This is a genomic window from Levilactobacillus namurensis DSM 19117 (assembly GCF_001434785.1).
Classification (GTDB): domain Bacteria; phylum Bacillota; class Bacilli; order Lactobacillales; family Lactobacillaceae; genus Levilactobacillus; species Levilactobacillus namurensis.
Genome location: NZ_AZDT01000002.1, coordinates 1 through 44,082 on the forward strand (window position 1 = coordinate 1; position 44,082 = coordinate 44,082).

At 55.0% G+C, this 44,082-nt stretch carries 37 protein-coding genes and 1 riboswitch; of the genes, 10 read left to right on the forward strand and 27 right to left on the reverse strand.

Annotated features, from left to right (window positions below; translation table 11 throughout):
• Positions 1–398: 398 nt before the first annotated feature.
• Positions 399–1,355, reverse strand: coding sequence for a hypothetical protein (locus tag FD30_RS00425; RefSeq protein WP_056943454.1), 957 nt, complete (start codon positions 1,353–1,355; stop codon positions 399–401).
• Between the two features lie 226 nt (positions 1,356–1,581).
• Here FD30_RS00425 and FD30_RS00430 point away from each other — a divergent pair, with 226 nt between their 5' ends.
• Positions 1,582–2,751 (forward strand): acetyl-CoA C-acetyltransferase, encoded by a 1,170-nt coding sequence (locus tag FD30_RS00430; protein ID WP_056943455.1) that lies wholly within the window; start codon positions 1,582–1,584, stop codon positions 2,749–2,751.
• Positions 2,752–2,844: 93 nt separating this feature from the next.
• A complete protein-coding gene (locus tag FD30_RS00435; RefSeq protein ID WP_056943456.1) occupies positions 2,845–3,036 on the forward strand; it encodes a hypothetical protein in 192 nt (63 codons plus the stop codon).
• Between the two features lie 58 nt (positions 3,037–3,094).
• Here FD30_RS00435 and addA read toward each other — a convergent pair whose 3' ends face one another.
• Together addA and FD30_RS00445 are read right to left on the reverse strand one after the other, a co-directional pair.
• Positions 3,095–6,868, reverse strand: a complete 3,774-nt coding sequence (addA, locus tag FD30_RS00440; RefSeq protein WP_307724578.1) for a helicase-exonuclease AddAB subunit AddA — start codon at positions 6,866–6,868, stop codon at positions 3,095–3,097.
• A complete protein-coding gene (locus FD30_RS00445; protein WP_056943457.1) occupies positions 6,861–10,508 on the reverse strand; it encodes a PD-(D/E)XK nuclease family protein in 3,648 nt (1,215 codons plus the stop codon). The genes addA and FD30_RS00445 overlap by 8 nt, the downstream gene beginning before the upstream one ends.
• A gap of 192 nt (positions 10,509–10,700) precedes the next feature.
• Here FD30_RS00445 and FD30_RS00450 point away from each other — a divergent pair, with 192 nt between their 5' ends.
• Positions 10,701–11,843, forward strand: a complete 1,143-nt coding sequence (locus FD30_RS00450; protein WP_056943458.1) for an ArgE/DapE family deacylase — start codon at positions 10,701–10,703, stop codon at positions 11,841–11,843.
• Between the two features lie 216 nt (positions 11,844–12,059).
• On the opposite strand, the gene FD30_RS00455 is transcribed toward FD30_RS00450, so the two are convergent.
• From FD30_RS00455 to FD30_RS00465, 3 genes are all read right to left on the reverse strand, one after another.
• Complete coding sequence (locus FD30_RS00455) at positions 12,060–13,073, reverse strand: polysaccharide deacetylase family protein (protein WP_082604756.1); 1,014 nt, start codon at positions 13,071–13,073, stop codon at positions 12,060–12,062.
• A gap of 156 nt (positions 13,074–13,229) precedes the next feature.
• Positions 13,230–13,592, reverse strand: a complete 363-nt coding sequence (locus FD30_RS00460; RefSeq protein ID WP_056943459.1) for a hypothetical protein — start codon at positions 13,590–13,592, stop codon at positions 13,230–13,232.
• A gap of 86 nt (positions 13,593–13,678) precedes the next feature.
• Positions 13,679–14,281 carry an SDR family oxidoreductase gene (locus FD30_RS00465; protein WP_056943460.1) on the reverse strand — a complete coding sequence of 201 codons (603 nt, stop codon included), beginning with the start codon at positions 14,279–14,281 and terminating at the stop codon, positions 13,679–13,681.
• A 160-nt stretch (positions 14,282–14,441) separates the two neighbouring features.
• On the opposite strand from FD30_RS00465, the gene FD30_RS00470 reads away from it, so the two are divergent.
• Both FD30_RS00470 and FD30_RS00475 read left to right on the forward strand, forming a co-directional pair.
• Positions 14,442–15,425, forward strand: a complete 984-nt coding sequence (locus FD30_RS00470) for an aldo/keto reductase (RefSeq protein WP_056943461.1) — start codon at positions 14,442–14,444, stop codon at positions 15,423–15,425.
• Between the two features lie 221 nt (positions 15,426–15,646).
• Positions 15,647–16,957, forward strand: coding sequence for an NCS2 family permease (locus FD30_RS00475; protein WP_024748012.1), 1,311 nt, complete (start codon positions 15,647–15,649; stop codon positions 16,955–16,957).
• Between the two features lie 137 nt (positions 16,958–17,094).
• On the opposite strand, the gene larD is transcribed toward FD30_RS00475, so the two are convergent.
• Positions 17,095–17,814, reverse strand: coding sequence for a D/L-lactic acid transporter LarD (gene larD, locus FD30_RS00480; RefSeq protein ID WP_225426477.1), 720 nt, complete (start codon positions 17,812–17,814; stop codon positions 17,095–17,097).
• A 309-nt stretch (positions 17,815–18,123) separates the two neighbouring features.
• Here larD and FD30_RS00485 point away from each other — a divergent pair, with 309 nt between their 5' ends.
• Positions 18,124–18,357 carry a hypothetical protein gene (locus tag FD30_RS00485; protein WP_024748014.1) on the forward strand — a complete coding sequence of 78 codons (234 nt, stop codon included), beginning with the start codon at positions 18,124–18,126 and terminating at the stop codon, positions 18,355–18,357.
• Positions 18,358–18,533: 176 nt separating this feature from the next.
• Here FD30_RS00485 and FD30_RS00490 read toward each other — a convergent pair whose 3' ends face one another.
• The 5 genes from FD30_RS00490 to cls all read right to left on the reverse strand — a co-directional run bounded on the left by FD30_RS00490 (position 18,534) and on the right by cls (position 25,131).
• Positions 18,534–18,785, reverse strand: a complete 252-nt coding sequence (locus tag FD30_RS00490; protein ID WP_056943462.1) for a hypothetical protein — start codon at positions 18,783–18,785, stop codon at positions 18,534–18,536.
• A 24-nt stretch (positions 18,786–18,809) separates the two neighbouring features.
• Positions 18,810–19,202: a hypothetical protein gene (locus FD30_RS00495; protein ID WP_056943463.1), complete on the reverse strand. Its 393-nt coding sequence runs from the start codon at positions 19,200–19,202 to the stop codon at positions 18,810–18,812.
• Positions 19,203–19,390: 188 nt separating this feature from the next.
• Complete coding sequence (gene pcp, locus FD30_RS00500) at positions 19,391–20,014, reverse strand: pyroglutamyl-peptidase I (RefSeq protein WP_235803236.1); 624 nt, start codon at positions 20,012–20,014, stop codon at positions 19,391–19,393.
• Between the two features lie 231 nt (positions 20,015–20,245).
• A complete protein-coding gene (locus FD30_RS00505; protein WP_056943465.1) occupies positions 20,246–23,344 on the reverse strand; it encodes a YfhO family protein in 3,099 nt (1,032 codons plus the stop codon).
• A 335-nt stretch (positions 23,345–23,679) separates the two neighbouring features.
• Positions 23,680–25,131: a cardiolipin synthase gene (cls, locus tag FD30_RS00510; RefSeq protein WP_056943466.1), complete on the reverse strand. Its 1,452-nt coding sequence runs from the start codon at positions 25,129–25,131 to the stop codon at positions 23,680–23,682.
• A gap of 114 nt (positions 25,132–25,245) precedes the next feature.
• Here cls and FD30_RS11480 point away from each other — a divergent pair, with 114 nt between their 5' ends.
• The gene (locus FD30_RS11480) at positions 25,246–25,401 is read left to right on the forward strand and encodes a hypothetical protein (protein WP_156652545.1); all 156 of its coding nucleotides are present in this window, start codon (positions 25,246–25,248) and stop codon (positions 25,399–25,401) included.
• Positions 25,402–25,472: 71 nt separating this feature from the next.
• On the opposite strand, the gene FD30_RS00515 is transcribed toward FD30_RS11480, so the two are convergent.
• Positions 25,473–26,291: a DNA/RNA non-specific endonuclease gene (locus FD30_RS00515; protein WP_056943467.1), complete on the reverse strand. Its 819-nt coding sequence runs from the start codon at positions 26,289–26,291 to the stop codon at positions 25,473–25,475.
• A 229-nt stretch (positions 26,292–26,520) separates the two neighbouring features.
• Between FD30_RS00515 and FD30_RS00520 the strand changes: the two genes are divergently transcribed.
• On the forward strand, positions 26,521–27,060 hold the full coding sequence (locus FD30_RS00520; protein WP_056943468.1) for a hypothetical protein: 540 nt from the start codon (positions 26,521–26,523) through the stop codon (positions 27,058–27,060).
• A gap of 891 nt (positions 27,061–27,951) precedes the next feature.
• On the opposite strand, the gene FD30_RS00525 is transcribed toward FD30_RS00520, so the two are convergent.
• From FD30_RS00525 to lepB, 7 genes are all read right to left on the reverse strand, one after another.
• Positions 27,952–28,782, reverse strand: coding sequence for an AAC(3) family N-acetyltransferase (locus tag FD30_RS00525; protein WP_056943469.1), 831 nt, complete (start codon positions 28,780–28,782; stop codon positions 27,952–27,954).
• Between the two features lie 226 nt (positions 28,783–29,008).
• A complete protein-coding gene (locus FD30_RS00530) occupies positions 29,009–30,340 on the reverse strand; it encodes a C1 family peptidase (RefSeq protein WP_056943470.1) in 1,332 nt (443 codons plus the stop codon).
• Positions 30,341–30,495: 155 nt separating this feature from the next.
• Positions 30,496–31,146: a TetR/AcrR family transcriptional regulator gene (locus FD30_RS00535; protein WP_056943471.1), complete on the reverse strand. Its 651-nt coding sequence runs from the start codon at positions 31,144–31,146 to the stop codon at positions 30,496–30,498.
• 1 nt (position 31,147) lies between these two features.
• The gene (locus FD30_RS00540; RefSeq protein WP_056943472.1) at positions 31,148–32,311 is read right to left on the reverse strand and encodes an ABC transporter permease; all 1,164 of its coding nucleotides are present in this window, start codon (positions 32,309–32,311) and stop codon (positions 31,148–31,150) included.
• A complete protein-coding gene (locus tag FD30_RS00545; protein WP_056943473.1) occupies positions 32,289–33,032 on the reverse strand; it encodes an ABC transporter ATP-binding protein in 744 nt (247 codons plus the stop codon). The genes FD30_RS00540 and FD30_RS00545 overlap by 23 nt, the downstream gene beginning before the upstream one ends.
• A gap of 94 nt (positions 33,033–33,126) precedes the next feature.
• A complete protein-coding gene (locus FD30_RS00550) occupies positions 33,127–33,582 on the reverse strand; it encodes a MarR family winged helix-turn-helix transcriptional regulator (protein WP_024748028.1) in 456 nt (151 codons plus the stop codon).
• 120 nt (positions 33,583–33,702) lie between these two features.
• Positions 33,703–34,287 (reverse strand): signal peptidase I, encoded by a 585-nt coding sequence (lepB, locus tag FD30_RS00555; RefSeq protein WP_056943474.1) that lies wholly within the window; start codon positions 34,285–34,287, stop codon positions 33,703–33,705.
• 342 nt (positions 34,288–34,629) lie between these two features.
• Between lepB and FD30_RS00560 the strand changes: the two genes are divergently transcribed.
• A complete protein-coding gene (locus FD30_RS00560; protein WP_225426476.1) occupies positions 34,630–35,823 on the forward strand; it encodes a multidrug effflux MFS transporter in 1,194 nt (397 codons plus the stop codon).
• A 128-nt stretch (positions 35,824–35,951) separates the two neighbouring features.
• Here the strand turns inward: FD30_RS00560 and FD30_RS00565 are convergent, their stop codons facing one another.
• From FD30_RS00565 to FD30_RS00575, 3 genes are read right to left on the reverse strand one after another with little or no spacing between them, the layout of a single operon-like run.
• On the reverse strand, positions 35,952–36,626 hold the full coding sequence (locus tag FD30_RS00565; RefSeq protein WP_056943475.1) for an ABC transporter ATP-binding protein: 675 nt from the start codon (positions 36,624–36,626) through the stop codon (positions 35,952–35,954).
• A 4-nt stretch (positions 36,627–36,630) separates the two neighbouring features.
• Positions 36,631–37,689: an ABC transporter permease gene (locus tag FD30_RS00570; RefSeq protein WP_056943476.1), complete on the reverse strand. Its 1,059-nt coding sequence runs from the start codon at positions 37,687–37,689 to the stop codon at positions 36,631–36,633.
• Positions 37,690–37,707: 18 nt separating this feature from the next.
• Complete coding sequence (locus tag FD30_RS00575) at positions 37,708–38,217, reverse strand: TetR/AcrR family transcriptional regulator (protein WP_056943477.1); 510 nt, start codon at positions 38,215–38,217, stop codon at positions 37,708–37,710.
• Positions 38,218–38,440: 223 nt separating this feature from the next.
• Here FD30_RS00575 and FD30_RS00580 point away from each other — a divergent pair, with 223 nt between their 5' ends.
• Positions 38,441–39,013 carry a cadmium resistance transporter gene (locus tag FD30_RS00580; RefSeq protein WP_056943478.1) on the forward strand — a complete coding sequence of 191 codons (573 nt, stop codon included), beginning with the start codon at positions 38,441–38,443 and terminating at the stop codon, positions 39,011–39,013.
• Positions 39,014–39,084: 71 nt separating this feature from the next.
• Here FD30_RS00580 and cytX read toward each other — a convergent pair whose 3' ends face one another.
• The 4 genes from cytX to FD30_RS00600 all read right to left on the reverse strand — a co-directional run bounded on the left by cytX (position 39,085) and on the right by FD30_RS00600 (position 43,902).
• Positions 39,085–40,269 carry a putative hydroxymethylpyrimidine transporter CytX gene (gene cytX / locus FD30_RS00585; protein WP_056943479.1) on the reverse strand — a complete coding sequence of 395 codons (1,185 nt, stop codon included), beginning with the start codon at positions 40,267–40,269 and terminating at the stop codon, positions 39,085–39,087.
• Positions 40,270–40,328: 59 nt separating this feature from the next.
• Positions 40,329–40,431: riboswitch (TPP riboswitch) on the reverse strand.
• 47 nt (positions 40,432–40,478) lie between these two features.
• Entirely contained in the window at positions 40,479–40,784 is a 306-nt protein-coding gene (locus tag FD30_RS00590) for a MerR family transcriptional regulator (RefSeq protein WP_056943480.1), read from the reverse strand.
• Between the two features lie 270 nt (positions 40,785–41,054).
• Positions 41,055–42,029, reverse strand: coding sequence for a beta-galactosidase small subunit (locus tag FD30_RS00595; RefSeq protein WP_056943481.1), 975 nt, complete (start codon positions 42,027–42,029; stop codon positions 41,055–41,057).
• On the reverse strand, positions 42,010–43,902 hold the full coding sequence (locus FD30_RS00600) for a glycoside hydrolase family 2 TIM barrel-domain containing protein (protein WP_056943482.1): 1,893 nt from the start codon (positions 43,900–43,902) through the stop codon (positions 42,010–42,012). Before FD30_RS00600 ends, FD30_RS00595 begins: the two co-directional genes overlap by 20 nt.
• Between the last annotated feature and the right edge of the window lie 180 nt (positions 43,903–44,082).

The window sequence follows — 44,082 nt, forward strand, 5'->3', positions numbered from 1 at the left end:
GTTTTTGAAAAACATGAAAACTGACGACTTTTTTGAAAGGTATGAATAATTCAGGCAATCATGTATTGAATTTCGTCTTTCGTGTAAGTATTCGTGTCGATAAAATCGCGTTTAGTCATGTCAAAAACTCCCTTATCTTTTTATTTATTCATTTGGTTTCCCTTGATTACATGACTTATCATAGCGGACGATCGCTGGATTGGGAAGCGTTTTCAAGACTACTGTCATCAGCTAATTCAGCCTGATAATCGTTTCAAATCATGAAACATGTTTCATTAATCGCAAATGCTTATTTCTTCACATATTCAGTTTTTTCCTAGAAAATCATTAAATATGCAAAACAAAAAAGCCCGGAACAAGTAACAGTCCCGTGCTTCTCATCTCAAGTCATCATCTCATTACCGGCGACGTTTACGTCGGAAAGCGGGACGGCTACCCCGCCGTTTGCCCACGGCCTTGAGCTGTTGGTCCGTGGCGAATAACTTCTGTCCCCGTTCCGGATGCTCCCGCAAGTAGGCCTTGGTGAACTGGTCGACCGCCGCGTGGTCTTGGGTATCAATTCCCGCCCGTTGCATGGCCGTAGTCAGTTCCTCGAAGAAGGTCTCCATTTCCGGATCGTACATGGTGGTCAACGCCGTGTGGTGCGTCCGGACCCAATCCTGTAGTTCCCCAGCATACTTGAGCTGGTCCTTCAGGTAGGTGAACAACGTGGTCAACGCGAACGGAATCAGCTGGTACAGGTGCGGTTCCCGTTGGTCCTTATCCAACAAATGGGTAAAGGGTCCAAACATCACGGACGCCAACGCCTTCGCATCCCACTCGGCCGGTTGTAAGTGCCGGCCCGTAAGCAACAGCTCCGCCGTCACGTGGACGATCACGCCAAAGGCCCGCTGGTTAGCCGCACTCAGATTCTGCACCTGCGGTTGGGCCGCCATGGCTTGGACCCAGCCTTCGACTTGGGCCACTACGTCCTCGTAAGCCCGTTGCTCCTGATTGACCTTTTGCGTGGTGTGCTTCTCGACCAACTGTGGCCGCGCCGCCACTAGTTCGGCCTGAAGCGCCGGCCAGTCTTCTGCCGGCACCTGAGCCTGTATGTAGGCGCTAAGGACCGGGACCACCGCAACGAAATAGTTATGCGGACGATCAACCAACATCGGCAACGCCGTCAACGCTGCTTTCAAGCCCGTGACCGTCCAAGTCTGGTCGGTCGCGGCGACTTGCTGGTAGGCATCGTTAAAATCGGTGATGATGGTTTCTGCGTGTGCCTGTTGATTTTTCGATAACCGTCCCAAGCGCGTCGGCGTCAAGAAAGTTGCCGGCGTCCAGGGAGTCCATGTTGCGTCAGTTTGTGTCATCCTAAATTTCCCCTTATCCATAAAGTCGTGCGGCGCCTAGTCCCATTCAAGCGGCCGGCGCCGCAATATACTTCCATTATAAGCGACTTCCCAACATTTTAAAAATTCAGCCGTTCCTTAAGGCCTGCCCAAGTTTTCCGTTAGTGGTCAGCGTTTCCCAAGACAAAGCCGGCAAATTCGGTTATATTAGAGGTTCGGATACTTTTCGGAAAAGGAGAAATCGCAATTGGTCGATGAAGTTGTTATTTTAAGCGCTGTCCGCACTCCCATCGGGAAGCTGGGGCGCGCCTTACAAAGCGTTTCTGCCGTTCAACTGGGCACGCTTGCCGCCAAGGCGGCCATCCAACGCAGCGGGTTAACCGCTGACCAGATTCAACAAACCATTTTCGGCACGGTAGTTCAAGCCGGTCTGGGGCAAAACGTCGCCCGCCAAATCGAATTAAACGCCGGTCTGCCCGTCTCCAGCACCGCCATGACGGTCAACCAGGTCTGTGGGTCCAGTCTCAAGGCCATCCGGTTGAGTCAAAGCGCCATCTTGATGGGCGACGCCGACGCGGTCCTGGTCGGGGGAGCCGAAAGTATGAGCCAAGCGCCCTACCTGAGTCCCCACACCCGTTTCGGGCATAAATTCGGTGATATTCAACTGGTCGACGGACTCAGTCGCGACGGGCTCACGGACGCCTTCCACGGCTATCCTATGGGTATCACGGCGGAAAACGTCGCCGCCACCTACCACGTTACCCGCGAAGAACAGGATGCGTTCGCCCTGGCCTCCCAGCAAAAGGCCGCAGTGGCCCAAGCCGAGCACCGTTTTGCTGACGAAATCATTCCCGTCCCCGTGGGCGACACCCTGGTCAGCCGCGATGAAGGCGTGCGGCCGACCACTTCGTTAGCCAAGCTCGCTGCGTTACCCTCGGCCTTCAAACCCGACGGTACCGTGACTGCCGGAAATTCCGCCGGACTCAACGACGGGGCGGCGGCCATGGTCTTGATGCGCAAGTCAGCGGCCGAAGCGGCCCACCTGCCGTACCTGGCCACCCTGACCGGCTTTCAAGAAGTCGGCATTGATCCCGCCCTCATGGGCTACGCACCCAAGGAAGCCATCGCCCAAGTTCTCCAGAAACAACAGCTCGCCGTCTCGGATATCGACCGTTTCGAGCTGAACGAAGCCTTCGCAGCCCAATCCGTCGCCGTAACGCGGGACCTCCAGCTTCCTGCGGATAAGGTCAACGTCAACGGGGGCGCCATCGCCCTGGGACACCCCTTAGGTGCTTCCGGCACCCGCATCGTGGTCACCCTACTGCACGAACTGCGCCGAACCGGCCAACACCGGGGCTTGGCCGCGATGTGTATCGGTGGCGGCATGGGGATGGCCCTCACACTTGAGTTGCGGTAGTGCCACTTGCCGAACGGACGCCATCATTCCAGTTCCGTCCGTCACCAAAGGCTGATATAATGGGGACTAAATCCCCGGAAGGAAGTTACCGCCATGATTTCTGCAGACTTTGACGTCAAGATCAAGCTCATCATCCTAACCACCATCGCGTTGGTGGCTCTGCTGGGCATCCTAGGCTACCTGCTCCACCGCGACCACCACTTCTCCAAATACTTGGGCGGTGTGGTGGCGGTGATGGTGGTCCTGATCGCCATCCTAACGTCCTTAATCATGATTCATTCGTAATTAAAAATCGGCGACTAGTTGTTCACAACTAGCCGCCGATTTTTTGATTTAGGTTAAATTATTCAGTCGTTGTGGGGTCGTCCAGATCTCGCCGGGGAACCGGGACTAGCTGACCTACCGACAGGAGATACAGGTACTGACCCAAGACCGGATGGCCGGTCATCTGGTGTAAGGCGGTCGCGTAAAGATTGATTTGCCCGCCGTACTTATTGACTAACCGCGCCACACTGGTATCTAACCGGTCGGGGTTCACGTGGTCGGTCTTGTAATCGAAGAGGATGATGCCTTGGTCCGTCTGCAGGTACCCGTCAATGATCCCGTGGACTAGAACCTGCGAATCCTGTTCCTGAAAGTCTTGGAACAGACTCTTAGCCGGCATCAATAGCGAGAACGGCACTTCTCGCTGGACCCGGTCAGGCGCCGCCAAGAGCTGTTGCCCCAGGTCACTAGCGAAGAACCGCAACACCGTGTCCACCTGAATCTTAGCCGCAACGGCCGCCGTCAGGACTTGGTCCGTGACCAGCTGGTCGATCACCACCTGGACCCGCTCCGCCGTGGGCGTTTGGGTCAGGTCTAGTCGCTGAAGGACCAAGTGGGTCGCCGTCCCGATTTCAGTCGGCAAGGGTTCCCGCACGGTCTGTAAGAAGTCCGGTCGAGCAAAGTCATGGGTGACGAACCGCCGCCCCCGTTGCCGTCCCAATTCGGTGGGTTGGCTCTCCCCGATGCGTGCGTTGTCCGGATCCTCGAAGAGCCGTTTTGCTTCGGATACGGACTGGTAGGCCGTGGTGACCGTTGCCGCCTGGTGCGGGTACTGGAAGTCCATAATGGCTTTCAACTTGGCACCATCGACTGCGGTCGCGGGTACTTTCTGGGCCGCAGCACTAGCCTGTTTGAGCCAATCCTGGGCGGACTGCGTCACGTTGGTCGCCGGGGCAACGTCGTCTTCCGTGGCAAAGCTGACCTTAAATAACGCGGGATCCCCCGCCAGCGCACTCAATGCCGGTTGGCCATCGCGCAAGTCGCCGGCTTGAGGGGTCCGCATCAGGCACATCCCAATCCAGTCCAGGTAATTGGCCTGAGTGGACTTCTCCCGTAGCGTCGCGGGCAGTACCAGGTCGGTACTCTGGAAGGCCTGTTGCCAACTCTTCAAGGCTTCGTCCTGGGTCTTATGCGACCCCACGATGTACAGTCGCGATTCCGCCCGGGTCAACGCCACGTAGAGTTTCCGCATTTCTTCCGCCAGGCTGGCCCGGTTGATGGCTTGAGCCATCACCACTTTCTGTAGCGACGGGGCCTGAATCCGACTGGTGGTGTCCAGGTAGTCGATGCCAATCCCATCCTTACCACTCAAAACGTAAGGGCCCGTCTGATCTTGCCGGTTGAACTGCCGGGAGGCGTCCATCAGGAAGACTACCGGGAACTCCAATCCCTTACTTCCGTGGATGGTCATCACCGACACGGCATCATCGGCCGTTTGCACGGGGGCGCTCGCTAGGTCGTCGTCCCGTTCCTGGAGCCGTTCAACGAACCGCACGAACTGGAAGAGGCCCTTGAAGCTACTGTGCTCATAGCTTTGGGCGCGTTCGTACAGGGCGTGGAGGTTCGCCTGCCGCTGTTTACCGGCGGGCATCCCCCCAACGTAATCCAAGAAACCAGTCTCCTGGTAGATGCGCCAGATCAACGTGACCAACTCATTTTGTTGGGCCACGTCCCGGAAGGTCTTTAGCTGTTCCAGAAAATGGCTGATCTTTTCGTGGACCGTGTGCTGGAAATCACTGGCGTGGTCTTCACTATAGGTCTGCTCAAAGTGCAACACGGCCTGATAGTAGTCGCCCGTGCGTTGATTGATTCGCAGTAACGCCAATTCATTTTCGTTAAGCCCCACGATGGGTGACCGTAAAACGGCCACTAGTGGAATATCCTGATACGGGTTATCGATGACGCGCAATAGGGCCATCATGATCTGAATTTCCGTGGTCTTAAAGTAGTTCTGGGCATCGTTGACCATCACCGGAATCCCCAGGTGCTGTAATTCGTCGGTGATAATCAGGTTGTTCGCCCGCGTCGGCGTGAGTAAGGTGATGTCGCGATACTGCACCGGCCGCGTCTGGCCGGTCTCCCGGTCATAAATCGGCGCCTGGTCCGCGATTAATTCCTGAATCTTCTTGCCGACCATCAGGACTTCGCCCTGGTGCTTGTTATCCACTTGGAAAGTCTCATCCATGGCTTCTCCAGAGTCGGGGGTCGTCGGTCGGTCACTCAGGTAGACCATCACTTCCGCCGGGAACTGTAGGTCACTGGGATAATACCGCGCGCCGTATTTCAGCAGTGCGTCGCCCGCGTAGGCCACTTCGCCCAACTGCCGGTCCATCAACTGCTGGAAGATCAGGTTGGTAAAGTCGTCCACGTTCTTCATCGACCGAAAGTTCTCGGCCAACGTCACCAGCTCGCCCGCGTCACTGGCCCCATACCGGTCAGATTTATGCATGAACAGGGTCGGGTCGGCTTGCCGGAAACGGTAGATGGATTGTTTGACATCCCCCACCATGAACCGGTTCCCGTGGGGTTCGGGCTGGGCAATCGCCGTCAAAATGGCTTCTTGTAAGCTGTTGGTGTCTTGATACTCGTCGACCATGATTTCCTGGTACTGCTTACGTAACTGTTCGCGTACGTGTTGGGAATCCTGCCCAGGTTGGGTCAGAATCTGCAACGCCGCGTGTTCGACGTCCGCAAAGTCTAAGACGTGCCGACGCTGCTTTTCAGCCAGGTACGCGTGGCGGAAACTTTGCACCACGCTCCCTAACTCCGTCACCAATTCATGAGCTTGGCGCATGGTGGTCAGCGCATCGTCTTCGGCTTGTAAGAAGTAGGTCTTCCCTAGGGTATCCAGTTGCCTCTTCGCCGAATCACGAAAGGCCTTGAGGTCAACGTAAACCGCGTGATCCTCGTTCTTTTTAGAAATCGGCGACAACCGCCCCCAATTAAAGGCCAGGACTTCCGTACGCAAATCGTTCCAACTCCCCGTTTGGAGGATGTCCTGGAGGTTGCGCAGCTGGTCTAAACACTGGGTCAAGTACGTCATCTGCTTGGTCAACGAAGCATTCTCAGCCAGCGCCAACGCACTAGTCAGGTCGGCTTGGACCTGGTCCAGTTGGGCCGCCAATAACGGCTGTAAGCGGTCGTGGAAGAAGCTAGTTTCCGTCAGATGGGCCGCATCCAACTGGTAGGCATCCGCTAACCCGGATAACCACGCATCCGGGTCTGGGGCCGCATCCGCAAAGGTGTAGACCCGTTGAACCAGATCCGCTAACCCCTGGTCATTCCGGTCGCCCGAAAAGTTCTCCGTCAACCGGGCGAACCGTCCTTGCGGATCGTCGGCGTACAGCTCTTCTCGCAGGTCCGTCCAGACCTCGTCCCGTAATAGCGCACTTTCCGTGGTGTCCGCCAAGAGGCGAAAGACCGGGTCGTAATCAATCACGTAATAGTAGTGTTGCAACAAGTTTAAACAAAAGGCGTCCAGCGTACTGATATCGGCCACCGGTAAGAGGTTCAATTGGCGCAAGTAGAACTGTTGCTGCTGGCTGTCGCCCTGACTTGCCGCCAACGCCTTCCGTAAGGCCGTCTGAATCCGGTCACGCATCTCGGCAGCCGCCGCCTTGGTAAAGGTCACGATGAGGATCTGGTCAATCCCGGTTCCCGTCTTGAGGTGTTCGATGACCCGTTGAACCAAGACCCGGGTCTTCCCGGACCCCGCCGAAGCGGAGACCAGTAAGTCGGTTCCCCGGTCGAAGATGGCCTTTTTTTGACTTTCCGTATAGGTAAATTTACTCACGATGATCCCCCTGTTCCGCGCGCTTCTTGATGGCCGCCATCTCATCCGCGGCATTCTGTTGCCGTTCCTGTTCGATCAGCGTCATGATGTCCGCTTTCTTCAGACTGATTAAATTATGGTAATTGTTTTCTGGTAAGAGTGGGTCGAACTGCATGATCGACTTATAGGGTGAGAACTGAAGGGCCGTCCGGTTCTGTTCCCGCACCGGTGCCAGGTCCAAATGACCCTCCAAGATTTCCAGTGCGGCCGTCTTGATCAGCCGTTCCGTGTGGGCCAATAAATTGTCTAATTCGTCGGGCGTCACCAGCTTCTCTGATGAATAGCCCCCCTTGACCTTCTTCCGCAGACCCCTAAAGAGCTTAGAGTACCTGTCGGTCGCCAGCCACTCCTCGATATGGTCCAGAAAATCCGTGTCATCGAGTAGCAACCCTTGATACTGCTCCGCCTTTAACAACGCGTCCAAGGGGTCCTGATTCAGGATATCCCCCGCCTTAAGAACTGGGTTTTGCAGGTGTAGGTACACCGCGCCCGCCAGTTCCGTAGACGGCGCCTCCTGCTGATCGACCAGCTGGGACAAGTTGCGCTTAACCGCATCCAGGTAGGTCAGCATCTGCATGGCCTGCCCGTAGTAAGCGCTCTGATAGTCGAACTGGTGCTCGGAGCTCTTATAATCGACGATGCCCAAGAAGGTCTTCTCCGCCAGCTTCAACTCATCTAGCCGGTCGATTCGCCCCCGCACCAGCACTTGCCGGTGTGGCGTGGCGCTATCCGGCTGGTCCGCGTCTAAGTCAAAGACCAATGGCTGAAGCCCCTGCTGGTCCCCCAAGCCAAACTGGACTTCGGTCCGGCGCGGCCGCAATGCCGTTCGCCGGCTTTGTTCGTGGAGCGTCCGGCCCATCTGGTGCATGGTTTTGATCAATTGGTGGCGAATGTACCCCATTCGGGCGGAACTTTCCAGAATCGCAAACTGGGGATTCAGGGTGGTGTCCAGGACTTTAGCAGTCACCTCGTCAATCATGTCGTTCATCTGCTGGTCGTCCAAGTCGGCTAGGTTCAGGTGTTGCTGATTGACCAGCTTAATCAAGCCGTCCAGCGTCGCGTGGAAGAACTCCCCGGTGCTGGCGGGAGACAGTTCGAAGACGTCACGTTCCTGCAACCGTAGGCCGTACTTCAAGAAGTAGGCGTACGGATTGGCGTAGTACTCTTCCAGCTTTGAAATCGATGTGCTGATCTTCCGGCCGTACAACTGAGTCACGATATCCGGACGTAGCTGTTGCGGGACGTTGCGGTAGCTCAAACTTCCCAACAATTTATTGGTTAACTCTCCATAATTCGGGTCTTGCTGTAAGAGTGTCAAGATATACGACCAGGCTGGTGACAATGACTGGTTGCGTTCTTTACTATCGTAGCTGGCCTGAACCAGGTGCCGCAAAGTGGTCCGGCGGGTCCCGATATAGTTCCAGATGTCGTGGTCGTCGGCTGCTGGCGTCGTGGTCACCACCTGTGTCGGCAAGTGGAAGTGTTCTTGAATCCGGGAAACGTACGGCGATAACTCGACGCCGTCACTCTGGTCACTGGCCGCCGGGTAACTGAAAATAAGTTGCTCGCTGCCGCTCAAGAACGCCAGGTAGTTCAAGTAAGGTTCTCCCGCTAATTGAGTCGCCGCGTCATCACGCAGATAGGCATGGCTATCCGTTGTCTGTAACTCTTCCCCCAAGTCTTGGCGGTCACTATCCGCCAACAAGGTCGCGGGGACCTGATTATCCGGCATGGTGTCGGCGGTTGCCCCAATCAAGAAAGTCACCTTCCGGTTGTTAGCCTGTACTAACCCGCTTTCCGAGACCGACACCTGGTCCAGCGTCGAGGGAATCTGGTTAAACTTGGCGCCGGCAAACCCGGCCTGCAAAAGGGCTTCAAAGTCCGTTAGGTTAAAGGGCAGTGGTCCCAAAATGGCGTGGCACTCGTCGAGCATCTGACAGAACGTGGTCCAAGTCTGCTCCGGTTGGCCCGCTTGCATCAATTCCCCCGCATCAATGGCCTGGTCCCGCCAAGCCATCAGACGCTGAGTCACGCCGTGGTTGGCCAAGAACTGGTAGAGAATTGCCGCCGCATCCGTATAGGTCTGCGCGTGCTTCAACTGGGTAAAGAACGGCGGTAACGTCTGCTTAACGAAGTGGCGAATCTGGTTGATCTGCGCAGTAATCTGGTCATCTTGGGTGGTCTGGACACTATCGTCACCAGCCGCGAAACGCGTGTAGACCCAATCATCCTTTTGGGTCCAGCGGTGTTGACCTTGGTAACCATTCTTGAGGACCCAATTTTCAGTCAAGGCGACCGCTTGGCGATAAGCGTCGAGGGTCATGGGGTCGCCATTTTCATCTACCGGCAACAACAGCTCCGACTTCAGGACCCGGAATACGTCGGCGTAACGGTAATCCCGGCGCTGAACGTCGAACAGGGCCGTCAACAATTCCACGAAGGGGTGGTCCGCCATCTGCACGTCCGCGTCGTCAAAGTAAGGAATCGCTTGGGCGTTAAAGATCGGTGCAATCACGGTCTGATAAGCGTCCAAGTGCCGGGTAGTCACTAGAAAATCGCGGTATCGGTACTGGCCGCTGGCTACCAGTTGGCGAATCCGGGTCGCAACGTGGGCCACTTCGGCATACCGACTGGCGGCCTGGACCACCTGAATCTGCTGGGGCGTGGAGGTCACCGCCGGAAGCTGGGCACTCAGGTTGGTGCTGGCCTGCCAATATTGGTCCAATGCCAAAAGGTCGGCCGAAACACGTGGTTCCTGGGCCCGTTGATCCGTCAGAATCGGCACCTGATTGGCGCGGGCACCGGCATAGAGTTGCTGATAAAGTTTAGCCGATTGGAAGAACAAGTTGGTCGGATCTGGCAGCTCTTGCGGAGCCGCTTTATCTAGGTTCAAGGCCACCGTGACGCTGGCTGCTCGTTGAATCAAGACGGTCACCAGCTGACGTTCCTGCGCACTCAATTGGGAGAAGCCTTCCAGGTAGAAGTGGGCGTGGCTGAGGTCGACCTGGGTCAAGAAGTCGGCCAACTGGTTCAAAAGGTCGGTGTTGGCCACGTACTTTCCCGCCATCTGGGTCTCAAAGGCTTCGTAGATAATCAGAAGGTCGTGGAGCTTGGCCTGCAGGTCCGCACTACCGGGGGCCAAGCGGTCGATGGCCGTAGCTAAATCAGCCGCGGTCACCTGACCCACCCGAAATTCCGCGAGTTGGGCGGTCAACTGGCTGATAAAACCTGGTCGGGTGACTTCCCCACGGAAAATCGTGAGTTGATCGGCGTGACTTTGAATAATCTGATAGATCAACATGTTCAGCCCCGCCGGTGAGATCCGGGGCAGCTGGTAAATCGGTTCGTTCTTCATGAAGAACCAGGCTAACCGGGTAAAGGAAAACACCTGGACCTGGGACTGCGCAAATAGTGGGTCGTCCTGGGCCAATTCGCGTTTCAAATCGGTCAGGACATCCACTTCCGTCTCAAACTTAATATGGTTCGGAACCAGGTAATATCCCTGCTCCTCCGGCTGTTCGGCCAACTGCTGGGCTAGGGCCGTGACCATCGGCTTGCGGTGATCCATTCCGGCACTGCCTAAGATAAATTGTAAACTCATCTGCCACCCCTCCGTCATTTTCTCGATAGTTTTATTTTAGCATAGATGCTGGTCATCTCGAACATACGTTCACCGTAAATTGAACTTACTGGGCAAAAAATCTACCAATTTCTTTTCCGTTTGACCCGCCGCGTGCTACACTGAAAACAAGCTAAAATTAAAAAATGATGAGAGAAAGCGGGCCTTTTTACCATGGAATCCCAGGAACAACTTCAAATCTTAAAACACTTGGTCAGTCTCAACTCCGTTAACGGCAACGAAGCCGCAGTCGCTGACTACATTCAACATTTATTCGCCGACCACGGCATCGACAGTCAGGTCATCCCCTACGCCCCCGGACGCAGTAACCTGGTCGCCGAAATCGGGGACGCTAATAGCGATCACGTCTTAGCCCTCTCCGGCCACCTGGACACGGTCGCCACCGGTGATCCAGCGAACTGGCAGTTTCCACCCTTCGACGCCCATGTCGAAAACAACGTCCTTTACGGTCGGGGGAGCGCCGATATGAAGAGCGGCCTGGCCGGTATGGTAATCACCTTCATCAACCTGGCAGACGCAGGCACTCCTTTAAAGGGGCGCTTACGGTTTATCGGAACGGTGGGCGAAGAAAACGGGGCCATGGGGTCGCGGATGCTGACCCAACAAGGTCTCGCGGACGACCTCGACGGGTTAGTCATCGGTGAACCGACTGGTGGGAACCTGGTCTACGCCCACAATGGCTCACTGAACTACCACGTCTTCTGCCAAGGCAAAGGCGCCCACAGCTCCATGCCCGAAAAGGGAATCAACGCCATTACCAACTTGATCAAGTTCGTCACCGCGGAAAAGACTGCCTTCGATAACGCCCCGGTCAGTCCCGAACTGGGACCGCTGGTGCACAACGTCACCGTCTTCAAAGGTGGGGAACAAGTTAACAGTATTCCTGCCAACGCGGAACTTCAAGGGAACATCCGCCCTATTCCTGAATTCGACAACCAGGCCGTGATCGACCGCCTGCACCAGGTCGTGGACCAGTTGAATCAAGAGCCCGATGTCCACTTGACGCTGCACATCGACTACAGTTTCAAGCCAATCATCAGTGACCCGCAAGAAAAGCTCTTACAGCTGACTAAATCGATTGCCGATCAAGAATTCGATCATCCGATTCAATTACAGGTCATCCACGGAGCCACCGACGCCTCCGAATTCACCAAGTCCGCCAACCACTTCCCGGTCGCCGTTTACGGTGCCGGCGAGTGGAGTGCCGCCCATTCAACCAACGAATCCGTCGACCTGGACCAGTTCGCCCACGTCCAACGGGTCTACCAGAAGTTAGCGGAAGAATTTTTGGCCTAACTTAAGCCTATAAAAAACAGACGATCAGGATGAAGCGCCCTAGAATTCTGGGGCACTTCATTCTGACCGTCTGTTTTTGTTTCCCCAATTAGTTGCCTGTCATTGCTCAAGCGACTAGCCGTCATCGTTCATAACAATTCCAACGTCCCATGCCACTATCTTCCTATCAAAAACGCGTTACGCCAATCGCCGCAACGCATCGTTTCTATTTTAAAATTAATGTCCGACAACCCGGTAATCGCCACGGCCAAAGTACTGTAAGTCCGGTAACGCCCGCTGATTCAAGAGCTGACTGACCGTGACCAAGTGGTACCCCTTGGCCTTCAACCGGTGAATGATGGTAGGCACCGCCGCAACGGACGGCGCGTGGATATCGTGCATCAGGATGATCGACCCGTTACGCGTCGCACCCAGCACGGACTTAATATCCTTTTGGGTGTTCAGGTAAGCCCAATCCCGAGAATCCACGGACCAGCGAATGATTGGCTGCTCGATGGCCCGGCCCTCAGCCGCCGTAATATTGCCGTACGGCGGCCGGACATATTCCGGTAACTGCCCCGTGGCACGATACAGGGCCTGGTTGGTCCGGATGACCTGCTTGACGGTCTTTGCCGTCCCAATGCGGTTGAAGTCCGGATGGTTCCAAGAATGGTTCCCCAGTTCGTTGCCCCCCTTGAGGACGGCCCGACTGATCTGCGGGTACCGACTCACGCTGTTGCCGACTTCAAAGAAGGTCGCGTGCACGTGATTGCGTTTCAAAATCTTCAATAACTTAGGCGTCAGCTTCGCATCCGGCCCGTCATCAAACGTCAACGCTACCAACTTTCCCTTGGTGGTTGGTGTCCGGTTGGCCTTGGGCAAGTAGCGGTTGAGGACCTTCCCAGTCAACTGCTGATAGGGAATCGTAATGCGCTTGACCTTGAAGCTGTTCGCCAACAGGTTCATCCGCAACCCCTGCGGCGTCAACGTCGCCTTCTTGGTCATGTGGTGCGGTAATTTGACTTGGTAGACCGCCGGCACCCGCCGACTCTTGGCGTGCGTCTGCGTTAGAATCTGTTGCCGGGCCGCCTGCCGAATCCCGGCGAGCCGTTTCGGATTGCGGTTCGTGAGTTGCCCAAACGTGACCACCCGATTTGCGGTGGCCTTGGCCTGAGCGGACTGACCGCCACCTAACAGACCCAACGTGGTCACCACGGTTAAGACACTGGTCCAGACTATTCTTCGCTTCATGAAACCCCCTCCTCACGGGTATCCCCCTGACTTAAGTTAAGTGTAGCAGGTTTCCTCATGAAGGGGGTCAACGGTGCCCACCCAAGCTAAGGTTCCTGTCGCAACCGTACTTTTCAGAACCAAAATAAAAAGCAGCCCGACATCGCTGTCGACTGCTTAGTCTTGATCATCGTCCGTGTTGGCTGCTTGGTGATTCTCCGTGAGCACCGCATTGGTATACGTCTCCAAGTCCTCGAGCACCGCGGCGTCGTTGGGTTGCTGCGCCGCCATATTCTCGGCGACCGCCCAGCGGGCCAAGTCGTCGGTAATCGGCACGATGTCTTGAATGATCACCATCACGGCGTCCGCCTGGTGCTGTTCTTGAATCGTCCGAAAACTCTCGATATCCGTGATCAACCGTAATACCTTACCGGTCGCTTTCTCCACGGATTGAAAGATTACAAAATGGGACTTCTGGTTGGCCTGGTCGATGCGTTCCCGCACCGCCGCCAACTGCTGGTCATTAATGTTTAAAGCCACTGTATTCACCCCCGCTCATTAAGTGTAACAAAGTTAGCGGCCAAACGACCGCCATTTCTCCTAAAAGAAGAAAGTTTTCGCCATGGTTAACAAATTGCGAGTGACTGATAGTCATGACCGCCGTTGATCAGTAAATCGGTCGCGACCTGGACCACTGTTTCACGTGAAACAGTCCCCGCGGGAACCGGTTGACCTTCCGCAATGATCTTGGCGGGCGTGGCGGGCGTCTCCGTCAGGGTCACGGGCCGCAGAATCGTGTACGGGAACTCAGCCTCATCCACCTGTTTAGCGGCATACCGCTGCTGGTTCAGGTACTCCTTGACGTCCGAGATTCCCGGATAGGCCAACTGACCGGTCACTTCATCGTCGACCCCCGCCGTACTCAACATTACGAAGCGGGTCAACGGTAACCGTTGATGGTATTGGGCATCGAAGAGTTCTTCAAACGCCCAGTCCACATCGGGTCCCGTCAACGCGGAAAAGACGATGGGCGTATCCTGAAGCGCCGGAATGTAAGTGTCTGCCTGATGCAGGTCACCCGTCATTTCCGTGACTTGAGCAGCCAGTTCAGCGGGCAGCGTTTCGTCCGCGCCGTGCAAGAGCCGGACCGTAGCAGCCGGTTGGCGCACCAGGTTACCAGCTACGGCCTGACCGATGGCGTTAGCCCCAATAATCAAATAAGTCGTCATCACGTTTTCCTCCAATCTTTAGGTTCCAGTGTACCAGAAAGCGTCGGCTTCGCGTCATGGATTCCCGAAAAGATTTCACAAGCGTATCCCCGCTTCTCAGAATCTGGTATGATAATGGTAGCTTTTGTATTCGGTTTCATACTATTTAGGAGGGATTTCAATGTCACACGAATTAGTTACGATTGGTAAGTCCGACGTTCAAGCCACCGCCCTGGGGTTAGGAACCAACGCGGTCGGCGGGTATAACCTCTTTCCCAACCTGAAGGACGATGACGGCCTGAAGTTAGTTCAGACCGGGCTGAATCACGGTATCACCTTACTCGATACCGCCTACGTCTACGGGTTAGGTCACTCCGAAGAACTGGTCGGCCAGGCCATGCACGATTTCGACCGTCACAGCTTCGCCCTGGCCACTAAGGGCGCCCAGGACTTCTCGTCAGGCGAACAGGTCATCAACAACACGCCTGAATTCCTGACCGCCCAAGTCGAAGCCAGTCTGAAACGCCTGAATACCGATTACCTGGACATCTACTACATCCACTTCCCCGACAAGGACACCCCGAAGGCCGAAGCGGTCGGTGCCCTGCAACGCCTGCGGGAACAGGGGAAGATTCGGGCCATCGGGGTCTCTAATTTCAGCCTAGACCAGATTAAGGAAGCCAATGCTGACGGGTACGTTGACGTGGTCGAAGACGAGTTCAGTCTCCTCCACCAAGACCACGCAGTTGATATGATGCCGTACCTCAAGGACCACCACATCAGCTTCGTCCCTTACTTCCCACTGGCTTCAGGTCTGTTGACTGGGAAGTACGACCAGTCCGTGAGTTTCCCAGCTGACGACATTCGCAGTCAGATCAGCGATTTCCAGGAACCCCGGTACAGCCAAGCCCTGGCCGCCATCGACCAAGTTCGGCCAATTGCCCAGGCCCACAACGCCACGGTCGCTCAAACGGTGCTGGCTTGGTACATGCAAAACCCACTCATCAGTGTGGTCATTCCGGGAGCCAAGCGGGCCAGCCAAGTCGAGGCCAACGCGCAAGCGCTCGACGTGACCCTGACGTCGGCCGAATACCAGACCATCGACCAAGCCTTCACCAAGTTCAAAGCCGTTACCAGCGGCAAGTCCCTGGCCGATCCTGATTAACCTTAAATTTCTTTAGTCGCGGCATTGCGCCGCGGCTTTTTTAGTGCTCAGATGAATTAACGTTAAATCACGAACTTTATTATTTAACATTTTTGATAAATTCGTGATTGCTATTTTTAATGGCTATGTTATACTCTATAAGTAATGTTTAAGGATATAAACACGAACGTTCTTGATTAATGTTCGGATTCTACTAACTACTGTTTTAAGGAGTGCATGATATGCAACGCATCGCAAACTTTTTCCATTTTGACGAAAACGGCACGACCTTCAAGACCGAAATTCTGGCGGGAATCACCACCTTCGTGTCCATGGCCTACATCCTGTTCGTCAACCCCCAGGTCTTAGGGGCTTCCGGAATCAGCCAAGGGGCCGTCTTCACGGCGACCGCCTTTGCTTCCGCCTTCGGGTGTTTCTTAATGGGCATCCTGGCCAACTACCCCATCGCTATCTCGGCGAGTCTGGGGATCAACGCCTTCTTCGCCTACTCCGTGGTCATCGGGATGAAGGTCCCGTGGCAAACGGCGCTGGCCGGTGTCTTCGTGGCCTCGATCCTCTTCATGATCCTGACGGCCTTCAAGTTGCGGGAAATGGTGGTTGATGCGATTCCCCGGGACCTCAAAATGGCGATCAGTGCCGGGATCGGCCTGTTCATCGCCTTTATCGGTCTGAGCGAAGGGGGCTTGGTGGCCGCCGACAAGTCGACCATCATCACCCTAGGCTCGTTGCATACCGGGAGCACCTGGTTGACCATCTTCGGATTACTGGTCACGTTGATTCTGATGAGCGCCCGGATTCCCGGAGCCATCTTCATTGGGATGATTGCCAATTCCGCATTAGGTCTGATGACTGGCTTGATTCCCATGCCTAAGCAGATCATCGCGCCCGTTCCCAGCATCGACTCGACCTTTCTGGTTGGGCTAACTCACGCCGGGAGCATCAACTCCTTACAACTGGCCGTAGTGGTCCTGACCTTCTTACTGGTCACCTTCTTCGACACTACCGGGACCTTGGTCGGACTGGCCGAACAAGCCGGACTGGTCAAGAACAACAAGCTGCCCCGTATCGGGAAAGCGCTGATGGCTGACTCCAGTACCATGGTCGTGGGATCGCTGCTGGGGACCTCGCCAATGGGCGCCTTCGTGGAATCCTCCGCCGGAATCGCCGTTGGGGGCCGGACGGGCTTCACGGCAATTGTGACCGGGATTCTCTTCATCCTGGGTGCGTTCTTCTCCCCACTGCTTTCCGTGGTGACCAGCCAAGTAACGGCCCCCGCGCTGATCATCGTCGGGGTCTTGATGGCGCAATCCCTGAAGAACATCCACTGGGAAAAGTTCGAAGTTGCCGCTCCCGCCTTTCTGATTGTACTGGGAATGCCGTTGACTTACAGTATCTCCGACGGTATCGCCTTAGGATTCATCACCTACCCACTGACCATGATTGCCGCCAAACGCGGCAAGGAAGTCGGTCCGATGATGTACGGCCTGGCCGTGGTCTTCATCGGGTTCCTCTGGATCTTAAACGCCAACTAATTTAATCGGGTTATCAGAATCGTCTGGCCTCCGGGTCAGGCGATTTTTTGGTCTAAAAAAGGCGCTAAGCCGCAGCCCAACGCCTAATGTCACTATTTTAACCTTATAATCAGTCAGTCCCAAAGTCACCGGACGAATTACCCAATGCCGAAGAAGCCGTGCATGAACCACGCCGCACAAGCCGCCCCTACGAACGGTGCAATGCCGGGCACGATGATCCCGTAAGTCCAGTCACTGTCCGCCTTGTTCGGTAGGGGCAGTAAAGCGTGCGCAATCCGGGGACCCATGTCCCGTGCCAGGTTCATCGCGAACCCGGTCGGGCCACCCAGGCCCATCCCGATGGCCCAGACTAACAGTCCCACGCCAATCGGCACGATGCCGGGCGTCTTCACTTCAGAAATCGCCAGGATACCTGAAATGAAGATAAACGTGTCAAAGAATTCGACGAAGAAGTTCCGGGGTAAGTTCCGCACGGCTGGCGCAGTACAGAACAGGTTCCGAATCGTAATCGGTGAAATCTCATCAGCCGAGACTTTGAAGTGGTCAGCGTACATGATGTAGACGATCACGGAGCCAATGACCCCACCCAAAACTTCCGCCACGGAGTAAGGAATGAAGCTGCTCCAAGGCAGGTTACCCAATAAGCATTGGGCCAACACCATGGCCGGGTTGATGCAGACGTTGCCGAAGATGAACAACGCGATACTGATCCCGAAACCCCAAGTCGTGATGGCAAAGATATGACCGGAACCCCGGTACTTGGTGCCCTTTAAGACGGAACTACAGTGAACGCCGACCCCAAAAATGATCATCAGCGCGGTACCCATAAATTCCGCAACTAAATTATGTACTAGCAAAACGATATCCTCCTATTTCAACTTATGCCTAGGTATGCCAGCGCCGGTCGCGAGAACCAGTCCGACTGACACACGCAATTTTTTATTATACTAGAGGGTGTCGCTTATGTCTGTTACATTTTGATGAATCGGTCGCCGAGATAATTGGTATCCGGACGGCAACTTTGCTATGATGAGGTTAAGGACTTGAATGGAACCGCTTAATCATCATTCAGGTCAGACACAATTATTTTTTAACTTTTGGTCGTCGGACTGGGCTGATTTCGACCAGCTAGCAGCCCTTGGCGCCAATTACGGGAGATGTGGCAAATGATGAATCCAACTGAAGTTATCCATCGGGGCTGGAATCGACGCGTCGTTACGGGGAAGACCCTCGCGGAGTGTGACGACCGTCTCGCCAAATATTTAAACGAACAAGACTACGGGTCCGGTGAGTTCGTGGTACTCCACGAAAACGACGGCTCCAACCAAAATACGGGTTATGACTTACCGGAAGGCGAACCTTGCTATATCAGCTTCTTGATCTACAATAGCCGCCTTTAACCTGGACCTAAAAAAGACTGGGAAGATTTCCCAGTCTTTTTTAGTGCGTTCGACTACGGCCCCTTACCAAAACCGCAGTGGACACGTTTTAATCGTGGAATACCAACGCACAGCCCAGCATCACGGCCATGGTTACCACGGCACCCAATAAAGTGCCCACAATCAGACTCACCACGCTAGGCCAGTGCCACCGTAAGAATCGAAGCGTCAAATAATCCGCCAGCGGGAAGAACCACACCCCCAAGAGGCCGTAGCCCCAGGCCGTAGCCCCAGGTCGTCGCCCGGGTCGTGATCAACCCAATTCCTAGAATCAGGACCACGATCAGTCCCAGTCCAAACCAGTGTAACCGTCGCGGCGAATACTCGTCGGCCCAGCGCCGAAAACTTGCTGCGCCTTCTCGCCAAGGATGCCATAACTCATGCCACATCTCACTCGCTCCCCCAATTCACACTCAATTATTTTGGGACCGGCGTATTCGGCGCCGGTAGACCAACTCGTCCAGTAACACTAACCAGTGGCTGGCAACTAGAAATGCTGTAGCCCGCCAGAGCACCGCACCGAGTCCCATTAACCGCCCCGGTAAGCTGCCAAAAAGGCCTAACATGATCACATCACCCATCAAACACAAGACCAGTTCCCAAGCGGGACTCTCGCGGCCGTGCCACACTGCCGACCAGCTTGGGCGCAAGGTCCAACACAGTATCGACGTCAGACCCAACCCCAGGAACCAAATCAGTCGGATCGGCCAAGTGAAGGCCAGCCCCCACACAAAGAACAGGAACAAGACACCGTAGCCGCCCAGTAGACTATACCGAACCAGCGGCCGTTGCCAAATTGCTTTCACGCTAATTTCCTCCTCGTTTTCTCCCTTTAGGGTACCAAATCCGCCCCACCTTCTTCAACCTCACGCCGTTAACCCGGGAAATAACCACCGGGTGGCGCACCAGATTTCCCGGGTTATGTTTCCCCCAGGACGGTTAACCAACAAGCCCCACTAGCACCGAATCACGGACTAGTGGGGCCTTCATTTATTTAGTAATCCGCTTGTCGTGCGGTAACGATGGCCGTCACGGCCGCCGTAATCCCGCGCACCGCGTCCGCTAACGCCATGCTGGGAACGCCGGGGCGATCAACCACCTGGCTGGGTAAGAACGGAATGTGCATGAATCCCGCCCATAACCCGGGAAATTCGTGGGCCCGCTGGTACTGAGCCTGGTACATCAAGTGGTTACAGACAAAGGTTCCCGCCGTGGTCGAGAGCTGACTGGGCAACCCCGCCGCACGAATCGCCGCCACCATGGCCTTGACCGGCAACTGGGTGAAGTAAGCCGCAGGGCCATCCGCTTGGACGGGTTGGTCACAGGGCTGTTGTCCCTGATTGTCCGGAATCCGGGCATCGTTACGGTTAATCGCCACCAACTCCGGGGTCAACCCTGCGCGGCCCCCGGCTTGGCCAATAGCTAAGACCACGTCCGGGCGGTGGTCCAGAATCGCTTGATGCAATACTTGAGCCGACTGGTCAAAAACCGTGGGAACTTGCGCCGTGACAATCTGGGCCCCCGCAATCGTCGCCGGTAACCGGCGGACAGCTTCCCAGGCCGGATTGACCGTCGCGTGGTCAAAAGGATCAAAACCCGTCACTAAAATTTTCGTGATCACCATCTCCGTTCGTTATCCTCGATTATACCCGTCCCCTCACCGTAAACAAGCGACGGGTAACGTAAACCATCCTTGAGTCCATCATGTTGAGCCCATTGCCACCTTGATGGGTATCCGCCTCCCCTTTGACTAAACATAGAAAAAGGCTGGAACGCGTCATCCGTTCCAGCCTCTTCCTAATGTTCTTAACGATTCGCCGTTAGTCCCATGTTCTGACTAACTCAAAGATCAGTGTTTGCGGTTCATCGGCCGCCGCCACCAAATCCAGAGGCTGCTAAGCCCCAAGCAGACGATGCCGACAGCACTCAATAGTGCTCCGACACGCAAACCTGGTGTGCGGTAGGTCAACTTGATGTGGTGGGTCCCGGCGCCTAGTTCCGCGCCCACGAAGCCATCGTTGACCACTTGGGTCGGCGTAGTCTTCCCGTCAACGGTCAACCGCCACCCCGTTGAATACGGAATCGAGGTTGCTAGAACGCTGGCCTGGGTCGTGGTCAGATCGCCAGTCACCCGGTCGTCACTGACCTTGGCATTCTGGAGCCCCTGGCGCTGGACCTGGTGAACCTGCTGGTCGTAGCTTCGGTTGAACGGCATCGCAATCAATTTGACTGACTTGAACGAGACCTGGTGGGTGGTGTTGAACGTAATGTCGATAGTCTCCCGATTCTTCTGACTATAACCCAGGTTTAACAGCACCTTACTCTTGGGCTCGTAATCCGAAAGGTTATCCAAGCCCAATTGGGTGAAGCTCTTCATCTGATCCCGGGTCTTCGCCATGACCCAGTAACCGCCCAAGTCCGGTGACTTCACGGCTTTTCGCCAAGCATTCAGCTTAGTCAGGTCCGACCGTGGCGTGGCCCCTAACAGACTGGTATTCTCCTGAGCCTGCAGCTGTTCGTTGGTGGTCAGACGTTTGGACTGTAACCCGTCAAAGGCCAGGTACAGTTCCGTCCCCTGGGCCAGCTTTGGCCGGTCAATGGTCAGCGTATAGCTGATCTGGTGGCCCTGCGCGTCACTGGTCATTTGCCGTAACCCGTGCGCGTTGGCCTCAGTGGTTGCGTCCAGGATATTTTGGTTCTCCTGCAAGATGTTCCTGACCGCCTTAGGATGCTTGTCCAGCCCCGCCATTGGCGCGTACTGCTTGACTTCCTCCGGCGTCATCATCCCGTCTTCGTCCAACGTCAACTTAGGCATCTTCAGGGTCTGACCGAAGCTAGCCGACTGCTTGTTGTTCAAGTTATCTTTCTGTCCGGCAAACGCTTGTTTTAACCGATACTGGATCAATTTATTGGTGTTGTTAATTACCGGTACCGCGTTAGGCGTGACCGTATAATCCAGCTTGCGGGCCGGCGACTGGTAATCCGCCTGGGTCACATTTTTAGCCTTATGCGTGGTCACGGCCGCCTGCGTCAGGCTCCGGGCCCGGTCAGTCGCCGGTAACTTCAGCCACTGCTTCCGGGTCATGGCCTGCGATTGGGTGTAGACCAGCGGGAAGGCCAGGTCAGTGGTCAACAGCTGCGTCCCCGTCCCGTTCGACAGCGCGTAAACCGGCTTTTCGTTATAGACCTTCTTACCGGCCTTGTATCCGTAAGGAATCGCCATCTTATCGGCCACCTGGTCCTGACGGGCAAAAATCGTCTTGACGCCCAACAGGTGGTTCATGGTACTTCGGTTGTCCAGTTGGGTCATCGGGGAGTTCATCTGGTACTGCGAGTTCTGCAGGTCCTGACTGAACTGCCCCACGTACCCGTTCTCCACGGAGAAGTAGGACATCACCCCGTGCAGTTGGTGGAACATGGCGTAGTTGTTCCCGGCAGTCCGAAAGACGTTATAACTGGGTAACTGGTTAATCCGGCTAAACGTCTTCTCGGCCTTGGGGACTACCTGGGCGCCATCGTAATACTTGGTCAGGTACTGGGTCGCGTCCTTGCGGCGTAACTCCTGGGTGGCCTGCTGGCTCAGGTTGGGGTCGTAATACCCCCACGCGTTGCTGACCAGGTTCATCCCCACTAACACGCCCACTACGGGAATCACGACCTTAGCGGGTTGCTGGCCACTCCCCACCAACGCGGCGGTCATAGCCAGAAACAAGCCATAAGCCAGGAGATCTCTCGCAGGGTTGTCGAAGGTCGCCCCGTTGCTCAGGTAGACCAAGATCAAGAGTCCTGCGGCGGTTCCCCCGATCCATCGGCGGTCGCGGGTGGTCAGGGTAGTCACCTGATCCGCCAACACCATGGTCGCAAGGTTTAACGGAATCGCGGCCAGGAGAAGCCACCGGTTCGAAGGCGTCGATAAGACGTTGAAGAAGGCCGCCACAGCTGGGAAGACCAGCCCGACCAGAATCGCCGTTAAGGTCAACGCCAAACTCCAGTTTTGTTTCCAATGGAGCAAGGTATAGACGCACCCGAAGAAGGTGAAGCCCGTCATCCCGAAGACGACCCAATAGGTCAGCCCATTTCCGGTAGTCAAGACGGTATTCGCCAGGTTCAAGTAGTAGTTGATTGGGTAGAGCCACAGCCCGTTCGCAAACTTGGTCACGGCCCGGGTCGAGTGCAGCATCATCAATAGCGATGGCACCAGGAAGATTCCCGATAAGAGGATGCCACTCCCGGCCGCCCAGATAAAGCGTCGCAGAACCTGCCAACCACTGGCTAGCAGCGTCCGGTCCACCTTCCGCCGAGCGAAACGGATGGCGGCATAGAACAGGCTCCCCAGTCCCAATATGTACGCAAAGTAGAAGTTACTGAGAATCGCAACACCGGTCACCACGCCCAGGGGCACCCAACTCTTGCCCTGCAAGATCCGTTCGATTCCCACAAATAACAGGGGCATCCAGATCATTGGCAGTAAGAAGAACGGGTGATGCACCCCAATCATCAGCGAATAGCCGGTGAAGGTGTAGGTCAAGGTCCCCAGCAACTGGCTTCCAGGCTTAAAGCGGTACAGCTTAGCCAAAGGCAGGAACGCGAGGCCCGCCGCGTAGAGGCGCAGAATCACCATCCACGCGAAGCCCGTTTCCAACCAGCGCGTGGGTAACAGAGCGTTCAGGTACGCGAACGGGTCACCCAACACGTAATAGGACAAGGTGGTTAACTTATCCGCACCCAAGCCCAGGGTCCAAGACCAGCCCGCGAGACCGTCCAATCCCTGAGCGACCAATAACCGGTGTAGTTCCAAGATCATGGGGTAATGTTGACTGATGCCGTCTAGATACCAGATAAAGGTCCGATTACTGAGACGGAATATCCCAAAACTCAGTGCGGCAATCACCACAAAGGCCGCTGTATACAGGACAAACAACGGCCACCGGTGACGTCCAATTTTCATAGTGGCAAATCCTCCTTAAAAATGCACAGTTGAAGTCATTACTCCCAATGTACAAATCCCGTCGCGCCGTGTCAATCATTGTTGCCAACCTTTAGCCAAACGGTAATATTTTGACGCAATTTTGGTATCCCCAACATTTTCCGATTCCCCTAGACGTAAAAAGGGCCCGCATCATACGATACGAGCTCCTCTCACACATACATTCATATTCTGCTGTTCAACGCGCGACCACCAGGAAACCCTGGCCTCAATCCGGCCGCTACGTTATCCGCCAGCATCCTAAGCGTACACCCGCACCCTACGGAAACCAACTAATTTGACCCGTAATTCCCCGGTTAGAGAATTGGTGAGAGTAGGCGTGACGCCGTCTGCTTAAACTTAAGGTATAGCGATTGTTGGTTGAACTTTTCAGTCGTAATCAGTTCGCTGTGCCGCATATCGGCTTCGAAGATGTCTTCCAACTGCGTGGCGATGGCGCTGTCGTAGATGAACGCGTTGATCTCGAAGTTCAACTTGAAACTACGGTAGTCCATATTCGCCGAACCCACTGAGGCAATCTTACCATCGACCACCATGGTCTTGGCGTGAATGAAACCGTTATGGTAGTAGTAAATCTTCACGCCGTCTTCGGCCAACTGCCGCGCATAGTACTGCGTAGCCCGGTAGACGAAGGCGTGATCCGGCTTATCCGGAATCATAATGCGGACATCAATGCCCGCCATCGCAGCGATCCGCAACGAATCCAAGACGCTGTCGTCGGGAATCAGGTACGGCGTCTGGATCCACAACCGCTTCTCAGCCGTCTGAATCAGGCGCATGTACCCCATCTTGATCTGTTGCAGGTCGGAATCCGGACCACTCGAGACGATCTGTAAGCTGGTCTCCCCCTTCACCTTGGTGAGTGGGAAGTACTGGTGGTCGATCACACTATCGTCAAAGGGGTGGTCCTTATCGGTCGCGTTCCAGTCCAGCATGAAGCGGGCCTGTAACGCGAAGACTCCCGACCCCACGATTCGCAGGTGGGTGTCGCGCCAGTAACCGAACTTCTCCTTACGCCCCAGGTACTGGTCGCCGATGTTGAAGCCCCCGACGTATCCTATGCGCCCATCGACCGTCACGATCTTCCGGTGATCCCGGAAGTTCAGCCGAAAGTCAATCACGGCCGAACGGGTCCCTAAGAAGGGCTCCACGTGACCACCGGCGGCCATTAAGGGTTTGAAGAACCGTTTCCAGGTCCCCATCGAACCCCAAGGGTCGTAGATGACCCGGACTTCGACGCCCTCTTGCGCCTTCTTCACCAGCAGATCTAAGACTTCGTTACCAATGCGATCATTATAAAAAGTATAGAACTCAATATGAATACTGGAAGTTGCACTCTCGATATCTTCCAACATCGTATGAAATAATTCATGGCCGTCAGTAATCACCCGCACGCGATTCTGCCGTGCTAGGAAAGCCGAGTCCGTCGACATGAACATGTTGACCATGTTGATCACGGAGTGGCTGATTTTATCCGCCGGCATGATTTGGGTGCCAATCTGTTCACGTTGTTGCGACAACCGTTCATCCAGTTGAACCGCTACCTGGTGCTTCAAGCGAAACATCCGGCCCTTGGGTAGCTTCCGGCCGATAAAGGCGTAGGCGATAAACCCAACAATGGGCACCAGCACCAGCACCAGCATCCAGGCCCAAGTTGCGGCGATATCCCGCTTCTCCCGAAAGACCGTCAGAAAGGCTAGGACTGCGTTAATAATGATAATGATTTCGATAACCATACTCCACGTCATGGCTTTCCCTCCTTCACTCCTTGCCTTTTTATCATACGCCAAAACAAACAAATGTCTTTACTTTTTAGAAAATTTCGGCTTACAATGGCGATAAATTTAAAGGGGGAAATGATCTTGTTAAGTTTACCCATGACCCTGATCGCCGGACTCCACGGAACCAGTCCTTTTCGGGTCTTCCACTGGCTATTCCGCGAGAACCCCGGCATCGCAATCATCTTTATCGCCGGCGTTCTTCTGTACCTGCTCTACCGGTATAACAACCGCCGCTGACCACAAACGGGACCGCCGCGTTTAGACTCGCGACCGTCCCGTTTGAGTGCCCTTGAGGGGGCTTTTTTTAGTTAAAAGGCGGCTGCCGCGTCCCCGCGCTGGCTATATCCCGTCTGATAATCGATCTTCACGCCGCTCTGAATGTTGAAGATGTAGACGTTGTAGGCAATATCCTTGGTCTCAATCGACTGGGCCTGCATGTGCACGCCCCGCGCGACCAACTCGTTGCCCCGAAAGACCGGCTGGACTTGGTAACGGACGTGGTCTTGCGGATGACTGCGCAGGTAATTCGCCACCGGATTCTCGTAAGCCGTCATCCCTGGATCGTTCAACGACCGGGTCCCGGTCATCAGGTTCTTCCAATTATTATTCTGGCCGGTCATCTGATACCCGATCAAGTGACTCCGGTTATACAGGTAGCCGCGCTTGCCGTTGATGGTGTACGGCTTATTATGCCACCCCGTAGGCGTCACGTTCAACGGTTGCCGCTTAGCGGTGGGCATCAACTGCTTGCTGAGCATCGCGTTCGCGGTGGTGACCCGGTTAAGGCTGTCCAGATTGCCGTACTTCTGCCAGGACCCCCGACTCAGTGACAGCTCCTGCTTGGTAAAGGTCGGCTGATTGTGGTTGACCGCAACGATCTGGGTCCCCGTATACTTCTGTTGCGCCAGCTGCTTGGTCGCCACCGATTCTTTGGGGGTGACGGTACTGGTCGCATTCGAGTGCCCCGTTACCTGACTGACCACACTGGACGCTTGCTCTGTGATCCGTTGGGCCGTTGGATTCCCCTGGCCACCCAAGAAGCCGATGATCCCTAAAACGATTAGAATGACCGCCCCATACACGGTGATGGGACTACGCCGCGACCGGCGTCGATAGCGTTTACTCACGCCTAAAACTCCCCTCTCATCTCTGCCAAATTGATTCGGCTTTCATTTTACCAGAATTCAGCGAACAAGTGTGCGCTTTTTCACCCAGAACGCATTTAGGGAACTTAACCCTTTCTTAACGACCCCCGCGTTGATCCAGTCTTTACGGTATACCGCCTTTACCCGACTAAGTCCCCGGCGTTGTCCCTTTGCGAAAAAACTGGTATGATTTGCGAAGAGGTGACTAACATTGAAAAAAACACGTGTTTTAACCGCGCTCTTAAGCCTAGTTGCCGTGATGGCAATTGGTTTAGCCGGTTGCAGTAACAGTAGTCAAAATGGCAGTAACCAACAAGCTAGCTTCAAGAACCAGACCACTAAGAAGGCCGACGTCAAGTCTACGCTGACCAAGTCCAAGCAACTCTGGTACGTGGCGGGAAACGTTAACGCCAAAAGTAACTCTGGTTTAGAGGCTTACCGGTTCAACGGTAACAAAGTCACGGTCTACAACGTTGATAAGCTCTACAAGTCTTACAACGCCGCTAAGAAGGCCGACGCCTTAAGCAAGGCCGGCACGTTAACGGCAACCTTTAAGACTAAGGGGAAACAGACCTTGATTAAGTTCAAAGGAAAATTATCCGATATTCCGATGGCCCAAAAGTTCACGGTCAAGAAGACACTGACCGGAACCAACAAGAGCACTAAGCTCAAGGTCGCGGGTTACCACATCTCCCGGAACGTTGACGAAGACGTCACCAAGGCCGTGTTGATGAAAGTAACGAACAACTAAGTATCGCTGAAGGCGCGTGGGCGCACAGGCAGTTGCCAGCTTCGCCCGCACGTTTCAGCACCATATCGTTAAGAACAGCGAAAGTCTGGGCATTTTGTCCCAGACTTTTTCTTACGCTTAATCAAGGACAGATTGTGGTAATCCCCCGCCTTACCGGTTGGGCCCGAATGCTGCGACCTGATGGCGAATCATGTTCCGCTATGGTTATACGACTATAAACCGAGAGGGCGGATGACCATCATAATGATTTTGTTTTAAACCCGGTCCTAATAAAGCTTTACCAAGCCTAAGGGTCTATGTCCGATCGACAGCGCCAAATATGCCACTATCATTCGAAAAAGCGCTGTAAAATTGTTTTGGCCTTACAGAGCTAAGCTTAATTTGCTTTTATTTCCCGTTTACGGCTTCTTAGCAAAAATTTAGCAAAATGTAACATAATATATAGATTATCAAACCGATTACTTTATATCAATAAAATAAATTTATCTCCTGATAACAAGGCCAATTTAGCCTATAATTCACAGTTATCAATTAGAAAAAAGTAATCCAACCCCCAGAATATCCCGTTTTTTCGGGCTCTTCGTTTCTACTTATGGTTTCAATCATTTTAGCATTAATTTTCTTCATAATTTCTTCACATTTACCGGTTATGCTACAAGCATACCAAAAACCTATTAACCAACCTTTTTCATTTTATTCACCAACTTAAAATGAAATGCTCGCCCTAACCAAGCGAGTAGCGCCGTCCCCTAACCAAGGACGGTTTTTTTGTACGCCTTTTTAAAGAACTAGACTGGGCTTACGCCTCCGTTGCACGGGTCCACACCTCGTAACGGCCCAAAAAAGCGCCGACTTTCAAACGATTTTTGGTCTGAAAGTCGGCGCTTAATTTTAGTTACTAGATAGACTACCCATTAACCGGTCTTTCTTCCGGTAATAGTCCCGGGCAAAGTCAATCAACGGTCGCATCGGCAAAACGGCAATCGTCCCCGTCGCAATCGCCGTCCAGCGAACCGCATCCGGGTGGGCTTCTTCAAAGGACGCCCCCACCAGATTGAAATCATCATAGGGTTCTAGTTCCACGTCCTGATAGTCGACCCAGACGGTCTGACCATCCCGAAGCACCGGCGCGATCTCCGTATGCGTTGGCCGGTCAATCGTTGATTCGGCCAGGTGCAGGGCGGTACAGCTTTCGTAGTCCGTGCCCAACGCCACGATTTTGGCGTCTAAGTCGTACAGCTTCTGGAGGGGTCCCTGAGCGCCGAACGGCAAATCATAAGTGGGCGTCTCCACAATGTGGGCACTATCGCGGCCCCACGCGCACATCGAGACCAACGGGTGGCGACTCCGCCGAGTCCCTGGTAACGTCCGGAAGTATTCCGGCGTCTTCCCGATGTTATGAATCGGTGTAAGGTCGGGATCAAACGGCGGCATCCCCGCGCGAATCGCTCGCGCTGCCGCCGGAGCCGCTGGGGGATATTCCCAGTCGGCGGGATTCGACCAATCAGCCGTTTGGGCGGGCATCACGATGTTACCCTGGGCCACCAGGTCCTTGAGGAGTCCCACTAGGGTCTGTTCCCCACCGGGTAAATACCCCAGGTGACTTAAAGCCGTGTGCACCAACAGACTATCCGTGGGCTGAACCCCCAGGTCGACCAAAATTTGTTTGAGGCGCTCCGGGGCCATCACCTGGGTCACCGGGTGTTGCGTCCAATTCGACATCTAATTTCCTCCTTAAAATGAAAGCCGAGAGGACGGCCAGACGAGGCTCAGCTGTGAAATTTTCCTTGGTACGCATTTTTCAGCTCACCTAGGAAAAGGCCAACCTGTCCTTTGGAATCCAAGTTGTGCCCACGGCGTTCCGGCCTTGTCTGGCCGTCCAGTAAGGCGAATGACAATCGCAACTATTTTGGTTTTACAGCGCTAATCTTAGACTATTTCGTTTAAATTATGCTAATGAATCCCAAGGCGCCAAGTCAACCGGCTGACGCTTGAGTAAGGCCTGCTGATCGGCCGTCAAGAAGTCCTTGCGAACCACGACTTCGTAGACGAAATCTTCCATCCATTCGTCGGTCATCACAAAGTACCCCTTGGCACCGTTCTTCTCACCCCAGCTATTTTCTACCTTCCACCGGGTCGGTTGATTGTCCACTAGGTCGACCCCGGTCAGGGTCATGGCGTGGGAGACTTCGGCTTCGTGATAAGCCATCCGTTGCCCCTTAGTCAGGCTCAGGTCGATACCGAACAGATCCGCCGTTTTGTAGAGCTGGCTATCCAAGAAGCCCCGTTCGCGACTCATCTGTTGCAAGACGTCGTTCCCGAACCAGACGGCTTCTCCCGCTTGAAGTTGGGCGATGGCCGTGCGCTTCAGTTCCGCCATCGGCAGGTTCAACATAGTGATGTGCTTCCCACCCACGATGTTGTCCTGGCTCGGCAAGGCGTACAGCTCATTGTAGGCCTTATCCGGTGAGTTGGCGAGCACCACGTAGTTGTCCAGGTCCGCGTCAAAGTACTTCTGGTAGAAGGCCTGAGGCGTCAGTCCCGCATCATGGTGATACTGCTTCTTGTCGTCCTTGTATTCCAAGTCAAAGGTGGTCGGTGGCTCACCGAACGAATAGGCCGCCATCCGGTAGACTTCCTTTAAGGCTTGCTTGCGGGTCGCCGCAATCTGCGCGTCGTCGGCACCGTCCGCCACTAATTGACGTAAGGTCACCGCGTCCTTGCGCAGTTTCAGGCCCAGCGTGGCCGCAAAGCCCGTGGTGTCGTTGGTGTTAAAGGATTCCGGCATGGCACTCTTGGGTAAGACCCCGTACTTTTGGACCAGGGCAGCCCCCATGGCCCACTGACCGCCATCGCCGGCTGCGCTTTCCAGGTAGTGACTGACTAAACGGTCGTCGACGGGCTTATCGGCCGTGGCCAGGATGCGGTCGTAGAAGATGTTGGCCCGTTCGACCTTGTCCCAGAAGAACAGGTAACTCTGGGACAATTCGAAGTCCTTGACCTGATACTTCGCGGCGAACTGGTGCCGTAACGTGTTCAAGGTCGCGAAGAGCCAGCACCGGCCGGAATGCTTCTGGTTCGATACAGCTCCCGTGTCGAGTTCCACGGAGAAGGTCCGGTTCAACCGGACTGCGGCGGCGGGGTCCTCCGAAGCCGCTAAGACCCCGTTCTTGATAACGGCGCGACTGATCACGTCATGGGCGGGCTGTTGGGTCAGGTCTGCGTGTAAGTCCGCTAAGTCCGCGGCGCTTAACGCTGAATTGGTTTGTGTTTCATCCATCAATGGTCCCTCTTTCTCATTTTATGAGAACTCTCATCAATCTCTCATAATTATAATATCCCCATTCTAAGCCTTCCGCCGCCAAAGCGCAATTATTGCTACAAAAAACGGACCGTTGGGTCGGTCCGTTAAGTGACTCATCTTGTGTTAGTCGCCTAATCAGGCGCCAAGCCCCGGTCTAAGAAATCGACCAGGTAGGGAATCCGCCGGCTAAAGGTTCGTAAATCTCCCTGGAGATTCGCCCGGAGTAGGTTGGTCATCACGGTCCCAATCAAGAACTGACTGACCAAGTCATTCGGCCAAGCGACCAACTCCCCGGCTTGCCGCAGATGATCGAGCAACGGGTACAGGTTGTCCCGAAGCACCGGCGTCGCCTCTTGGATAATCGTGGCCCGCAGATCATCGCGGACCAGCATCTCATTCAAGAGAATCTTGATTTCCCGCCAATTGCCCTGCAAGAATTCGGCCCGGTTGGTCAATAACGCCTGCAAGAATTGGCGGCGAGACGGGTAAGTCTGTTGCATCACCTGGTGCGCGAACTCCCGCATCAACGTGGGAACCACTTGCCGCACCACGGGTTGTAACAACGCTGCTAAGAGGGCCTCCTTGGTGTGGTAGCGCCGGTAGACGGTGCCTTCCGCAACACCTGCCCGTTCGGCGATCTCCTTGGTCGTGGTGTTGGCAAAGCCCTGCTCCGCAAAGAGCGCGAGGCTGGCCGCCAACACCTGTTTTTGTTTAGCTGGAATCTCTTCCGTGGCCGCCATGGCTTGCGCGAAGGCGGTCTGAATCGCTGTCTGTTTGTCCATTTTAAACCCTCCGATACCGTTTCAACCCCACGACGTTCAAGACCGTAAAGACCACCGCGAACAGGACCAGAATCCAGAGGTCCCCGGCCACGGCTCCCAGGCCAACGCCACGGGTGGCGACGTCCATCAGAGCTTGTCCGCCGTAATATAGCGGGAAGATGTGGGCCAGCCCCTGGAGCCAGGTGGGCATCTGATCGACGGCAATCAGGCCGGAGAAGAAAATCTGCGGCACGATCAGTAGCGGGATAAACTGCATCATCTGGAACTCCGAATTGGCAAACGTGGAGATGAAAATACCTAGCGACAGCGCCACCATGGCCAATAAGAAGTTGATCAACAGGATTACCGCTACGCTGCCCAGCATGTGGACCTTAAAGACCGTTAACGCGAACGCCACGGTGAGCACCGTCTGGACGATGGCGAACAGTCCGTATCCCACCAGGTAGCCCGCGATAATCTCACCCCGCCGAATCGGCGTAGCCAGCAGCCGGGTCAACGTGCCGGTGGTCCGCTCATTCAGTAGCGAGATACCGGAAATCAAAAAGACGAAGAAGAACACGAAGAAGCCTAACAGAATGGGCAAAAAGGTGTCAAAAAACGTCGAATCCGCACTGCCGTATAGGTAATGACTGGTGACGGTGTAATCCGGAGCCGTCACAGCCGCCGACTTAGCTGGCGTGCGGACGGTCTGCCCGGCCTGAGGGCGCTGTTGCAACAGCGTCTTTAGGACCTTAGTCTGTCGCTGTAGCGCCTGCCGCTGGGTCTTGGTAGCCGCCACGAGCGCCTGAACCTTGAGCTTAGTCCGGGCGCCCTGCAAGGCCTGGCGAACCAGTGCCGTATCACTGGGCTGACTGTTCTGGTAGATGACCGTCAACCGGCCGTCTTGCTGGTGAATGAAGGCTGCCAAGTTGTCCCGCCGAATCTGGGTCCGCGCCGTGGCCTGCGCGTCGTACGACTTGATCTGGGTATGCGAGTTCTTCAACGCCGTCACCAGCTGAGAATCAACCCGACTGACCCCGATGGTCGCCACGTTGGTCGCGTTATTTTGGAACAAAAAGTACATCAACGTCAGGATCAACAGGGGTGCCAAGAACATCAGCGCTAAAGTCCGCTTGTCCCGCACCATTTCCCGTAAAACCCGTTTAACGATCGCGATGATCCGCATCTTGCATCCGCCCCGCTTTCAAAAAGACTTGTTCGATCGTCGACACGCCATGGTCGTGCTTGAGCGTCGCCGGCGTTCCCTGGGCCAGCGCAACGCCGCCCCGAATCAGCATTAAGTCGTCACACCGTTCGGCCTCCCCCATCACGTGGGTGGTGACCAGGATGGCCTTGCCCTGGTCTCGCAGCTGGTCCAACTCCGCCCAGATCTGCTGCCGCAGTTCCGGGTCGATGCCTACCGTGGGTTCGTCGAGAATCAGGAGGTCCGGGTCATGCAGTAGCGCAATGGCTAACGACAACCGGCGCTTCATCCCCCCGGAATACGCGGTGATCCGGCGATCCAGGTCTGCTGTGAGATTGACCACCTGAGCGGCGTGCGCGATGGCGGCCGTTAAATGCTGGCCACGCAAACCCAGCAACTCGCCAAAGAAGCGTAGGTTCTCGCGAGCCGTTAACCGCGTATACAGGGCGTCACTTTGTGCCATGTACCCGATGCGTTGCATGATAGCCCGGTTAGGCATGGTCGTGCCCAGTACCTGAGTGGTCCCGGCATCGACGCTTTCCATCCCCAACACAGCCTTGACTAGGGTGGTCTTCCCCGCCCCCGAAGGACCAATCAGCCCTAAGATCTTGCCGGCCGGTAATTGCAGGCTCACTCGCTTCAAGACCACGTTGGTCCCAAAGCGCTTGGCCACATCCCGGACATCGATCATCAGTGTTGCCATCGAATCACGTCCTTTGCTTAGTATGTGAGTGCTCACTCACTTATAAGGCCATCTTAAAGCGGGTTGACCACTTCGTCAACCCGCTTTTTCACTTCTATTCTGCTGAACTGGGGGTCTCATTCGCGACGGCGCGCAAGGCAAGCTGTTGAATCTGGGCGACTAACGCGTCATGGTCGGCGACTGGAACGTCGACCAATAAGGCATCCGCCACGGCTTGCCGGAGCTTCACGATTTCCGGGTAGATGCGCTCCCCCTTCTTGGTCAGGGACAGCTCATAGACCCGCCGATCGTTCTTCGACTGGCGCTTACGCACGTAGCCGAGGTTCACTAATTGGTTCACGGCTCGGGTCACGTTGCTGGGATTCAGATAGGTCAAGCTGATTAACTTATCCTGGGTCATTCGCGGCTGTTCATGCAACCGCAAGATATAGTAATACATGCTAGCATTCAACCGGTAGGGTTGGAGACGGCGGTCTAACGCGATCCGCGTGTACCGGTTCGCAATCGACAGCCATTTGAGAATATCTGAATCGTTCGCAGCTGTGCCCATGAACCAAGCCCCCTCTCATCAAATTACGTGCGCAAGCATATACTAAATAGATTGAAAAGTCAACTGATTCGTTTCCAAGTAAAAAGCGCTCCAGCCTTAGACTGAAACGCTTGGAAGCCCTTAATAGGCCACGGAATTAATATTGGCTCGCTTGGTCTTGGTCGAGGTCCAGAATGGCACCTTGACCACCCCTACGACCTTATCTTTATCGACAAAGCCCCAGTAACGGCTGTCGTTGGACACACTCCGGTGATCCCCGAGAACGAAGTACTTGCCCTTAGGGACGACCGTGACGTGCTTACCCCAGCCATTCTGCTTTCCTAAGCTAGCTAAGGTCCAGTTCCCGGTGCCGGAAGTTCGTTCGCTCTCGCTGATGAAGCTTTGCTTGATCTTCTTATTATTCACATAGAGGTAACCGTTCTTGCTGGCAACCTTATCGCCGGGCAAGCCGATGACCCGCTTAACGTAGTTCGTATGGGTCTTGGCGGACGGATCCTCACCGTACGCGTCAAAGACGATGACGCTCAGATGCTTGATCTTAGCGGGCTTTAACGCCACAACTTTTTCCGCGTTATCCAGGTTCGGCTCCATGGATGGCCCATCGACCCGCACTCGGGTGAAGACGAACGCCTTAATCGCAAAGGCGATGGCTAACCCAATCAATACGGGGACAACCCAACTCATGATTTCTTTTGTTTTTTGCATCGATGGCACTCCTTATAAAACAACGATTTAATGATTTACTTAACGGGAAGCTTTCCCGCAGTCGGTCCCCTGGGGGACGACACTCAGGTCTAGAACTGTTATTAATCTTACCATTTACCGTCCTAAAACCCTACGAATTGACCTAAAATTAATTTATTTGTGACAAATATTGGCATAACCCGCCGGAGGCCCCTTGCAAATTTGTCAGATTCCAGCAATAATGAAGGACAGAGATTACTGCGACCGTGACACCCACTGGACCGCCATTCTGCTAAGCAGAGTAGCGGTCCAGTGCTTTACGGCCATTTCGATATTAAGATTATTATGAAAGGGCTGACTACTTTGGAACCATTACTTTCTCGTCGCCGGCAGATCTGGCTCACGCTGCTCTTGGGAACCGTGAGTGCCACCGGACCCCTAGCCATTGACCTGTATCTCCCGGCGCTTCCCCAGATGCGGACGCAGTTCATGACCAACGCCTCGTTAATGCAACTGAGTATCACCAGCTGTCTGGTCGGATTAGCTCTAGGCCAACTGATTGCCGGCCCCTTCTCCGACCAGTACGGGCGTAAAAAGCCGTTGATCATCGGCTTTTTAATTTTCGGCCTGGTCTCCTTAGCCATCGCCTTTATTCACTCGATCTGGCTACTGATCGGACTGCGCTTTATTCAAGGCATCGCCGGCGCGACCGGCCAAGTCCTGGCGCGGGCAGTGGCCCGTGACCTGTTCTCTGGGAAAAAGCTGACCCGCTTTTATGCCATGCTGAACACGGTCAACGGGGTCTTCCCGATCATCGCGCCCATTATCGGGGGCTTCATGATCCACTACGTCGATTGGGAGGCCATCTTCGTCTTACTGGCTTTCATCGGTCTGGCCATCGCCTTAGCCGTGGTCTGGGGATTGCACGAGACCCTGCCGGTCAACCAGCGTCAGGCTGGCGGCTACAAGAGTGCCTTCCTGGCCATGGGCGGACTGGTGGTCCAACCCGCCTTCTGGCCGCTGATTCTGGCAACGGGGCTGGTCTACGGGGCCCTCTTCAGCTACATCTCGGCGTCGACCTTCGTCTTCCAGACCGGGTTCGGTATGCCTCCGCAAACCTTTAGCCTCCTGTACGCTTTCAACGGACTGGGCATCGTGGTTGGGAGCAACCTGCCGGGGCAACTAGCCAAGCGCTTCTCGAACCGGCAACAATTGACCGGGCTCCTGCTAGCGGCCATGGCCGTGAGTGCCGTGCTCTTGGTATCGCTCCTCTTCCCCGCCAACCTCTGGCTGGTGATTGGCCTGGTCCTCTTATTAGTCATCTTGATTGGGGCGCTCTTGACGCTGACCGTTACCGTGATCATGGACCGCGCCACCACCAATGCTGGCGGGGCCTCGGCCGTCATCGGCTTGTCCCAAAATGCCTGCGGTGGAATCGCGTCGCCCCTAGCCGGGATGTCCGGTAGTTCCTACGCCGCCATGGCGACCATGCTCTTCGCCTGCAGCGCTGGGGCCTACGGGCTGATTCGGTTCCAGGGTCACCACCTCGACCATTAATCAGCTTCCGCTACAGACAACCCTAATTTAACTTGTAAACGCCTAAAAGGCGCGTGCTTCGACTGACCCGAAGCGCGCGCCTTTTGCGTTGTCTTTACTTAGTACATCGTTACCAGGAAGCAAGCGTCTCAAGCCTCCAGGGTCAGCTGGCCATCCATCAGTTGGTAGACGTGGTCGGCGAACTCGCGGAGGCGAAGGTCATGGGTGACCACCACAACGGCCTTATGGTGGTCCTGGGCCAGCTGTTGAAGGATGCGTCCCACGACCTTGACTCGATCGCTATCCAGTGCCGCCGTAGGCTCGTCCGCCAAGATAATCGCGGGATCCTGATACAGGGCCCGGGCAATCGCGACCCGCTGACTTTGTCCCCCGGACAGGTTGCCCGGGTACTGGTCGACGATTGGCGCAATCCCCAGTTCGTCCAAGAGCTGGTGTAGGGCCACTGGACTCAGGTTGCCCTGCGGCTTGACCCGGTCGACTAAGGCGAACTGGTCCCGGACGGTCAGGTACGGCACCAGGTTGTGGGCTTGCAGAATGAAGCCAATCTGGTGTAACCGCAGTTTATCGCGGTCCTTGGCCGCCATGCTTGCCAGGGCCTGCCCGTCAACGGTCACCCGGCCATCTGTCGGCGTTTGAATGCCGCCGGCGATGGTCAAAAAGGTACTCTTCCCGGAGCCGGACGGGCCTAAGACTAGGCTAAGTTCACCGGGTTGGGTCGCGAAGTTGACGTCGTTTAGGACTTGAACACGACTCGTTCCCTGACCAAAAAATTTATTGACGTGTTGTAACGCTAATGCGGGCATCTGCTTATCCTCCAATCACGGTCACGGGATCGACTTTCAAAATCAGTTTCACTGGAATCAACGCACCCAAGATCCCGGTCAAGAGGATGCCGCCAGTGACCCCCGCCAAGAGTGGCAGGTTAAAGCTAATCGGTACCCCTAGCGGCAAGATCCGCATGGTGGCCACCGTCAACAGAGCGCCCAGAACTAAGCCGCCAACGACCAAGATGAAGGCCTGGCTCAGTGTCGTGCTGACCAAAAACTTCGACGGAATCCCCTGGGCACGCAAGACGGCGTAGTTGGGCAGCTTCTGCATGGTCAGGATATACAAGAAGACGGCGATCACCACTACCGCGATGATCATCAAGAAACCGATCATGAAGGTAAACGTGGTGTTCTGGGCAGAATAGCCCGGTAACTTGTTGATGAAGGTCTGGGTACTGTAGGTCTTCAACGGACTCGGCACTGCCTGGTGGGCCCGCTGAGAAACTACGGCACTGGCCTTAAAGGCGGGAGTGACCCCACGCAAGGTCCGCCATGCGCCCAACGTCCCGTAGACTACCGGGGCCACGCTCAACTTAGCGTTTTTGGTGAAGCCCACGATGGTGTACTTGCCATCCACGGAATTTAGGGTCACGCGGTCACCCAGCTTGTAGCCCTGCTGCTGAAAGGCGGTGTCCGCGACGATTTGACGATCGTTACGGGCTTTATGCCCCGCCGTCAATGTCAGGTTGCGGGAGATAAACTGCTGGGGTTGTAGGCCTAAAAATTGGGCGGACAGGTTGGGGCGTTGGCTGGCTTTAGCCACGACTCCCGCTTGTCCCAGATACGCTTGCGAACGCTTCAGGGTCATTTTATCCGCAGTATCGGCAGTAATCAGCGACTGGGACAGGCTGACGTTGGCGTCCTTATCCAAGGCCACGCTCTGCGCTTGCCAAGAATCGATGGCCTGCGTGTTTTGCTGCGCTAGCCCGTAAGCCAGGCCGCTTAAGACATAGACTAAGTAACTGATCAGGAGAATCATTCCGATAATCAAGCCATACCGGAGCTTCTCGTGACGAATTTCTTTTAAAGCTAAAAACATCTGTTTCCCTCCTTAGGTCTAGTCCGCTAACGCCCGTAATGCGGTCTGGAACCGCGCTAGACTGGCCGTTCGACTATCCGGACGTAACATAATCTCTTTAATCGTGGCGTGGCTCAGGACCATGGCCGCCCAGACGGGAGCCGTCATGGTCGCCGGAATGGCGGGCGCCACGGGCAACAGGCCCTCGTTGGTTTGAAAATGGCGTTGGATTAACGCGTAATAGGGGCTGGCAGTCGCCTGGTCCACGAAGTCGCGGACCGCCGCGTAAGTGGCCGCTACGTCCAGGTCGCTTACCGAGGTCGGCACGGCCTGATGAATCTGGTCGAGGGCCAAGCCGTACAGGTACTGATACGCGTCGGTCAAGTCGGCGAAGTACTTATAAAAGGCCCCGCGAGCGATGTCGGCCTGCTTGACGATGCGGGCGACTTGCGCCGTGGCTAGTGAGTGGGCTGAAAATTCTGTGAGTAACGCCGCCGTGATGCGGTCGCGTTTGGGTGCAGTTAAATGGTCAAAGGTTGCGGTTGGCATTGAAACGCCTCCTGAAAATAATTAGTGACACCGTGTCACTTTTAGTTGATGAATTGAGAATAGCACGTTGGTGACACCGTGTCAACTTTAGGCGTTTCGGTACCGGAGATTGTTAAATTATTGTCTAAAATCGTAAATTTCTTGTGTGATTGTGGCCGGGACGCGCCACTAGTTCGGCCGTATGGTACGCTTGATTCACTAACGTCTTCGGGGAGGAACCACCATGTTGACCACTATCGCAACGGGTATCGTGGCTTACGCATCGACCAGTATTGATTGTTTGATTTTACTGACCATTCTATTCGGGATTCATGGCAACTCAGCCAACCGCGCCATCTACCTGGGTGATTGTCTGGGAACCACGGTACTGCTTCTGATCAGCGGCCTTTGTGCGTATCCGTTACGCAGTCTGCCCCAAACCACGATTATGGGTGTCCTGGGCATCTTTCCGATTCTCATCGGGCTAAAAACGGCGTTCACCGCACCCCAAGCTCAGGATTCCTCTCAACTGACTAAGTCTCGGCACCGCCTCTCCTGGACCATCGCGACGTTGATCATTTCGACCGGCGCCGACAACATCAGCGTCTACGTCCCCTTACTGACCCAGGCTCTATCCTGGCAGATTGTGGTCTTGATCATCACCCTGTTTGCCATGCTGACGGTCTTCTATTGGGCGGCCAAGTGTCTGGCCCAGTTGCCCTACCGTCACTGGTTACAGCGCAACGGCCACTATGTCACAGCAGTCTTGTACCTGTTCATCGGGTGCTCACTGCTGTTTCGCGCCTACGCCCCTTAATGTTTCATGTGAAACAAAAAACGCCCGGATTCGTCAGCACACACTGACCGAATCCGGGCGTTTATCTTACGTTAGTCTTGCTTAGTCATCAATGGATACCGCCGGGTGACCCGGCTCGTCAGGTAGACGCCTAACGATAACCCCAGCAGGAGCAATAACGTGGTCCCACCGAAGAAATCCAGCTTCTGTAACCAGGAATACCCGATGACCCCGATGAGCCACCATGCGAAGTTCCAGCCCACGGCTAATCGTTGCTTGAGACCGAAAACGCTGACCGCCAAAATGGCGAATAACGGGGAGAAGACCGCGCCAATCGCGTACAAGAAGTTCTGGTAGAAGGTCATCGAGACCCCTAACGCGATAGCCAGCCCCACCACTGTGACGCCGACACCCCACAGGTTCACGTGGCCCCGGTGCACCAAGTTGTTCAAGTTGGTGGCCGCCGAAAAAGCGTCCATGAAGGTGGTGGTCACGGTCGAGAACACGATCACCAACAGAGCCAAAATTCCGATCTTCGACTGGGCTAAGACGGCCGTGAAATCTGCTTGACCCGTTAAGATCACGGTGAACAGGCCAATCGCAAACATCGCGACGCTCCCCAGGAAATACCCGCTCACGCTGACCAGGCTGGCCCGCCAGGGTTGCGTGGTCTTGCGGGTGTAGTCCCCAATCAAGGGTAACCAGGACAGGGCCATGGTCACGTTCAATTCAACGGCACTTCCAAAGCTTAACGCCGCACCGTGACTGGGATGGACGTGCCCGGTCGCCAAGATGGCGCCCATCATAACCAGCATCCCCACGGCCAGAAGAATCACGACTAGGTTATTCACCCGAAACAGCCAGTCGTGGTCTAGGAGGAGCCAAACGATGATCAAGGCCGCCACGATGCTGGCCATTAAGACAGCCGAGTGGAACCCCAGCAGGTGCTGAGAAATACCGTTCATCGCAAGCTGGGCGTTGACGATCATCACGGCGGTCCAACCTAATAATTGCAGCGCGTTCAAGAGGGAAAAGAGCCGGACGCCCCAGGGACCAAAGACCGTCTGGGTCACCCCAATCGCCGACTGGTGTTGCTGAGCGGATAAGTAAGCCGCCGGCAACAGAAAGAGGCCACAACCGATCAAGTGCCCCACCAGAATCGCCGCTAATCCCCGTTGCCATCCTAATGGGGCCATCAGGGTACCGGTCACGATCTCCGCAATCGAGATTGCCGCGCCAAGCCAAAGTAAAAAGAGGCCATGTAACTGTGTCTTCATCCAAAAAACTCCTTTGATTTACAAAAACGACTCCCGCTGGGTCGAGTCCGCGCGAAAGTCGTTTTAATCGAACACTTTCCTTCGCAAGTCCTAACTTAACAGGTTCAAAGGGATCGAACGGTCGTTCATCTCAGCCCAATTGGGGCACCCCTAGTGTTTTCGTATTTAGATTTACTTTCATGGTACCGTTATCACTGCTAGAACTCAAGTCAATCCGAGTAATCCCAAGTGAGGGGCGGCGTGGATTCGGCCAAGAAACGGGTATACTGCCCTTGCGGCTGGTCGGTAGCTAGTGGCTGACCATCCACCCGATTCTGTGCGACGTACGCCGCAATCTGGGAGAGCGCCATCCCACTGAGCCGCAACCGCTTGATCCGACTGAGCCACTGCAACGCACTGGCGTCTAAGGTGCCCTGGGCCGTGGTCGTAATCAATCCCTGTTGCTGGTAGACCTGCACCGCCGCCGGTGTGAGTCCCACTAATTCTGCTGCCTGCTGAACCGTGTAGTCTGTCATGCTAAAAGCCCCCCCGAACCACATCCTGTTAGGTACGCGTTTGTTCTTAATTATTAATAATAAATTTTAATAATTGATTTTAGTAATTAATTGAGATTTGTGATTTTCACAAGACCATATTTCTAAGATACCTGCTCTTGCAACCCAGCACAACCCTCTTTACACAAGTCATGCAGAACCTTTACATTCCGGGGGTTAGCGCACTCTTTTTATTACTTTTTTGATAATTAAGCTCAAAAAAGAGCCGGCATCAAACCGACTCTCTTGTGATTAATGATTAAGTTCATCAGGACCCGCAATCTTAAAGCTAAAGCTGTGACCCGTCTCGGCCGAAATATGGTATTCCGGCTCAACATCCGCGCCCCAACTATCAATCCCACCGACGCCTCGCACGGCGCCATAGATGGTCAGGACCGTCCGGCGAGCAGGCGGTAATTCTTCCTGGTGCGTTGCATTTTCCAGTTCCGCCGCCGTATACGGCAGGCAGCTGAACGCAAACGGCTCATCGGCTTGTTGAACCGTCAACGAAAAGGCCTGCTGGTCCGGGTCGGCGTTGTTCAACGTGGTCTGCCGGGTGACCGTCACCCGTTGCGTCTGCATGTGCATCCCGTTTTCTTGCGGCACCAGGTACGGCGTCACGGGCAAGCCGTCAACCTTGTAAGTACCCGGAATGCCCCCAGCCATCCGATCGGGGTAGGTCTCTCCGGACAAGCCCTGGTAACTGAAGCCGATGGCCATGGTGGGCGCAATCAGTTGGAGCCCTAACGCCGGTAACTCGGGCAAGCCCGGTTGGCCCGTGTAGTTTTCCTGAATCGTAAGTTGACCCGTTGCATCCACCGTGTAGACCACTTCGACCGTAGTCGCTGGAACCGTCGTGGTGGTGTAAGTGAAGGTCAGGCTGACCGTATCCGCCGTTTCGTGGTCGCTATAACGGTTGTTTTCGGGCGCAACGGGGAGTGTGATGACCTGCCCATTGACCGCCACTTCGATATCGGTGCAGGGACTGAAGAGATCCGCCCCCAGCCACATCGCGGCATGCGCCGAGAAGTGGTTCCCCCGGTCGTTATCCGTGGTAGCGCGCCAAAACGCCGGTTTAGGAGTCCGGTACAACCACTCTTTACCGTACTGTTGCAAGGATTCCAGGCCACCTTGGTCATAGCTAAAAATGTAGTGGAAGTGCTCGCCCACTAGTCCCAGGGTCGTGTCGCCGTAAATGACGTGTAACTTAGTCGTCGTAGTTGCCATAATAGTGGCTCACCTCCTGAAGTGCTGGTTTCGGAGTCCGGTCCGCAAACAACAGACCGTCACCGGAGAATTCGTAGTCGGCTGGTCGGTCGTCAAAGTCTCCGCCATACCGCAGAACATCGCGGCCCGTGACCTCATCTTTGACCAACAGGGCCTGGTCGATGTAGTCCCAGATGAAACCACCCTGGTACATCGGGAACTCATCCAGCAAGTCCATGTAACTTTGCATGCCACCCAAGGAGTTTCCCATATCGTGCATGTATTCGCAGTTGATGAACGGCTTTTGCGGATCGTGTTGCAGGTAGTCGCGAATGGCTTTAGGAGGATCGTACATCATACTTTCCATGTCGGAAATGCGGTCGGTGTAGTCCCGGTTACGGCAGACGCCTTCATAGTGGGTCAACCGCGTATCGTCGTGGTCCTTGTAGAACTGGTTCATCGCGGCGATATTGTCCCCCGCGTAAGATTCGTTTCCCAGAGACCAGAACAGGATGGCCGGGTGATTCTTGAACGTCTGGTAGTTACTGCGGGCCCGGTCCAGAACCACGGCACGCCATTCTGGTAAGGAACCCGGTACGTTATACGAGGGTTCAACGGCACCGAGCTTCTGCCAAGTTCCGTGTGATTCCAAGTTGTTTTCGGCCATCATATAGATTCCCGCCTGGTCACAGAGGTCGTACCACACATCTTGATCCGAGTAATGGCAGGTCCGAACCGCGTTGATGTGGGCCTGCTTAAAAATACTGAGGTCGCGGTGCATGTCCGCTAGTGAAACGTTGCGGCCCGTCCGCGCATCCCATTCGTGCCGGTTAACGCCGTTTAAGATCAGACGCTTACCGTTCAACAACATGACCTTGTCCTTTAGCTCGAGGCGCCGGAAGCCGACTACGTAAGGAACGACTTCGATGACGTTGCCCTGCGCATCCAGTAATTCCAGTGTCAGCTGGTAGAGGTACGGGTCGTGGTGTTGCCAGAGGTGGACGGTTGGCACGGTCAAATGGGTAAAGCTGACCGTGTCATCCGCCGAACTTGTCCGCTCCAATAACCGCGCACCCTGAGCATCGCGTAAGGTCAGGTGAACTTGGGCGCCGTCAAACGTATCGGCCGCTAACTGCGCCGTGACGTTTAGATCCCCCGTCTTCAGGTCATCTTGAACGTTGGCGCGGATGGTCAGGTCATTGACGTGTAACTTCGGCTGGGCCAACAGGCGCACGCTGCGGAAGATTCCCGAGAACCGGAACATGTCTTGGTCCTCTAAGAACGATGCCGTGCACCGTTTGAAGACCTCCACCGTAATCAAGTTATCGCCCGGTTGCAGGTAGGGGGTCAGGTCAAATTCGGAACGGGTAAAGCTATCCTCGGCGTACCCTACAAAATGCCCGTTCAACCACAGGTAGAGGGCCTCTTCGACCCCATCGAACTGCACGATGACCCGCTGGCCTTGCAGCCCCGGATTCAGGGTAAAGTGCTTGGCGTAAGCGCCGACCGTGTTATCGGGGGCCTCACTGAACATCCCCGGTTTCCCGGTCCGGTCACCTAACGTGTAGGCCGGCCGTCGATAATGACTGCCTTCCCACGGATAAGCCGTGTTAATGTATTGAATCTGACCATACCCGGCCAATTCGATATGGCCCGGTACCTGAATCGTGTCGAAGTTGTGCCGGTCAAAGTCCGGCCGATAAAAGCCTTGTGGGCGTTCCTGCGGATTGGGCGCAAAGGCGAACTGCCAAGTCCCATCCAGCGACTGCTCCAGCTGGTTGGTCCCCTGGTCCGCGTCGGTCACCGTTGCGTAGTAATGGTGATCACTATGCGCTGGTAATTGGTTGACCCGGAACGTCTCCGGATCGTCCAGCCACTTCAATTCTGCTTGCAACACCAAAACCTCCCTTTCGGATTCTGAGTTTAAAACGCTTACATTATTGCTTAGGGTCATTGTACTACACCTGTGGCCTTAGTTACGAGTTTTACTGAAATTTAGGCAAAAATTTATTCATAGTAACCTGAATTATTCATACCTTTCAAAAAAGTCGTCAGTTTTCATGTTTTTCAAAAA

Excerpts from the sequence above, each read along its gene's own strand:
- FD30_RS00425 (WP_056943454.1), bottom strand. The coding sequence starts at position 1,355 with ATGACACAAACTGACGCAACATGGACTCCCTGGACGCCGGCAACTTTC.
- FD30_RS00435 (WP_056943456.1), top strand. The coding sequence starts at position 2,845 with ATGATTTCTGCAGACTTTGACGTCAAGATCAAGCTCATCATCCTAACC.
- FD30_RS00445 (WP_056943457.1), bottom strand. The coding sequence starts at position 10,508 with ATGAGTTTACAATTTATCTTAGGCAGTGCCGGAATGGATCACCGCAAG.
- FD30_RS00450 (WP_056943458.1), top strand. The coding sequence starts at position 10,701 with ATGGAATCCCAGGAACAACTTCAAATCTTAAAACACTTGGTCAGTCTC.
- FD30_RS00455 (WP_082604756.1), bottom strand. The coding sequence starts at position 13,073 with ATGAAGCGAAGAATAGTCTGGACCAGTGTCTTAACCGTGGTGACCACG.
- FD30_RS00465 (WP_056943460.1), bottom strand. The coding sequence starts at position 14,281 with ATGACGACTTATTTGATTATTGGGGCTAACGCCATCGGTCAGGCCGTA.
- FD30_RS00470 (WP_056943461.1), top strand. The coding sequence starts at position 14,442 with ATGTCACACGAATTAGTTACGATTGGTAAGTCCGACGTTCAAGCCACC.
- FD30_RS00475 (WP_024748012.1), top strand. The coding sequence starts at position 15,647 with ATGCAACGCATCGCAAACTTTTTCCATTTTGACGAAAACGGCACGACC.
- FD30_RS00485 (WP_024748014.1), top strand. The coding sequence starts at position 18,124 with ATGATGAATCCAACTGAAGTTATCCATCGGGGCTGGAATCGACGCGTC.
- FD30_RS00490 (WP_056943462.1), bottom strand. The coding sequence starts at position 18,785 with ATGTGGCATGAGTTATGGCATCCTTGGCGAGAAGGCGCAGCAAGTTTT.
- FD30_RS00505 (WP_056943465.1), bottom strand. The coding sequence starts at position 23,344 with ATGAAAATTGGACGTCACCGGTGGCCGTTGTTTGTCCTGTATACAGCG.
- cls (WP_056943466.1), bottom strand. The coding sequence starts at position 25,131 with ATGACGTGGAGTATGGTTATCGAAATCATTATCATTATTAACGCAGTC.
- FD30_RS00525 (WP_056943469.1), bottom strand. The coding sequence starts at position 28,782 with ATGTCGAATTGGACGCAACACCCGGTGACCCAGGTGATGGCCCCGGAG.
- FD30_RS00530 (WP_056943470.1), bottom strand. The coding sequence starts at position 30,340 with ATGGATGAAACACAAACCAATTCAGCGTTAAGCGCCGCGGACTTAGCG.
- FD30_RS00535 (WP_056943471.1), bottom strand. The coding sequence starts at position 31,146 with ATGGACAAACAGACAGCGATTCAGACCGCCTTCGCGCAAGCCATGGCG.
- FD30_RS00540 (WP_056943472.1), bottom strand. The coding sequence starts at position 32,311 with ATGCGGATCATCGCGATCGTTAAACGGGTTTTACGGGAAATGGTGCGG.
- FD30_RS00545 (WP_056943473.1), bottom strand. The coding sequence starts at position 33,032 with ATGGCAACACTGATGATCGATGTCCGGGATGTGGCCAAGCGCTTTGGG.
- FD30_RS00550 (WP_024748028.1), bottom strand. The coding sequence starts at position 33,582 with ATGGGCACAGCTGCGAACGATTCAGATATTCTCAAATGGCTGTCGATT.
- lepB (WP_056943474.1), bottom strand. The coding sequence starts at position 34,287 with ATGCAAAAAACAAAAGAAATCATGAGTTGGGTTGTCCCCGTATTGATT.
- FD30_RS00565 (WP_056943475.1), bottom strand. The coding sequence starts at position 36,626 with ATGCCCGCATTAGCGTTACAACACGTCAATAAATTTTTTGGTCAGGGA.
- FD30_RS00570 (WP_056943476.1), bottom strand. The coding sequence starts at position 37,689 with ATGTTTTTAGCTTTAAAAGAAATTCGTCACGAGAAGCTCCGGTATGGC.
- FD30_RS00575 (WP_056943477.1), bottom strand. The coding sequence starts at position 38,217 with ATGCCAACCGCAACCTTTGACCATTTAACTGCACCCAAACGCGACCGC.
- FD30_RS00580 (WP_056943478.1), top strand. The coding sequence starts at position 38,441 with ATGTTGACCACTATCGCAACGGGTATCGTGGCTTACGCATCGACCAGT.
- cytX (WP_056943479.1), bottom strand. The coding sequence starts at position 40,269 with ATGAAGACACAGTTACATGGCCTCTTTTTACTTTGGCTTGGCGCGGCA.
- FD30_RS00590 (WP_056943480.1), bottom strand. The coding sequence starts at position 40,784 with ATGACAGACTACACGGTTCAGCAGGCAGCAGAATTAGTGGGACTCACA.
- FD30_RS00595 (WP_056943481.1), bottom strand. The coding sequence starts at position 42,029 with ATGGCAACTACGACGACTAAGTTACACGTCATTTACGGCGACACGACC.